Origin of the sequence: Sulfitobacter sp. 15WGC, from assembly GCF_005068605.1 — a bacterium.
Taxonomy (GTDB): Bacteria; Pseudomonadota; Alphaproteobacteria; order Rhodobacterales; family Rhodobacteraceae; genus Sulfitobacter; species Sulfitobacter faviae.
In genome coordinates this window covers 109,417-166,465 of the sequence record NZ_SZNL01000002.1, presented here as the reverse complement: position 1 = coordinate 166,465, position 57,049 = coordinate 109,417, and the positions used below count along the sequence as shown (strand labels likewise).

Genomic DNA, 57,049 nt, shown 5'->3' with positions numbered 1-57,049 from the left:
GGTCTGGGTGCGGGCGCGCGTGCCTCTGTGGGTGCTGCCGCTGCCGAAGAGAGCATCGAACAGATCGTCGACCACCTTGCCGGCGCGCATATGTGCTTCATCACCGCCGGCATGGGCGGCGGCACCGGCACCGGGGCGGCTCCGATCATCGCGCAGGCCGCGCGTGAACTGGGCGTGCTGACCGTCGGCGTCGTGACCAAGCCCTTCCAATTCGAAGGCGCCAAGCGCATGCGTCAGGCCGAAGACGGCGTCGAGACGCTGCAAAAGGTCGTCGACACGCTGATCATCATTCCGAACCAGAACCTCTTCCGTCTGGCGAACGAAAAGACCACCTTCACCGAAGCCTTCTCGCTTGCCGATGACGTGCTGTACCAAGGTGTGAAGGGCGTGACCGACCTGATGGTCCGTCCGGGTCTCATCAACCTCGACTTCGCCGATGTCCGCGCCGTGATGGACGAGATGGGCAAGGCGATGATGGGAACGGGCGAGGCCGAGGGCGAAAATCGCGCCATCCAAGCCGCCGAGAAAGCCATCGCCAACCCGCTGCTGGACGAAATCAGCCTGCGCGGTGCCAAGGGCGTGCTCATCAACATCACCGGCGGTCAGGACCTTACCCTGTTCGAACTCGACGAAGCGGCCAACCGCATTCGCGAGGAAGTGGACCCCGAAGCGAACATCATCGTCGGCTCCACGCTGGACGAAAGCCTTGGTGGCCTGATGCGCGTCAGCGTTGTCGCAACCGGCATCGACGCCACTGATGTGAACACCGAAATCCCGGTCCCGCGCCGCTCCATGAGCCAGCCTTTGCGTCAGAACGTATCGGTTGACGATGTGGCGCAGGTGTCCGCCGCACAGGCGCCGGTCGCTGCCTCCGTGGCCGCCGAAGCGCCGCAGGAAGTCGAACAGGCCGCCCTGTTCCAAGACCTCCAGCCGACACAGCGCGAGCAGGACCAGTATGAGGACGAGAACGTTGTCGAAGACGACGACGGTCTGCCCGCACCGGCGTACCAGCCTGAGGTCGCCGCATTCGAGCCGCGTCAGGAAGAGAACATCGAAGCCGAGCCCGAAGCCTTCGTCGCACCGCGTGCGCCGACCCCCGGCACACCGTCCCCCGAAGCGCTGGCCCGCCTGCGCGCCGCCGCACAGAAGGCCGCGCCCGAGCAGCACCGTCAGGCCCAGCAGCAGCAGGGTGAGCAGGGCGACAAGGGCCGTTTCGGCATCAACTCCCTGATCAATCGGATGACCGGCCACGCCGAAGGCGAAGCGCAAGCCCGCCCCGCGCGCCAGCAGCCGCCGGTGCAAACCCGCGCCTCTGCCGCCGCGCCGCAGCCGCAGGAAAACAACGATCCCGATCAAGAACGCATCGAAATCCCCGCGTTCCTGCGCCGTCAGGCCAACTGAACTGATCACGATGAATGACGAAAGGGCTGCCTTAGGGCGGCCCTTTTTTGTTTTAGAACAACGCCTTGCTCCCGGGTAAGCGTAGCCGTGCTCAAATGTTGCAGTGATGTTTCAGACCGTTGCAAAGATTGAGTTGAGCAAAACGAACCTGCCCCTTAATCCAGAGTTCAACACACAAGAAGATGTTCGAAGCTTGAGGATGACCCGGTGCAGACAACGATCAAATCAGCGGTAAGTTTTACTGGCACAGGCCTGCACTCCGGTCTGCCTGCGACGGTGACACTGCGCCCGGCGTCGGCCCATCACGGCATCTGGTTCTCGCGCAGCGATGTGGCGGTCGGTGACCGTCTGATCCCCGCCCGCTGGGACGCGGTGAACCGCTCGCCGCTCTGCACCAAGCTGGAAAACCCCACCGGCCTTTCGATCTCGACCGTCGAGCATCTGATGGCCGCCGTGGCGGGCTGTGGCATCCATAACCTTTTGATTGAGATCGACGGCCCCGAAGTGCCGATCCTTGATGGCTCCTCGCTGCCTTTCGTGCGCGGGATCATGCAGCGCGGTCTGCGCCAGCTTGCAGCCCCCGTGATGGCCTTCGAAGTGCTGAAAACCGTTACCGTGCAGGATGGCGACGCGGTTGCGACGATCTCGCCCGCGGATACGCTGCGCATCGACTTTGAGATCGACTTTGCCGATGCCGCCATCGGCCAGCAGCGCAAGTCGCTGGTGATGAACAACGGCTCCTTCGCGCGTGAACTCTGCGACAGCCGCACCTTCTGCCGTCAGGCGGATGTCGAGGCGATGCAGGCCAATGGTCTGGCGCTTGGTGGCGAAGCGGGTGAGAACGCGGTGGTTTTCGATGGCGATGCCGTCGTCAGCCCCGGCGGCCTGCGCCACGCGGATGAGCCTGTGCGCCACAAGATGCTCGATGCGCTCGGCGATCTGGCGCTGGCCGGGGCGCCGCTTTTGGGCCATTACGAAGGCAAACGCGCGGGCCATTCGCTGACCAACACGCTGCTGCGCGCGCTCTTTGCCACGCCGGATGCCGTGCGTCTGGTGGCCTGCGATGCAGCGCAAACGGCGCGGCTGCCCGGCTCCGGCCTGATCTGGAACGAAATCCCACAGGTTGCCTGATCCCGGGGTGGGGGAGCAGCACCGCAAAGCGCAGGGCGCTTAGGCGGCGAAGTGCCATTGAACGCCCTGCCAATGCCTTGTATTCACTAAGCCGAAGTGACAAGCCTGACCCAGCGATGCGCCGCCGCGCAGCCGCCTGCGGACGGGGGCGGAATGGGCGTTTTGCAACGCAGTTTATTGTGCTAGTCACATGCGCAAGAGGGTCAAAGACCATGGGTTGGACGATGCAAGGGGTGCGGGCATGACGGTAGCGGGATCGCGCAAGCGGACGATCAGTGCGGTGCTTCTGGTCGCGACATTGGCAGCCTGCGGCGGTGGTGACGGACGCTCTGATGGGAACTTCTTCAACCCGCAGGAAATCCCGCTTGAAACCTATTCGGCTGAGCAGATTTTCGAGCGCGGCGAATATGAGCTGACCAACAACAACCCCGGCGAAGCGGCATTTTATTTCGCCGAGATCGAGCGTCTCTATCCCTATTCCGAATGGGCCAAACGCGCCCTGATCATGCAGGCTTTCGCCTATCACAAGGATCAGGACTATCCCAACAGCCGCTCCGCCGCGCAGCGCTTCATTGATTTCTACCCCGCCGATGACGATGCCGCCTATGCGCAGTACCTCTTGGCGCTGAGCTATTACGACCAGATCGACGAAGTGGGCCGCGACCAAGGGCTGACCTTCCAAGCGTTGCAATCTCTGCGCGCCGTGATCGAAGGCTACCCGGACAGCGAATATGCCCGCTCCGCGATCCTGAAATTCGACCTCGCCTTCGACCATCTGGCGGGCAAGGAGATGGAGATTGGCCGCTACTACCTGCGCCGCGATCACTATACCGCCGCGATCAATCGCTTCCGCGTCGTGGTCGAGGATTTCCAGACCACCACCCACACCGCCGAAGCGCTGCACCGTCTGGTCGAAGCTTATCTGTCGCTCGGCCTGAACCATGAGGCGCAGACGGCGGGGGCCATCCTTGGCCACAACTACCGGGGCTCCGAATGGTATGAGGACAGCTACAAACTGCTGACCGGGCGCGGCCTTGAGCCTGCCTTTTACAAAGACAATTGGCTGGGTGCAGCCTATCGCCAGACCATCAAGGGCGAGTGGCTTTAAGGGGGGTGGGATCGCCCACCCGACGGTTCTAGATGCTGCGCGGACTTGATATTTCAGACATGCTGATCATCGACCGGCTGGAGCTTGGCTTCCAGCCGGGGCTGAACGTGCTGACCGGTGAGACCGGCGCGGGCAAGTCGATCCTTTTGGATTCGCTCGGCTTCGTTCTGGGCTGGCGCGGGCGTGCCGATCTGGTGCGCCAAGGGGCCGAACAGGGTGAGGTGACCGCGTGGTTCGATCTTCCGCCCGGCCACCCGGCCCATGCGGTGCTGGAAGAGGCGGGCCTGCCTGCCGGAGATGAATTGATCCTGCGCCGCATCAACACCTCCGACGGGCGCAAGACCGCTTGGGTCAATGACCGCCGCTGTTCGGGTGAGGTGCTGCGCCGCCTGTCCGAGACATTGGTGGAACTGCACGGCCAGCATGATGACCGCGGCCTGCTCAACCCGCGGGGCCATCGTGCCATTTTGGACGATTACGCCGGGAATGCCCGGGCGATTGCCAAGCTGCGCGAGGCGTGGAATGCCCTCGGCGCCGCCCGCAAAGCCGCCGCCGCTGCCGCTGCCGAACGCGAGGCCATCGCCGCCGAGGAAGAGTTCCTGCGTCACGCCGTGGCCGAGTTGGACAAGCTCGACCCCGAAGCGGGGGAGGAGGCCGCCCTCGACACCCGCCGCCGCCAGATGCAGGGGGCCGAGAAAATCCGCCGCGATGTGGTCAACGCCTATGAGTTGTTGGGCCAAGGCGGCGCAGAGACCGCCATGGGCGACGCGCTGCGCTGGCTCGACGGGGTGGCCGACAAGGCCGAAGGCGCGCTGGAGGGCCCGCTCGCCGCGCTCAACCGCGCCATGGTGGAATTGGACGAGGCGATGTCCGGTGTGGCCGATGCGATCGACGGCATGTCGTTCGACCCCTATGAGTTGGAAGCCTGCGAAGAGCGGCTTTTTGCGATCCGCGGCCTTGCGCGCAAACATGACGTGCAGCCCGATGAACTTGCCGGTTTCGCCGACACGCTGCGCGCCAAGCTCGACGCGCTCGATGCGGGCGAAGCGGCGCAGGAGGGGCTGGAGAAAGCCGTCCGCGAAGCGCAGGCGCTTTACGACGAACAGGCCACTGCGCTGACCGAGAAGCGGCGCAAGGCCGCGGCCAAGCTCGACAAATCCGTGGCGGCAGAGCTTGCCCCGCTCAAGATGGAACGCGCAGTGTTCCAGACGCAATTGACCGAGGAACCCGCAGGCCCCGAGGGGCGCGATGCGGTCTCTTTCACCGTCGCCACAAACCCGGGCGCGCCTGCCGGACCCTTGGGCAAAATCGCCTCGGGCGGGGAGTTGAGCCGGTTCCTCTTGGCGCTGAAGGTTTGCCTGACCCAGACCCAATCCGGCCTCACCCTGATCTTTGACGAGATCGACCGTGGGGTAGGGGGCGCCACCGCCGATGCCGTGGGCCGCCGCCTGAAGGCATTGGCCGCCGAGGGGCAGGTCTTGGTCGTCACCCATTCGCCGCAGGTCGCAGCCCTTGGCGCGCATCACTGGCGTGTGGCGAAATCGGTGACCAAGGGCATGACCACCTCGACCGTCACCCCCCTTGCCGCCGAAGAGCGCGTTGATGAGGTCGCCCGAATGCTCGCGGGCGATACGATCACCGATGCGGCCCGCGCGGCGGCGGAGGCATTGCTCAACGGGCAACAGGGCGCGACGACTTCTTAAATGGCGGTTTTACCCAAGGTCAGCTTGCCCTAGACAGAAAGGGTTCAACTGGTCTTAGTCCCATGCCTTCGCAAGATAACGCTTTCTTTTCCCAACAACTTCAGCAGGCGCTTGGCGGCTGCAAACAGGGCTGGACGGTGCTGCGCACCCGCGGCCCGGGGAAGGTCACATTCTGGTTTATCGCGCTGCTGGTGGGCATCGCCGCGGGCTTTGCCGCCCTGTTCTTTCGCAAGGGTATCAACTGGTTGCAGGCCACGCTTTACGGCACGGACGATGTGCAATTCCTGCACAGCTTCCTTGCCGGGCTGCCGTGGTATTGGGTGGTGCTGATCCCGACCTTGGGCGGGTTGCTTGTGGGGTTGATCCTGCACCGTTTCACCCGCGACGGGCGCGCGCGCAGCGTGGGCGATGTGATCCTCGGCGCTGCCATGCACGACGGACGGGTTGAGACGCGCGCCGGGGTGGCCTCGGCGCTGGCCTCGCTCATCACCCTGTCCACGGGCGGCTCATCGGGCCGCGAAGGGCCGGTGGTGCATCTCGCCGCCGTGATCTCAACCAAGGTCAGCCGCTTTATCAAGGCCGATGGGATCACCGGGCGGGATCTGTTGGGCTGCGCCGTGGCGGCGGCGGTCTCGGCCAGCTTCAACGCGCCCATCGCTGGCGCGCTCTTTGCCCTCGAAGTTGTGCTGCGCCATTTCGCCGTCCATGCCTTTGCCCCCATCGTCATCGCCTCCGCCGCAGGCACGGTCATCAACCGGCTGGAGTTCGGCGGGCTCACGGAATTCGTCTTGCCGGGCCTTGGCGACGTGCAATTCTACGTCGAACTGCCCGCCTTCCTGCTTTTGGGGCTGACCTGCGGTCTGGTCTCGGTCGTGCTGATGCGCGCGATCTTCTGGGCCGAAGATTTCGGCAACTACTTGCAAGCCCGCACCGGCCTTGCCCGCTGGCTGCGCCCGGCGGTGGCGGGGGCGATCCTTGGGGTCATCGCGCTCTGGTTTCCCCATATCATCGGCGTGGGCTATGAGACGACCTCGCGCGCGCTGGTCGGCGAACTGGTGCTGCATGAGGCGATCATCTTTGCCGTGCTCAAGGTCGCCGCCGTGGCGATCACGCTCGGCGGGCGCATGGGCGGTGGGGTGTTCTCGCCCTCGCTGATGCTGGGCGCTCTGACCGGGCTTGGCTTCGGGATCATCGCCACCGGTGTCTTCCCCGAAATTTCGGGCTCTTCCTCGCTCTATGCTTTGGCGGGGATGGGGGCGGTGGCCGCCGCCGTGCTGGGCGCGCCGATTTCAACCACTCTCATCGTGTTTGAGATGACGGGCGACTGGCAGACCGGTCTGGCCGTGATGGTCGCCGTCAGCATGTCGACCGCGCTGGCCTCCCGGCTGGTCGACCGGTCCTTCTTCCTCACCCAGATGGAGAGGCGCGGCATCCATCTGGCCGCAGGTCCGCAGGCCTATCTGCTCTCAATGTTCATGGTGGGCCGCATCATGCGCCGCCCCGATGACGAAGACGCGGCTTCGGAAGACGCCTGTTGGGACTTGATCGACAAGGGCACCTATATCGACGGCAGCGCCACGCTAGAGGCCGCTTTGCCGCTGTTCGACCAGACCCATTCCAACTTTATCCCGGTGGTCACCCTCAGCGCGGATGCGCCGCCCGAACTGCTGGGCGCGCTGTTCCACGTCGATGCGCTGAAAGCCTATAACCGCGCCCTCGCCGCCACGGCGGCAGAGGAGCATTCCTGAGCCGCGCTCAGATCCGTTCGATGGCGATCTCTTCCATCGGGTTGAAAGCCAAATAGCCTTTGATCGCGGCCACATCGGCTTTCGGGTCTTCGTAAGACCACACGGCGTCCTGCAAGGTGCGGCTCTTGGTCACCACCGAGAAATAGGTCGCATCGCCCTTATGCGGGCAATGGCTGGTCTTATCCGTGCCATCAAGGAAAGCCATGGCGATGTCGCCACGCGGGAAATAGATCACCGGCGGATGGTCCCCCTCGTGCAGTTCCAGCGCGCCCGTGGACTCGCCCAATACGGCCCCGCCAGCGCGAACAACCCATGTGCCCTCAGCCGGAGTAATCTTGATATGGTCGGCCATGCCGTACCCCCCTTTACTTAAATCGGACGCTCACAGGGGCGCCGTTGCCGCATCCAACCACAGTTTTGTAACAGGTGATACCCGCGGCCCGATCTTTTCCGCCACGTCGCGGTGATAGGCGTTCAACCAGTCCCGCGCCTCAGGGCTGAGCGCCGCCACATCAATCAAACGCCGATCGATCGGCACCAGCGTCAGCGTGCGCCAATCGAGCATTTCGCGATGCGCGTCGCCGCCGGGCAGGGCGGGGGCTTCTTGCACCACCAATAGGTTTTCGATCCGAATGCCAAAAGCCCCCTCGCGGTAATAACCCGGCTCATTGCTGAGGATCATACCCGGTTCCAGCGGCACATGGCTCATCTGGCTCAACCGCTGCGGCCCCTCATGGACCGACAGATAGGCGCCCACCCCATGGCCCAAACCGTGATCGAAATCCTGCCCCGCCATCCAAAGCGGCAAACGGCCCAGCATCTCGATATCCCGCCCTGCAAGTCCGCGTGGCCAGCGCAGGCGGCTCATGGCAATCATCCCCGAAAGCACCCGCGTGAAAGCCGCGCGCGCCTCCGGATCGGGGCTGCCGATGGCAATGGTGCGGGTGATATCGGTGGTGCCGTCCAGATACTGCCCCCCGCTGTCGAGCACCAAGAGATGCCCCTCCTGCAAGACGGTATCGGTCTCTTCATTCACCCGGTAATGGATGATCGCCCCATTCGCCCCGGTGCCCGAGATCGTCTCGAAACTGATGTCGCGCAGCGCGGGGTCGCGGCGGCGCAGGCCTTCCAACTGCTGCACGACCTCCGTCTCAGTGACTGTGCCGGGCGCCTGCGCATCCAGCCAAGCGAGCAGCTCGACCATCGCGGCACCATCGCGCAAATGCGCCTCAGCCGCCCCGGCAATCTCGGCGTCATTCTTGCAGGCCTTGGGCAAGGCGCAGGGGTCTTCACCAGCCTGCGCCCGATCCCCCAGCAAATCCGCGAACAACAGCGGGGCCGACTGCCGATCAAGCCGCACCGGCCCCTCAAGCGCGCGCAGGTAATCTGGCAGCCCCTCAGGATCCCGCTGCACCACCTCTGGCCCCAGATGGTCCTCCACATCCACGAGCTTCTCAGCCGCCATGAACAGATCGACCCGCGCATCGTCATGCAACACGGCAAAACCATGCGCCACCGGGTTGCGCGGAATGTCCTGCCCGCGAATGTTCAGCAACCAGTTGTGGCTGTCGGGCAGGGTGATCAATGCCGCCTTCTGCCCCGCCGCGCGCAAATCAGCGGCCAGACGCCGGCGCTTGGCCTCATGGCTTTCCCCGGCAAAACGCTCAGGATGCGCCGCCACCCTGCCCATCGGCGCATCAGGCTGGTCTTCCCAAATACGGTCGACCATATTCGAGACGCGCCGCATCTCGATGCCAGACCCCGCCAAGGCCTCAAACAAAAGATCCATCTGCGCGGGCGTATGCAGCATCGGATCGAAACCAACCACGCCGCCCTCGGGCAATTGATCCTTCAACCAATCGGCCAAAGACACCTCGGGCCAAGGCACCGGGGTAAAGACATCCGCCACCTGCGCTTTGACCTGCGTCCGATAGCGCCCGTCGATGAAAACACCCGCCACATCGCGCAGCGCCGCACAGAACCCGGCAGAGCCGGTGAACCCCGTCAACCAAGCCAGCCGATCATCCCGCGGGGCGACATACTCACCCTGATGCGCATCGGCGCGCGGCACGAGAAACCCGTCCAAGCCCGCCGCCTGCAATTCCGCACGCAGCGCCGCCAAACGCGGGGGACCCTGTTCCGGACGCGCGGTGACCTCGAAACTCTGGAACACGCGGCCCCTCCTTCATCCTTTCTCAAATACCGATCCGACGGTTCAGCCCACGCGGCGCATGCCCATGACACGCGCCCGTTTCCGCGGATCGCTGTCAAAGAGCGCTGCGAGCTGCTCGGTCATCGCCCCGGCAAGCTGATCCACATCCGTGATCGTGACGGCGCGGTCGTAATAACGCGTCACGTCATGGCCGATGCCAATGGCCAAAAGCTCGACCGCGCGGCGTTTCTCGACCATGGCGATCACGTCGCGGAGGTGTTTTTCCAGATAGTTGGCCGGGTTCACTGACAGGGTGCTGTCATCCACCGGCGCGCCGTCGGAAATCACCATGAGGATCTTGCGCGCCTCATGCCGGGCCAGCATCCGCCGGTGGGCCCATTCCAGCGCCTCACCGTCGATATTCTCTTTCAGCAGACCCTCTTTCATCATCAGACCCAAGTGGTCCCGCGTCCGGCGCCATGGGGCGTCGGCGCTTTTGTAGATGATGTGGCGCAGATCGTTCAGCCGTCCGGGCTGCGCGGGGCGGCCATCGTTGAGCCACGCCTCGCGCGCCTGTCCGCCCTTCCACGCGCGGGTGGTAAAGCCAAGGATCTCGACCTTCACGTTGCAGCGCTCCAGCGTGCGGGCCAGCACATCGGCGCAGATCGCGGCGATGGAGATCGGGCGGCCCCGCATGGAGCCGGAGTTGTCCAAGAGCAGCGTCACAACAGTGTCGCGGAACTCGGTGTCCTTTTCGATCTTGAAGCTGAGCGGCGTCGTGGGGTTGGCCACCACCCGCGCCAGACGGCCCGCGTCCAACGTGCCCTCTTCAAGGTCGAATTCCCACGAGCGGTTTTGCTGCGCCTGCAAGCGGCGCTGCAACTTATTCGCCAGACGGCCCACAGCGCCTTTCAGCGGCTCGAGCTGCTGGTCCAGATAGGCGCGCAGGCGTTCCAATTCGATTGGCTCGGCCAGTTCCTCGGCCCCGATCACCTCGTCATGCTCGCCCTGATAGACACGGTATTCCGGGTCGGCGTCCGAGACGGGCGGCGGGGGCGGCGGGTCCATCGGCGCGTCGCCCTCGGGCATCTCCGCCTCGTCGCCCAGCTCCTGATCGGCCTCGTCATCCATCGAGACCTGCGCCTGACTTTCGTCTTGCTGCTGCTCTTGGCTGTTCTCGGGGGTGCCTTCGGCCTCTTCCTCGTCCTGATCGTCTTGGCCGGTGCTGTCGGGATCCTGTTCTTCTTCGGTGCCCTCTTCGGCCTGATCCTCTTGATCCTCGTCTTGGCTGTCGGGATCGTCGCCCAACTGATCGCCATAGCCGAGGTCCGAGATCATCTTGCGGGCCAGCCGCGCGAAATCCGCCTGATCGGCAAGGCTGCCGTCGATCCCTTCGAGCGTGCCGCCCGCCTGATCTTCGATAAAGCCGCGCCAGAGTTCCATCGCGTTCTCGGCCCCTGCGGGCAGGGGGCGACCGGTGGCCAGATGGCGCACCATATAACCCGCCGCGACCGAGAGCGGCACGTCGCTGGCCTGTTTGGCCTGATCGTAGCCGCGGCGCAGGGCCTCGTGCTTGATCTTGACGTCGATGTTGCCGGCGGTGCCGGGCATGTCGCGCGCGCCCATGGCCTCACAACGCGCTGTCTCCATCGCCTCGTAAAGCTCGCGCGCCATGTCGCCTTGGGGCGCATAGCGGGCGTGGGTCGCGGCATCGTGGTAGCGGCGGTTCAGCGCCAGCGCATCGGCGGTGCCGCGCGCCAGCAGCACCTCTTCGCGGGTCATCCGGCGGCTCACCTGCGGCAGGCGCATCGCGTCGCCGGAAAGCCCCGAGGGGTCGACCGAGTAGCTGACCGTCAGTTCGGCGTCATCGGCCATGACCTTGGTCGCCTCGGCCAGCGCCTTTTTGAACGCGTCAGCGGGGTTGTCGCTTTGTTTACTCATGCCGGTCCCCTTGTCTGTCAGGCAGGCGCGCGTCTGGGAAGGGCAGGGCGCCTTTGCGTGCCGAAACGCGTCCTGCAGGGCGGCGAGCGAACCCGCCGGGGCGGCTTAGCCCAAGCTCAGGCTGGCCGCGCTTTCGGGCAGTTCCTCGTCGAACAAACGCTGGTAGAACTCGGCCACGGTCTGACGCTCAAGCTCATCGCATTTGTTGAGGAAGGACAGCCGGAAGGCATAGCCCACATTGCGGAAGATCTCGGCGTTCTGCGCCCATGCGATCACGGTGCGCGGGCTCATCACGGTCGAAAGTTCACCATTCATGAAGGCAGTGCGGGTGAGGTCGGCCACGGTGACCATCTGCTTGAGGGTTTTGCGGCCCTTCTCGGTGTTGTAATGCGGGTTTTTCGCCAGCACGATCGCGGTCTCGGCGTCGATGCTGAGGTAGTTCAGCGTGGCGACAAGGCTCCAACGGTCCATCTGCGCTTGGTTGATCTGCTGGGTGCCGTGGTAAAGCCCGGTGGTGTCGCCCAGGCCCACGGTGTTGGCCGTGGCGAAGAGGCGGAAATAGGGGTGCGGGGTGATGATCTCGTTCTGATCCATCAGCGTCAGCTTGCCGTCATGCTCCAGCACGCGCTGGATCACGAACATCACATCGGCGCGGCCTGCGTCATATTCGTCAAAGACAATCGCGGTCGGGTTGCGCAGGGCCCAAGGCAGGATGCCCTCGTGGAATTCGGTGACCTGTTTGCCGTCGCGCAGCTTGATCGCGTCTTTGCCGATGAGGTCGATCCGGCTGATGTGGCTGTCGAGGTTGACGCGCACGGTGGGCCAGTTCAGCAGAGCGGCGACCTGTTCGATATGGGTCGATTTGCCCGTGCCGTGGTAGCCTTGGATCATGACGCGGCGGTTGTGGCTAAAGCCTGCGAGGATCGCCAGCGTGGTGTCGGGGTCGAACTTATAGGTGCTGTCGATGTCCGGCACGCGGCTGGTGCGCTGCGGGAAACCCTTGACGACCATATCGGTGTCGATGCCAAAGACATCGCGCACCGAGACCTCTTCGGTGGGTTTCATGTCATGTTCCAGTGCACCGTCGGCCATCGCTCGTCATCCTTTTCCTTAGGCGCGCGGTCGGGGCCGCGCGCGTATCTGGTGCAACATATCGTGCATATCCGCAAGGGGAAGGGGGCAACTGGCATTATCCGCAACCGGCCGCTGGTCCGGTCGCGGGATCAGTCCTTGAAGTTGCGGCTGCCCTTGATCTGGTCCCATGCCCAGACGACCAGTTGCAACTGCTCTTCCTGACTGCGGTCACCGCCGTTCATATCCGGGTGCAGCACTTTGATCAGCGCTTTGTAGGCTTTGCGAACCTCGGGCTTTGTCCAAGTGTCCTTGGCCTCGAGAATCTCGATCGCGCGGCGTTCGGTGGGCGGCAGGCGGCGGCCCGCTTGCTGGCCCTTGCCGGGGTTCTGGGTCGCGTTCTTGCCCAAGACCTGATGGGGGTCTTCGATGCCAAGACGGGCCCATGCGCGCTGCTCGGGGTCGCCCAGTGGTTTGGTGCTGCGCTCCCAGACCTTGTCCTTGGACATCTGCGCGTTCATCTCGGCCTCGGTGGTGCCGTCAAAGAAGCTCCACTTCGCGTTATATTCGCGCACGTGTTTCTGGCAGAACCAGAAGTAGTCATCCAGCACATCGGGCGCTTTGGGGGCGCGGAACTTGCCCGGCTCGTCGCAGCCTTCGTGGTCGCAAATCCGGGTCGAGGTTTCCGACGCACCGGACATGCCGCGGCGGCCGCGGGGGTTTTTCTTTTTGGAGGACGACACGGACATGTCGAATCCGAAGGGATCAGGTTTTGGCATGTGGATAGACCTTTCCGACTCAGGCCGGTCACCATATACCCTGCGTCGCAGGATTGAAGGGGGCCGGGGGTAAAAACATGTCCACAACACAAGAGATTTCGGATCGGCTGGAAGCCGCTTTTGCGCCGCGTGAACTGGAAGTGGTGGATGACAGCGAAAGCCATCGCGGTCATGCTGGATTTCAGGAGGGGGGCGAAAGCCACTTTAACGTGCGCATCCGGTCAGAGCGTTTCAAGGGCCAGAACCGGCTGGCGCGGCACCGGGCGGTGCACAGCGCTTTGGGGCCGGACCTGATGGGGCGCATTCACGCGCTGGCGCTTGATCTGGACGAATAAGCGCCGCGTTTAGGGCTTTGTCTTATCGTCGTCTTCGTCGCTGCCCTGCGGCGAAGCTTCATCCGCTGAGGGGCCGGACAGAAACGCAGGCGGCGTCGCCGCTTTGGCGGGTTCCTCTTTCGCGGGCACGTCATCCTCGGGCGTGATGGAGGCGGGCGCATCGGCCTGAAGCGCGGTGTCTTCGCCTTCGATCGTGGCGGCCAAGGCAGGCGTTGCGGCAGCAGTGGCGGGCGGCAGCAGATCGCCATCCTCCTGCTGGCCTGCAGCAGTCGCCAAGCGGCGGAACACCAGCACGTTGCGCCATTCCGTGGTGGTCGAGGTCAGGCCCGAACGCTCTTGCGAAGGCAAGGTCTCGGCCCGCTGGTATTCCCAGCCCTCGGCGGCTTGTTCGTTCAGGCATTCTTCCAAGGTTTTGGCGAAACGCGCTTCGGGGGCCTTCAGACCTTTGGCTTTCTGCCCTTTGCTGGGGGCGGGAAGGATCTTGTATTCGTAGCGCATAGGGGCCTCGGCTGGGTTGGCGACATAAGCCGCGTCAGGTGAGTTTCAGGCGGATTTGCGGCGGATGCCGATGCTGCGACCGGCCTGCGCCGGTTTGGGCAGTTTGGCATGGCTGCGGCGCATCGCGTCAAGACGGGTCAGGATGTGGTCCGGCATGGGGGCCACACGCGGGCCGGACTGGTCCACATGCAGCGTCAGCCCCTCGGCGGTGGCGGCAAGCCAGCCGTCGACGTGCCACAGTTCCTGAAAGCTGTGAAACCGCTTCTCGTCATGGTCGAGCAATTGGAAGGTGGTATAGACGCGGTCACCCTCATGCAGTTCGCGCAGGTAGCAGACGTGAAATTCAGCCACATAGGTGGTGCAACCCGTGCGTTGATACTCCGGCCCCAGACCGATTTCGCCATAGGCTTGGTCAACGCCCTGATCGAACAGGACGTTGTAATAGGCCATGTTCAAATGGCCGTTGAAATCGATCCATTCGGGGAGAACTGTCATCTCGCCCGAACGGAAGGGGGCCGGGGCGTCGCTCATTGCTGGGCGAGCTTGCGCGACACGATTTCGTTGACGGCCTTGGGGTTGGCCTTGCCGCCCGTGGCCTTCATCACCTGACCGACGAACCAGCCCGCCAGCTTCGGGTTCTGCTGGGCCTTTTCGACCTGCGCGGGGTTGGCGGCGATGATCTCGTCCACTGCCGTCTCAATGGCGCCCGTGTCGGTCACCTGCTTGAGGCCCTCAGTCTCCACGACCTCTTCCGGCTCGCGCCCGGTTGTATAGGCGATTTCAAAGACTTCCTTGGCGATCTTGCCGGAAATCGCATCCGAGGCGATCAGATCGACAATGCTGCCCAATTGCGCCGGGGTGACGGGGCTTTCGGTGATGCCCTTGTCGTCTTTCTTGAGGCGACCGAAAAGCTCGTTGATGACCCAGTTCGCAGCCATCTTGCCATCGCGGCCCTGCGCCACGGCCTCAAAATAGCCCGCGCTGTCGAGATCTGCGGTCAGCACGGAGGCGTCGTAGTCCGACAGGCCGAAGTCATTGATGAAACGGGATTTCTTTTCGTCCGGCAGTTCGGGCAGATTGGCTTTGATGTCGTCCACCCATGCCTGTTCGATTTCCAGCGGCAGCAGGTCGGGGTCCGGGAAATAGCGGTAGTCATGCGCCTCTTCCTTGGAACGCATGGAGCGTGTTTCCTGCTTGTCGGGGTCGAAGAGGCGGGTTTCTTGCACAACCTCGCCACCGGCTTCGACAATCGCGATCTGGCGTTTGGCTTCGACTTCGATGGCCTGCTGGATAAAGCGCATGGAGTTCATGTTCTTGATCTCGCAGCGGGTGCCAAGATGCGAGAAGTCCTGCGTTTCCTGATACTTCTCATATTGACCCACACGGCAAACCGAGACGTTGACGTCCGCGCGCATGGCGCCCGACTGCATGTCGCCGTTGCAGGTGCCAAGGTAGCGCATGATCTGGCGCAGCTTGGCGAGATAGGCGGCGGCTTCCTCCGGCCCGCGAATGTCGGGGCGGGAGACGATCTCCATCAGGCAGACGCCGGTCCGGTTCAGGTCGACGAAGGACATGTTCGGGTCCATGTCGTGGATCGACTTGCCCGCGTCCTGCTCCATGTGGATGCGCTCGATCCGCACCAGCCGCGCGGTGCCGTCGCCCAGTTCCACCAGCACTTCGCCTTCGCCGACGATGGGCTCGTAAAGCTGGCTGATCTGGTAGCCCTGCGGCAGGTCGGGATAGAAGTAGTTCTTGCGGTCGAAAGCGGATTTGAGATTGATCTCGGCCTTGAGGCCCAGACCGGTGCGCACCGCCTGTTCGACGCAATATTCGTTGATCACCGGCAGCATGCCGGGCATCGCCGCATCGACGAAGGCCACGTTGCTGTTGGGCTCGGCGCCGAATTTGGTCGAGGCGCCCGAGAAGAGCTTGGCGTTCGACGCGACCTGCGCGTGCACCTCCATCCCGATGACCAGTTCCCAGTCATGTTTGGCACCGGCAATCACGCGCGGTTTCGGGGTGTCGTAACTCAGATCAAGCATCGCGGCCGCCTTCGGTCAATTGGAACTTGGCCGGTCATACTGGAGCGCACCACGCGCTTCAAGAGGCAGGCTTAGCCCGGCACGGCAATCTGGCGGCGGCCTTCGGTGAAAATGACCCGTTTGCCCGCTTCGATCTCACGTTGGAAGAGGCCGGTGATGATGCGCATGGCCTCGTCCCGGCCCGAGGCGGCGAAACGCCGGGCCGAGCGGACGCGCAGGTTGTTGTCAAAGCCGCGCGCAGCATGGGCCCAGAGCATCGGGTGCAGTTCCGTCATATGGTCGCGCACGATCCACCGCGCGCAGTCGGCAATCTCGGCCCGGACGGCCCCGGCGGCATCCTCTGTCTCCGCCGCCTGACCGATGGCGCTGGCGCAATAGGCGGCCAGCAGGTTGGCGGTATGCGGATCGGGGCGGCGGGCGAGGATGTCGTGCAGCCCTTCGATGAAAAACGGCACATCAAGGTTGGCACAGGCCTGCGCATCGCAGCTGATCGCGTCGAATTGCACCCAAGTATAGCCGCCCGCGCCCCATGTCTCTTGGGTCCGCGCGGCGGTGCGGCGGGCCTCGAGTTCCAACTGGTCATATGAGCCATGCCACCGCGGCAGAAGGTGGTTGCCCATGGCCCGCATGGGGCGCGGGTTTGCGGGGTTCAGGTCGATGAGCCGCGCGTAGCGGTCCGCCACGGCGCGGGCGTCACCGCCGGTTCCCCCAAGCAGGGCACAGTGCGTCGCCGCGAGCAGGGGCGAGGCGGCTGTGTCCTTGTCGAATGGCGCGAGAATTTGCTCGGCGCGTTCAAAATGCGCGGCGAAGGCCGCATGGTTGCGGGCGGGCACGTCGCTGTCCCAGCCCGTGCCGCGCCAGGCCCAGCCGATGTCCATATGCGCCTGCGCCACGATGGCGGCGATCATCGCGCTATCGGCGTGATCGGCCAGTACATGTTCCAGCGCTTCGATCCCTGCCATCAGGGGCGCGTCACTGGCCGGTTTACCGTCGTAAAGCGCGTGTTCCGCGGCGAGAATCACATCCGCCCGCGCGCCAAAGGCCATCAGCTCGGCCACCGGCATGGCGCCCGGTGTCATCTCGCGGTTCTCGTCGGCCTCCTGCAAGAGCTCTGCCATCTCCTCCCAACGTTCTTGGCGCACCAGCCATTGCGCGCGGTACTGGTGACGGTCGCGCTGCATTTCTTCGGCGGTGGGGTCGGGGCAGGAAATGCGCAGCAGCGCGTCGCGCGGCGCGCGGCGGCGCAGAAGCGGCATTTCCAGCGGCTCGAACTCGGGCGCTTGGGGCGCGGGCTTGGCAAAGAACCCTTGCAAAGCGGACGGGATCATATGCGAGAGTTTCTTCATCTGGGGCCGTCCTGCCTGCTGTTTGTCGATGATTTAGGTTTGACCGGGCAATGGGGCGGAACCGTGTCCGGCGTGCGGAGCTTTCGGGAAAATTCTGCAGCGCAGTCGGGCAGTCGGGGGCGATCCTTCGCGACAATCCGGCGGCGCGGCGCGCGCTGTTTCCCGATCAGAGGAAATCTGCCGATCCCGCGCCCCCGCCGCGCTTGCCAAGCGCGTTTCGGGGCGGTCTTATGCGCGCCATGAAACCTGCCATGATCGCCCTATTGCTCTGCGCTAGCCCCACCATGATTTGGGCCGAATTGCCCAAACAGCCCGCCCCGGTGGTAGAGGTGGATAACGTGGTGCAGACCGCCGCCACATCTTTGTCCTTCCCCGATGAGGTCGAGGCCGAGGACGAACCGCCCGCACTTGAGACCGCGCCCTTCACCACAACGCTGCGCCCGCCCGCGCGTCCGGGCAACCTGCCGCGCACGCGCTGGCAGCATATGCGGGGGCATTCGCTTTGGACCCGCGCGGCGATCTCGGCGCTGAAATCCCACGGCAAGCCCTTGGTGGATATGGTGCCCGCCGATGTGGCGGAGTGGTGCCCGGCCTATCCGACGGCATCCGACAGTCAACGCCGCGCCTTTTGGGTCGGCTTCATGTCGGCGCTGGCCAAACATGAGAGCACCTATCGGTCTTGGGCCGTGGGCGGGGGTGGCCGCTGGTACGGGTTGTTGCAAATTCTGCCGGGCACGCGCGGGGCTATAAATGCAATGTCGGCAGCGGTGACGCGCTCAAGAACGGCGCCGCGAACCTGAGTTGTGCCGTGCGGATCATGGCGACGACCGTGCCGCGCGACGGGGTGATCGCCGGAAACGGGCGGCGCGGCGTCGGGGCCGATTGGGGGCCGATGCGCAGCGCGTCCAAACGGGCGGATATGTCCCGCTGGCTGCGGCGGCAGTCCTATTGCAAACCGTTGAACGCGACCCGGCCCCGCAGCCGCCCGTAGACTACTGGATCAGCGTGAAGTGATGCCGTTCCGTCGTGATGCCGCGCGCCTGAAACGCGGCTTCCAATGCGCGGTGCGGTGGGGTGGCCTCGAAAGGCAGTTTGATCCTGCGCCCGGTGCGGAGAATGACCGTGGCGCGCACGGACATATCAAGACGCGTATCGAGCCGAACCCGGTCGACCTGCGCCAGCGCGATTTTTGCATCTCGTTTGCCGGTGAACCACGACAGGCTGTGCTGGTCGAGCGTCAGGCCGCTCGCTGGATTGCTGAAGACCTCCCATAGCGCGGGCAGGGTAAAAAGCCCCAGCAGCCCGATGATCCAGCCCGAGGCGTCGAGCCAGAGCCACGCCGCCGCGAGGGCCAGCCAGATCACGGGCAACAGCAACAGGGCCGATCGGCTGCGGGCATGGCGGCGGTAAGTATAGGCCGCCATGCCCTCTGTCTGAATAGGCGTGTCAGGCACCGCGAATGCGGCTGAGCATCTCGGAGGTGTCCCGGCTAAGATCGGGGCTGGCGAGGATGCGGTCGAGTTGGGTCTCGATCATCTTTTGTCGCGCCATGTCATAGCGCCGCCATGTCTGGAAGGCCGAGCACATCCGCGCCGTGGTCTGCGGGTTCACCGGGTCGAGCTTGATCAGCCAATCGGCCAGCAGGGCGTAGCCCTTGCCGCTCTCGTGGTGGAACCCGGCGTGATGCATGGCAAGACTGCCAAAGACCGCGCGGAAACGGTTGGGGTTCTTCCAGTTAAAATCGGCATGCTGGGTAAGCCTGCGCGCCACTTCGGCCGCCTCTTCCGGCGCGGCTTGGCTGACTTGCAGCCCGAACCATTTGTCCATCACCAGACGGTCATCCCGCCACTGCGCCTCAAAGGCGGCCAGCGCCTTGTCGCCTTGGCCCGCACGCAGCAGGGCGGCGAGGGCGCTGAGCTGTTGGGTCATATTGTCGGCATCGTCGAACTGCGCCTGCGCGCGGGCCGGTCCCTCAACGCGGGTCAGCAGGGCAAGTGCCGCATTGGTCAAGGCGCGTTTGCCCGATTGCGCTGCATTGGGCTGATAGGGGGCGTCGATCCTGTGGCGGTCATAGAGATCACCCAGCAGTGCGGCAAAACGCTCGGCCATGGCATCGCGGGTGGCCTCCACCGCCTGATGGATCGCCGCCGGATCCGGCGTTTTGCCTGCGTCATGAAGGGTGCTGGCCAGATCAGCGTGGCTGGGCAGCCCCAGCATCAACGCGCGGTAGGCAGGCTCAAGCGTCTCATCCTCTAACACCGCCCGCTGAGCTGCGAGCCATGCGTCATCCGGCGCGCTGTTTTCGGTGATCGCGGCCAGCAAGGATTGCCGCGCCAAGGTGCGCCCGGCCTCCCACCGGTTGAAGGGATCGCTGTCATGGGCGAGCAGCAGCAGGCGCTCTTCTTTCGAGAGGTCTTGATCCAGCACCACCGGGGCGGAGAAACCGCGCAGCACCGAGGCCACGGGGCGCGCATCCAACCCGTCGAAGGTAAAGCTCTGTTCGGCCTCGGTCATCTCCAACACGCGAGAGGGAGCCACTTCGGCCCCATCCGCGCCGATCAACCCCACGGTGATGGGCAGAACCTGCGGTTTCGGCTCAAGCGTGGCGGTGCTGGGCGGGGTGTGCTGGGTGAAGGTCAGCGTGAAGATGCCTTTGCCCGCATCCCAAGCCTCCACCACCGAGAGGCGCGGCGTGCCCGCCTGCGAATACCAGCGTTTGAACTGGGTCAGATCCCGGCCCGTGGTGTCTTCAAACACCTTCAGCCAATCTTCGATCGTCGCCGCATCGCCGTCGTGACGCTCAAAATAGAGGTCGAGCGCCTTGGCATAGGCGTCATCGCCCACCAAAGTCTTGAGCATGCCGATCACCTCGGCGCCCTTTTCATAGACGGTGGCGGTGTAGAAGTTGTTGATCTCTTGAAAGCTTTCGGGCCGTACCGGGTGGGCCAGCGGGCCTTGATCCTCGGCGAACTGACGTGCGCGCAGGTCGATCACGTCGCCGATGCGTTTCACCGCCGGAGAGCGCATGTCTGAGGTGAACTGCGCGTCGCGGTAGACGGTCAGCCCTTCCTTGAGACAAAGTTGGAACCAATCGCGACAGGTGATGCGGTTGCCGGTCCAATTGTGGAAATACTCATGGGCGATAATCGCTTCGATCCGCTCGAAATTATCATCCGTCGAGGTTTCGGGCGAAGCGAGAACGGCGGCGGAGTTGAAGATGTTCAGCCCCTTGTTCTCCATCGCGCCCATGTTGAAGTCATCCACCGCAACGATGTTGAAGATGTCGAGATCGTATTCACGACCGTAAACCTCTTCGTCCCACTTCATCGAGGCTTTGAGCGCCTCCATCCCAAAGGCGCATTTGCCTTCGTCGCCGGGACGCACATAGAGGTTCAGATCGACCTCGCGGCCCGACATGGTGGTGAAACGGTCGGAATGGGCGACCAGATCGCCCGCCACCAGCGCGAAAAGATAGGCAGGCTTGGGCCATGGATCATGCCATTCGGCATGGTTCTGCCCCTGCGTCACTGGATTGCCGTTGGACAGCAAAACGGGATGCGGGCCGTTGATAGTCACGGTGAAGACGCTCATCACATCGGGACGGTCGGGGTAATAGGTGATCTTGCGAAAGCCTTCGGCCTCGCATTGGGTGCAATACATGCCGCCCGACATATAAAGCCCTTCGAGGGCGGTGTTGTCCTTTGGGTCGATCTCAACCTCGGCCTCCCAGATGAAGGGGCCGTCGGGCACATCGCAGGTCAGCCCGCGTTCCGTCACCTTCGGGGTGACCGGCTTGCCGTCGATCTGCGCAGAGACAAGCTTGAGTTGTTCACCATGCAAGAAAAATTCAGCCTCCTGCGCCGCCGGGTTGGGGCGAAAGGCGATGCGGCTTTCGACCCGCGTCTTATGGGGATCGAGGTCAAAGGTCAGGGCCACCTCATCCACCAGAAAGCCGAAGGGCTGGTAGTCACTGAGATAGATCGTTTGGGGGGTGGCGTCGCGCATTGGGCCTCCAGTCGCGGGAACGTAATTGGTCTAGGAAATGTTATGTCTCCAGAAGGCGGCCTGCAAGCCGAGCTGCCCCAACTTCGAGCAATGAGGTGTATCCATGTCCGCCCCCGACACCGATACCGAAACGCAGAAGAAACGTCATCGTCCCGCTTTGATCGGTATCAAAACCGCAATCATCGCAGGGGCACTCTTGATGATTGCCGGCATCGTCTACGCGGTGTTGCAGGCCACCGACCCCTCGCCGGAAGGTGAGGCCCAGCCCGTGGATGGCCCGGCGGACGCCGAGCCTGTGATCGCCACCCCGGAGCCAGTGGCCGACTAGCGCCGCTATCGCCTGCCTGCCCGCGCTTGCGCCGCTTTGCCTTTCTGCTAGACCTTTCACAAAGGTATCCAGCGCGGGAGAGGGCGGAGAATGACGGGTAGAATTGACAAGAACGGTTTGCAGGTAGAGCCCGCACTGGTCGACTTCATCGAAGGATCGGCGCTGCCGCGCACCGGTGTAGACGCGGATGTCTTTTGGGCGGGGCTGTCGGACCTTGTGCATGACCTCGGGCCGAAGAACCGTGCGCTTCTTGAAAAACGGGCCGAAATTCAGGCCAAGATTGACGACTGGCACCGCGCGCGCGCAGGCCAGCCCCATGACGCGGAAAGCTACACCGCCTTTCTGCGCGAGATTGGCTATCTTCTGCCCGAAGGGCCGGCGTTCCAGATTGAGACGCAAAACGTAGACCCCGAAATCGCGCAGGTGCCCGGGCCGCAGCTTGTAGTCCCGATCACCAACGCACGCTTCGCGCTCAACGCCGCCAATGCGCGCTGGGGCAGCCTTTACGACGCATTCTATGGCACCGATGCGCTGGGCGATCTGCCGGTGGGCAAGGGCTATGACGCGGAGCGCGGCGCACGGGTGGTGACACGGGCAAAAGCCTTTTTGGACGAGGCCGTGCCGCTTTCGGCGGGCAGCCATGCGGATTTGGCCGGGTATCGCGTTGTGGATGGGCACCTTGAAGCTGTGATGGCGCAGGATGCCGCGCCCTGCGGCTTGGCCGATCCGGCGCAGTTCGCGGGCTACCAAGGCGCGGCGGAGGCGCCCGATGCGGTGCTTCTGCGCAACAACGGGCTGCATATCGAGATCAAGATCGACCCCGAGCATGCCATTGGCAAGGACGACCCCGCCAGCGTTGCGGATGTGATCATCGAATCCGCCCTCTCGACCATCATGGATTGCGAAGACAGCGTCGCGGCGGTGGATGCCGAAGACAAGGTGCTGGCCTATGGCAACTGGCTGGGGCTGATGAAAGGGGACCTTGCCGAGACCTTTGAAAAAGGCGGCCAGACCGTCACCCGCCGCATGGCCGAGGACCGTCGCTATACCGCGCCCGATGGGGAGGGGGAGGTCACGCTGAAGGGCCGTTCGCTGATGCTGGTGCGCAATGTTGGCCATCTGATGACCAACCCCGCCGTGCTCGACCGCGAGGGGCGCGAGATTGGCGAAGGGCTGATGGACGCCATGGTGACCACGCTGATTGCCATTCATGACCTCAAACGCGCGGGCGGCAACTCGGTCACCGGCAGCGTCTATGTGGTGAAGCCCAAGATGCACGGGCCCGAGGAAGTGGCCTTTGCCGATGAGATTTTCACCCATGTGGAAAAGACACTCGGCCTGCCACAATATACCGTGAAGCTCGGCATCATGGACGAAGAGCGCCGCACCAGCGCCAACCTCATGGAATGTATCCGCGCCGCGAAACACCGCGTGGCCTTTATCAATACCGGTTTCCTCGACCGCACGGGGGACGAAATCCATACCAGTATGGAAGCCGGTCCGATGGTGCCCAAGGGCGAGATGAAGAACAGCGCTTGGATCGCTGCCTATGAGGATCGCAACGTCGATATCGGTCTCGCCTGCGGCTTGCAGGGCCGGGCGCAGATCGGCAAGGGCATGTGGGCCATGCCCGACCGTATGGCCGAGATGCTGGAGGCCAAGATCGGCCATCCCCAATCCGGGGCCAATTGCGCCTGGGTGCCATCGCCCACCGCGGCCACCCTGCACGCCACACATTACCACAAGGTTAACGTCTTGGCGCGGCAGGAGGAGATCAAAGAGGGCGGCGCACGCGCCACGCTTGACGCGCTGCTGACCATCCCGGTGATGGAAGGCCGCAACCTCAGCAGCGAGGAAATCACCCGCGAGATCGAGAATAACGCGCAGGGCATTCTGGGCTATGTCGTCCGCTGGATCGATCAGGGCGTCGGCTGTTCCAAAGTGCCGGACATCAACGATGTGGGCCTGATGGAAGACCGCGCGACCTGCCGCATCTCGGCCCAAGCGCTGGCGAATTGGCTGCATCACGGCGTCATTAGCCGCGAGGAAGTCGAGGCCGCGCTTAAAAAGATGGCAGCCGTGGTGGACCGTCAAAACGCCGAGGATCCCAGCTATGGCCCCATGGCCCCGGGCTTTGACGGGGTGGCCTTTCAGGCGGCCTGCGATCTGGTGCTGAAGGGGCGCGAACAGCCCTCGGGCTATACCGAACCAGTGCTGCACGCGCGCCGGTTGGAGCTGAAGGCGCAGAGCTGAGGTTGAGACCGCGGCGCGAAGCGCCTATGTTCGGGCCATGGTGAATAAGAGGTAACTCATGGCCCGACCTGTCGTTGGTATCATTGGCAATTCCTACCTGCTGAACGATCAATACCCCGTCCACGCAGGCGGGCAGATGAACACCGAAGCGATTGCCGAGGTTTCGGGCTGTCTACCGCTTATCGTGCCGAGCGATCCGCGCTTTGTCTCGGTCGAGGAATTGCTGGAGGTCTGCGACGGTTTCCTGCTGACCGGCGGGCGCCCCAATGTGCATCCCGAAGAATATGGTGAGCCTGAGACGGAGGCCCATGGTGCCTTCGACCGCGCGCGCGACGCGGTGGCGCTGGCGCTTGTGCGGGCCTGTGTGGCGCGGGGCCAACCCTTCCTCGGCCTTTGCCGCGGGTTTCAGGAAGTGAACGTCGCCATGGGTGGGTCGCTCTATCCTGAGATTCGCGATCTGCCGGGGCGGATGAACCACCGCATGCCCCCCGATGGCACCATTGAAGAGAAATTCGAACTGCGCCATGACGTGAGCTTTACCGAAGGCGGCGTGTTCCACCGTGTGATGGGCGCGTCCAAAGTGCTGACCAACACGCTACACGGGCAGGGGATCAAGGAACCCGGCCCGCGCGTGGTGATCGACGGCTACGCGGATGATGGCACGCCCGAGGCGATCTATATCAAAGACGCGCCGGGCTTTACCCTCGCGGTGCAGTGGCATCCCGAGTGGAACGCAGCCAATGACCCCGTTTCGCGCCCGCTGTTCGAACATTTCGGCGCAGCCGTGCGGGCTTGGGCGGCGGATGGGTCGGCCATGCCGGTGATGACCGCCGCACAGTAGGGCGGGGCGCAGGGCGCGCGCGTTGCACTCTCTATGACCGCGCGCCGCGCTTCTCGGGGCGCGGCAGCCTGCATCGCGATGAAGTCGTTCTGTCAATCCCCCGCGACCCCGATCGCGCCGTCAACTGATGCATAGCCTCGACGCCTTTCAACTGTGCAGCCCGCTCAATGGCGTAACAGGTGAGGCCGCGTGGTTCAGCGGCGTCACATCATCATCCAAGACCGCGTCCTCCTCTAGCGGCCCCGCCTCCGCGCCCTGAAGCGCTGCCTGACCTGAGCACGCGCGGCGATAGGAACTGTAAGGCCAAGCCTCAGGACGGTCACAATAGCCTGCATGCACGGGGCTGAGGTGCACCAAGCTGCAATGCCGTTCGAAATCCGCGGGGTCGCGGATCCGATGTTCCCAAAATCGACGCTGCCAAATCCCTTTCTCGCCCCGTTTGATCTGCCGCAGACTGCGATGTGGGGCCGGAGGGAGATGGCGGGAAAACCGCCCCTTCCACATGCCGATCCGATTGCCGTAATCGGTATCGTCGGGCGGCAGGGTCCAGACCGTATGGAGCACATCCGGCAAGATGGCGATGGCATCGATCCGGAAGGGTTTGCGGGCCAAAGTCTCACGCATCGCTTGGCGCAGGGCCGTGATATGCCGCAGCAGCGCATCATCATCGCGCCGCGCAAGCCGCAGGGTAAAGAAATAGCTGTTCGGGCCATGGGATGAAGGGCTGTCTCTCATGGCCCTGAGCTTGGCGCAGCTTGGTTAAAGCAAGCTTAACGCCGCTACATTTGCCCGCCGGCGATCTCGATCGACTGGCCGTTGATGCTTTCGGAGCCTTCGCCAACCAGCCAGGCCGCCGCGGCGGCCACTTCCGAGGGCGCAATCAGGCGTTTGTGGCGGTTGGCGTTGACCATGACATCGCGGGCCTTTTCCTCGGACAGCCCGGCGCGTTTGGAGATCGCCTGCGTGTTGCGCGCGATGATCTCGGTATCGACGTAACCGGGACAGAGCGCGTTGAAGGTAAAGGGCTGGCCCATGTAATCTTCGCTGAGCGAGCGGATCAGCCCGATCATCCCGTGTTTCGAGGCCGAGTAGCAGGCCGCCCCCGGCAGGCCGCGCAGCCCGGCCATGGAGGACACGGCGATGACCCGGCCCCAATCGGTCTGGCGCATGGATTTCAGGCTCTCCCGGATGGTGAGAAAGGCTCCGTCGAGATTGGTCGCCATCATGTCGCGCCAAAAATCGAGGTCGGTTTTATGCAGTGACCGGCCTTCGGCCACGCCCGCATTGGCCACGCAGATTTGCACCGGGCCATTGGCCTCGACCGCGCGGGCGATGGTCTCGGTGACCTGCGCCTCGTCACGCACGTCCATTGCCATGCCGCTGATGCCATTGCCTGACACGGCGTCGAGCACCACCTGCCGCCGTCCGGTGATGGTGACCTTTGCGCCCTTGCCGGCCAAATCCTGCGCGATGGCCAGCCCGATGCCAGTGCCGCCGCCGGTGATGAATGCGTGTTTGTCTTTCAGTGTCATAATGCCTCCCCTTTGCGGGCAGGGTGGCGCGGCGGGGGCGGCAGTACAATAGGTAGCTTTTGATGACGGGGCGTTATTTTCGGGGTGGCTGGCGGGGCAGCGTTGCGGTGCGGCCACAGTTGGTCCAGCCCCCTGCCACCGCCCTTGTAGCCGGTCACATATTCCCTCACAGGTTGCAGCGGGCAACCTGATCACAGGGCCCTGTTTTTGCATTGGAGCAGTATCATGAATTTTCCGCAAATTTCCTCTCTGGCGCTGGCCGCCTCTTTCGCATTGGGCGCGACAACGGCGGGTGCCGTAGAAGTCACCGGCGGTTCGGTCGGGCTGTCTTATTCCGCATTCGCGGAGGATACCGATTTTAGCCATTGGGGCCTTGAAGGTGCGATGGAACTGGGGTTCAGCCGCGATTTCAGCTTGCAGATCGATGCTGCCTACCACGATTTCGACTTCACCGATATCGACAGCACGCTGTTGGGCCTGCACGGTATCTATCACCTGAACGACGCGACTTCCTTGGGGGCATTCTACACCTTTGAAGACGTTGAGGGCGCCGAAGCTGACATCTTCGGGATCGAGGTTGGCTACGAAGTTCAGGAATGGGAGTTCGAGGGTTATATCGCCAATGTCGACACCGATCTGGGCGACGGCACCCTCGGCGGGATCAAAGCCCGTTATGAGATGCAGGAGGGCTTTGGCTTGACGGGCTCTTATGATGTTGCCGACGATGACACCGGCGATCTGTCGCGTTTCGCAATTCGTCTTGATCGTGACGTATCGGTCAACACCAACCTGTTCCTCGAGGTCGGCTCGGCCAAGGCCGAGGCGGGCGGGGTCGATATTTCCGAGCCCTTCGTCGGTCTGGGCGGTGAAATCAACTTCGGCGCGGATCGGGGCACCACCTTTGACCAGCGCGGTCTGGCGCGTCTGATCCCCGGTCTTTGATCGCGACTTAACCGTCGTTTGACACTTCGGCATGGCCCTCGGGCCATGCTATTGGCGCAGGGTGGAACGGCTGTTCTATCTCTGCGCCGAAAACAGCAAACTGTTCTTCCGATGTCGCGGTGCAGCAATTTTGCACCGTTTCACCCCGCGGTTTGCTTGTACTATTGCTGCGCGCGCGCTATCGCTCTGACTAACAAAGTTGCGCCAGAGCGGCGCGACGGGCCAGCAAAGGGGGACTCTTGGTTTGAAGATCGGGACACCAAAAGAAATATTTGAGGGCGAGAACCGGGTCGCGATGACCCCGGAAAGCGCGCTGCAACTGCAAAAGCTCGGGCATAGCTGCGTCATCGAGACGGGCGCCGGGGCGGCTGCGGGCTTTGACGATGCCGCCTATGAAGCCGCGGATGTCGAGGTGGTGCAATCCGCCGCCGCGCTTTACGAGGCCGCCGATGTGGTTGCCAAGGTGCGCCCGCCCTCTGAGGATGAGGTCAAGCACCTGCGCGCAGGCCAGACGCTGATCTCCATGTTCAACCCCGCCGGCAACACCGAGCTGATGGAGGCCGCCGCCGAGAAGGGCGCGACCGTCATGGCGATGGACATGGTACCGCGCATCAGCCGTGCGCAGAAGATGGACGCGCTTTCGTCGATGGCGAACATCGCGGGCTACCGCGCGGTGATCGAGGCGGGCAATAACTTCGGACGTTTCTTCACCGGTCAGATCACCGCGGCGGGCAAGGTGCCCCCGGCCAAGGTGCTGGTCGTCGGCGCGGGCGTCGCGGGCCTTGCCGCCATCGGCACCTCGACCTCGCTCGGCGCGATCACGCTGGCCTTCGACGTGCGCCCCGAAGTGGCCGAACAGGTCGAATCGATGGGCGCGGAATTCGTCTATCTCGACTTCGAGGAAGAACAGCAGGACGGCTCCGCCTCCGGCGGCTATGCCTCTGTTTCCTCTCCCGAATTCCGCGAAGCGCAGCTTGCCAAGTTCCGCGAGCTGGCCCCCGATGTGGACATCGTCATCACCACGGCGCTGATCCCCAACCGCGAAGCGCCGGAGCTTTGGACCGAGGATATGGTGCAGGCGATGAAGCCCGGTTCCGTGATCGTGGACCTCGCCGCCGAGAAGGGCGGCAACTGCAAGCTCACCAAGATGGACGAGAAGATCGTCACCGACAACGGCGTGACCATCATCGGCTACACCGACTTCCCGAGCCGCATGGCGACGCAGGCCTCGACGCTTTACGCCACCAACATCCGTCACCTGATGGCGGACCTCACGCCCGAGAAGGACGGTGTCATCAACCACGACATGGAAGATGACGTGATCCGCGGCGCCACCATCACCCACGAGAAGGAAGTGACCTTCCCGCCGCCACCGCCCAAGGTCGCGGCCATCGCGGCGGCGCCGAAGAAGGAGAAGGTAAAGGAAAAGACGCCTGAGGAAAAACGCGCCGAGGAACTGGCGGCCTTCAAGCAGCAGACCAAGAACCAGGTCACGCTGCTGGCCGTCGGTGCGGCGCTGCTGCTGGGTGTGGGGCTTGTCGCTCCGGCCAGCTTCATGCAGCACTTCATCGTCTTCGTTCTGGCGGTCTTTGTCGGTTTCCAAGTGATCTGGGGCGTGGCGCACAGCCTGCACACGCCGCTGATGGCGGTGACCAACGCGATCTCCTCGATCATCATTCTGGGCGCGCTGATGCAGATCGGCTCGGGCTCCTGGCTGGTGATCCTTCTTGCTGCCCTGTCGGTCTTCATGTGTGGGATCAACATTTTCGGCGGCTTCCTCGTGACACGGCGCATGCTCGCCATGTTCCAGAAATCCTGAAGGAGCGAGCATCATGGAATACGGATTCACGACAGCGGCCTATGTGGTCGCAGCGGTTCTCTTCATCCTGTCGCTCGGCGGTCTGTCGGGGCAGGAAAGCGCGAAACGCGCGGTGTGGTACGGTATCGCCGGCATGGCGCTGGCGGTCATCGCCACGCTGATCGGGCCGGGGGCGGGGCTGTGGCTCCTCTCGCTGATCCTGATCGCCGCGGGCGGGGCCATCGGCTACCAGCTGGCCACCCGCGTGCAGATGACGCAGATGCCCGAACTGGTCGCGGCGATGCACAGCCTCGTGGGCCTCGCCGCCGTCTTCGTGGGCTACAACGCCCATATCGAACTGGGCCACGTGCTGGTGATGGACGATGTCGCGCGCAAGGCGACCGAGGGTTTCGCGGCGCTTCTGGCCAAGAAGGACAGCGTTGAGATCGCGATCCTGCGGGTCGAGCTCTTCCTCGGCGTCTTCATCGGTGCGGTGACCTTCACCGGTTCCGTCATCGCCTATGGCAAGCTGGCGGGGCGTGTCAGCTCTGCCGCGACGAAACTGCCGGGCGGTCACCTGCTCAATGCCGGTGCCGCGCTGATCTCGCTTCTCTGCCTGATCTGGTACTTCAACACCGGGGGCTTCCTGCCGCTGTTCATCATGACGCTGGCGGCGCTCTTTATCGGCTATCACCTGATCATGGGCATCGGCGGCGCGGACATGCCGGTGGTTGTCTCCATGCTGAACAGCTACTCCGGCTGGGCCGCGGCGGCGATCGGCTTCTCGCTCGGCAACGATCTGTTGATCGTGGTCGGCGCGCTGGTCGGCTCCTCGGGTGCGATCCTCAGCTACATCATGTGCAAGGCGATGAACCGTTCGTTCATCTCGGTCATCCTCGGCGGTTTCGGCGGCAGCTCTGGCCCCGCGATGGAAGTCGAGGGCGAGCAGGTGGCGATCGAGGCCGACGGTGTGGCGCAGGCGCTCAACGAGGCCGATAGCGTCATCATCATCCCTGGCTACGGCATGGCGGTGGCACAGGCCCAAGGTGCTGTCAGCGATCTGGTCAAGAAGCTGCGCGCCAAGGGCAAGAACGTGCGTTTCGCCATCCACCCGGTGGCGGGCCGTCTGCCCGGACACATGAACGTGCTTCTGGCCGAGGCCAAGGTGCCCTATGACATCGTGATGGAGATGGAGGAAATCAACGATGACTTCCCCGAGACCGACGTCGCCATTGTCATCGGCTCCAACGACATCGTGAACCCCGCGGCACAGGACGACCCGAACAGCCCCATCGCCGGGATGCCGGTGCTGGAATGCTGGAAGGCCAAGACCGTCATCGTCTCCAAGCGCGGGCAGGGCACGGGCTATTCCGGCATCGAGAACCCGCTGTTCTTCAAGGAGAACACGCGCATGTTCTACGGTGACGCGAAGGCCAGCCTCGACAAGTTGCTGCCGCTGATCGACTAACGTTTTCTTTCAAAGAAAACGGCGGGGAATTTTTGAAAAATTCCCCGCCCACCCCATGAGCGCCCCGCCGGAAACGGTGGGGCGTTTTCCGTTTTGGCCTGCGGTATACTTCGGTATGCATCAAGTGATTGAAATGGCTTCACTTTTCTCTGTTCATCGGCGGCAATGACGCTATTCTCGGCGGGATACACTCCCCAACAGCGGACCCCGTCATGGCCCCGATCAAAGACCACCCCCAGCGGCTTGCCCTTACCGGCGAAATGCACGCGCGCCCGTTTCCGCAGCTCGCCGCGCCCTCGCGGGTGGCCTTTCTGGCGGTGAAACTATCGGCGGATGCCACGCCACAGGCCGAGTTGAACGCGCTGTTGGCTCATTACGGCGCCCCACGCGCCGATGCGGCGGCCACGCATTATTACGGAGAGATGGGCCGCTTCACCCTGAAATGGGAGCAGCATACCGAGTTCGTCACCTATACGGTCATCGCCCCCTCAGGCCGGAGCCTACCTTTCGCCGCCACGGATTTCGACGCTTTTCCAGAGGATTGGCTGGCCGAGGTGCAGGGGGAGCGGATCACCTCGGCCCTGCTTACGGTGCTGCCGAAGCCGGAAGCCGACGATGAGATCGCGGCGCATTTGCAGGACTGGTTCGTGCCCGAAAGCCTCGCCGTTGCGGAGGTGCTGGATGGGGCGGCGGTGGTGGCCAGCGACTTTCGGATCGACCCCGCAGGCCATCTGCGCCTCGCGCTTTTCACCGATGCAACGACAGGCCAGCGGCGGATCGGGCGGATCGTGCAGCGGCTCTGCGAGATCGAGACCTATAAGGCGATGTCGATGCTGGGGTTCATGCAGGCGCGCGACATGGCCGGGGCGTTGAACGATCTGGACGGACAGCTATCGACGCTCATGGGGGCGATGCGCAGCGGGGCGGGCACGGCGGCTGAGGAAACGCTGCACGCGCTCTTGGATGTCTCGGTCGCGCTGGAGGCGCTGACGGCGGAAACCGCCTATCGTTTCGCCGCCACAGGGGCCTATGAGGCCATCGTCTATGAACGTATCTCCGCCCTGCGTGAAGCGCGTTTTCTGGGGCGGCAGGGCTTTGGCGAGTTCATGATGCGCCGCTATGCGCCCGCGATGCGCACGGTCAAATCGACCGAGACACGCCTGCAAACCCTCGCCGCGCGGGCACTGCGGGCCGCGGATCTTTTGCGAACGCGGGTGGATGTGGAACGCTCGGCCCAGAACCAAGCGATCCTTGCCAGTATGGACCGCCGCGCCGATCTGCAACTGCGGCTGCAACACACCGTAGAGGGGCTGTCTGTTGTGGCGATCAGCTATTACGCGGTGTCGCTGGCGGGCTATCTGCTCTACCCGCTTGCCGCGCCACTGGGGGTCAGCAAGGGGCTGCTGACCGCCGCTGTCACTCTGCCGGTTGTGTTTGGTGTGTGGTGGACGCTGCGCCGTCTGCGGCGGAAGATCGGTTGAGCAGCACCTGCATGGCCAAGCCGCCCAAAGCGATCATCACGATGGCCTCGATGGCTGCGACCGAAAGGGTCGGCACGCCGGAGAGCCCCGCGCCCAAGGTGCAGCCCCCGGCCAACACGCCGCCCACGCCCATCATGGCGGCCCCGGTCAGGTAGCGCCCGGTCTGGCGGGGGGCGTCAAAGCTCTGCCACTGAAACTCTCGCGCGAAAAGGCTGGCGATCAGCGCACCGACAAAGACGCCGCCCAATAGCCCGGTGCCAAAGCCTGCGGGGATCGAACTGCTGGCGATGGTCCAGAACAGCGTATCGGCGGAGGGGGAGGTGAAGCTGAGGCTCTCCATCGCGATCGGGTCGAATTCATCGAGCAGGATGAACCCGGTGCCCACCCATGCGGCGGGGACCAAGAGACCGATCAGCGCCGCCATCACCAGTTGCCCCGGACGGTTACCCGAGCGCAGCGCATAGGCCAGCGCCGCCACGGCGATCACACCAGCCCAGAGCAGCGTACCGCCGGGCAGGGCGGCAAGGCTCACGTTCTCTCCCATATTCACGGTGACAGAGCCGAGCGCCACGCGCAGCGGTGCCAAGACGCCTTTCAGCGTCGCATGGGCCACCACGGCAAAGACCAGCACCACCAGCGCCGCCCGCAGGTTGCCGCCGCCTGTCAGCACCGTGAGGCGCGAGATGCAGCCGCGTGTCAGCACCATGCCCGCGCCAAAGAGCAGCCCGCCCACAGCAATCGCCAAAAGCGGCACGTCGCTGGCCATGAAACGATGCGCGTCAAAACTGATCCATCCGGCGGCCACGGCGGCCTGCGTGCCGATCACGGCCAGCGCCAGTGCGGTCAGCCAGATTCCAAGCGCTTGGCGTCGGTCTTCGCCCACGAGGCTGCGGCGAAAGCAAAACCGCGTGCGCTGCGCCAGCACGCCGAACGCCAGCCCGATGAGGGCCGCCAGCAGAACGGACGCCTCTTTTGCTGTCGTCTCTTCAAAGCCGAAAGACTCAAACATCGCGAAAACCCTCGAAAACGGAATTATTTCCCATTTGGAGCGGGCGCGGGTCACAATCAAGTGAAAGCGCACAGGGCCGCCCCCCAGAGGGGTGAATTAAATTCCGTCTTGTTGGGAAAAGGGGCGACGCTGTTCACCCTGCGTCAAGGGGCGTGAAACAATCGGCCCCTGCCACAGGGGGCAGGGGCCGGTCGGTTCTTATTTTGCTCAGCGTCCGCGAATGCGCGGGTCGAGCGCGTCGCGCAGACCGTCGCCGAGGTAGTTCACCGCCAGCACCGTCAGCGAGATGGCGATGCCCGGCAGCATCACCCGCTCGGGGAACTCCTGCATCCGGTCCACGGCATCGGCCAGTTGCTTGCCCCATGTGGGGAAGTCAGACGGGAAGCCGACGCCAAGGAAGCTCAGCGCGCTTTCGGTGATGATCGCCGTGGCGAGGCCAAGGGTCGCCGAGACCATGATAGGCGAGATCACGTTGGGCAGCAGGTGGCGGCGGATGATCTTGCCCGGCGTGGTGCCGATGGAGCGCGCGGCGAGGATGAACTCACGCTCTTTCAGCGCGAGGATGTCGCCGCGCACAATCCGCGCGGTTTGCATCCATGAGGTCAGGCTGATGACCGAGACGATGAGGATGAACATGCCGCCCTCGGGGCCGAACTGCGCTCGCAGCGGTTGGCCAAAGAGCGTCACGGCGAGCAGGACCAGAGGCAGGATCGGCAGGCTGAGGATCAGGTCGGTGAACCGCATCAGCCAGAAGTCCATCCGTTTGAAAAAGCCCGAGAGCACGCCGACGGCGGTGCCGATGATCAGCGCCAGTGCCATTGCCATCCAGCCCACGGCCATCGACACGCGCCCGCCAAAGAGCATCTGCGCAAGGATGTCGCGGCCCAACTGGTCGGTGCCGAAGGGATGGGCCCAGCCCGCCTTGGCATCGCCATCCCACAGCAGGGTATAGATCGGCCGCCAGTTCTTGTTTCGGATGTCCAGTTTCTTGGCGTCGATGTCCCACAGATAGGGGCCAAAGATCACGGCCAGCGTGATGAAGATCAGGAAACCACCGCCGAAAAGCGCGCCCTTGTGTTTGCGGAACTGGTCCCAAACATCGCGCCATTGGCTGCGCGGCGGCTTTTGCGGGCCCTTGTCTTGCAGGGCCTTCATGAACTCGAGGTCGGCTTCGACCGGGCTTGCGGGAATGGGTTGCTCAGTCATAACGGATCCTTGGGTCAAGCAGGCCGTAGAGGATATCTGCGATCAGGTTGAACAGCACGATCAGCACCGCGAAGATGAAGGTCAGGGTCATCACCATCGGCAGGTCGTTGGCGCGCAGCGCGGTCAGCAGCAGTTGGCCGATGCCGTTCACCTTGAAGACGTTCTCGGTGATGATGGCACCACCAAAGATCGCGGGCATGCCAAGCGCGATGACGGTGACCACCGGGATCATCGAGTTGCGCAGCACATGCACCATGACCACGACGCTTTCCTTCAGACCCTTGGCGCGGGCGGTGCGCACGTAGTCTTGGTTGAGGTTGTCAAGCATGGCACCGCGCATGTAGCGGCTGATCTGCGCCGTGGTTTGCAGCGCCAGCACCATCACCGGCATGATCATCTGGAAGAACTGCACCTTGAAGCTCTCCCAATCGTTTACGACATGGGTCGTGTCATAGATCGACGGCAGCCAGCCCAGAGAGACCGAGAAGATCACGATGAGCAGCGGACCGGTGAAGAAGGGCGGGATCGAAAAGCCGATCATGGTGATGAACGTCCCGGCCTGATCGAAGACCGAATAATGCCGGTAGGCCGAGTAGATGCCGATCGGGATGGCGATGACGATGCCCACGATATAGGCCAGCCCCACGACCCAGAGGGTCTGCGGCATGCGCTGGATCACGATGTCCATCACCGGGGAGCGGGTCTGCCAGGAGATCACGCGCAGCTTGCCTTCGGAAAGCGCCGTATCGGGCAGCCAGCTGAACAGGGCGGAGTGGTTGGTCAGATAGTCGATGAAAACCTGCGGCTCGATCCAAAAGACCTGCACGAGCCATTTCCAATATTGGATATAGATCGGCTGGCCGAGGCCGAGCGCTTCGCGCATCTTTTCTTTCACCTCGGGCGGGACCGTCAGCGGCACTTGGGCCATCGGGTCGCCGGGGGCGAGTTGCAGCAGCAGGAAAATCACCAGGCTGATAAACAAAAGCGTCGGGATCGACAAAAGAAGTCGTCGGATGGTGAAGGTCAACATGGGCGTCGCCTTTGTAGGTCAGTCTGTGAGGGGGTGGGGGGTGAGACGGGGGCGCGCGGATGACGCACACCCCCGAAGGTCGTTGAAGGGAGGCGCGGGCCTGCCGCGCCTCCGTCCTAGATCACTCTTCCATGCGGTACCAATCGGCGGCATTCCACAGCTCGGAGTCCCATGTGTTCAGCACAACGCCACCAAGGGTGTTGGAGGCAGCCGAGACGCGGCCACGGTCCACCAGCGGCAGGATCGAGTAGCTGTCTTTGGTCAGCATGTCGTTCAGCTTTTTGGCCAGTTCGCCACGCTTTTCCATCTCGCCGGTGCGGCCCAGTTCGGCCACCATCGCGTCATACTCTTCGTTGCAGAAGCGGTTGATGTTTTCGCCCTGCCACTGTGTCTCGGGGCTGGGGAACTTGGCGCAGGTCCGCTGGGCAAGGTAGCTTTGCGGGTCGGTGCCGTCGAAGTTGTTGGCGTACATTTCAACGTCGGCATAGAAACGCTGGAACGTGTCGGTCGAACCGGGGTCGCCGCCGAAGAAGACCGAAGCGTCGATGTTGCGCAGCTCGGTTTCAACACCGATCTGGCTCCACCAATCTTTGATCAGCGCTTGGAAGTCCTGACGCACGGCGTTGGTCGAGGTCTGGTAGAGCAGGGACAGTTTCTCGCCGTCCTTCTCACGCACACCGTCGCCATCGCTGTCGACCCAGCCTGCTTCGTCCAACAGCGCTTTGGCGCCTTCGATGTCTTGGGTCAGACAGTCGGTGTTGTCCGAGGCGTAGAGTTCGGGCGCAGGCACCATGTTGCAGGTGGCGCGGCCCGCTTGGCCGTAGCCGACCTCGACCAGCAATTCGCGGTCGATCGCCATGGAAAGCGCGCGGCGCACTTTCTCATCGCCCAGGATCGGGTGCGGGTGTTTGGCCGTGGCGCGCTCACCCTCCGGCAGATCGGGGGAGGGGTCGGTCATGTTCAGTTCCAGACGCTCAACCAGCGTGCCGAAAGCCGACATCGGCTTGCCCTTGCCGCCTTCGGCCATCTTGGCGATGACATCGGGGGCCAGTTGCAGGTTCCAGGCGTAGTCGAACTCACCAGTTTCCATCACGGCACGGCCCGCCGCTGTCGCGTCACCGCCGCCTTTGAAGGTCAGCGTGGCGAAGGCAGGCTTGCTGGGGTCGCGGTAATTTTCGTTCGCGGCCATGGTGATCACGTCGTTCGGGCGGAACTCGGTGACGGTGAAGGGGCCGGTGCCGATGGGGTTGAAGTTGGCCTCGGTGCACTCGGGCGCTTTGGCGCCGGTGCAATCAGCGAACTGTGCCGCCTGAATGATCGGGGATTGGCCGCCCATGAAGGGGCCGTAAGGGTTCGGCATCGGCTCGGAGAAGGTAACTTTGACTGTCTGGTCATCGACCACGTCAACCGAGGAGACACCTTCGAACTTGGCCAGCTGTGCGCAGCCGCCTTCGGGGTTCATGCAGTAATCGGCGGTGAACTTGACGTCATTGGCGGTGACGGGGGTGCCGTCGGACCACATCAGCCCGTCTTTCAGCTTCCATGTGATGGTCTTGAGGTCTTCGCTCACGCCGCCGTTTTCAAGCGTCGGAATTTCGTTCGCCAGATAGGGGACCAGCGCGCCGTTCTGGTCGTAGCGGCCAAGTGGTTCGAGAACCAGCGAGGACGCTTCGACGTCCTTCGTGCCGCTCGACAAATAGGGGTTCAGGATCGAAGGCGCCTGCCAATAGATGATCTTGACTTCGCCGTCGCGGCCCCGCTCGCCCTCATGGGCTTCGGCAAAGGCCATAGGGGCAAGCGCCGTCGATGCGACAGCCCCCATCAATAGGGTCTTCAATTTCATATCTTACTCCATGTTGGACACGTGGGCGTGCCGCTTATTGTCGACGGGATGTTCCCCGCCTTGTTGTTGTCGCCCCGGAAAGAACATGAGCTTCGCCAGCTAAACATAACAAAACAAGCAATATTCAACCTGTGATCGAAGCGCTCTTTCCAAACCGCATGGGCTATATCGAAACAGGTTTGCCGGAAATTGCAAGGGCGGACGTGGCGCAATTATGACAAAGCTCGAAGTCTGCGCGTCAGGTTTGACAGTCTCGTGACATTCGCCGTAGCGTCGGGCAAAATCTGCGCCAATAAAAACAACAGGGAAACAGATGCTGGATCACACCAATGGGGCGCCAATCGCCCAAATTCAGGGCCTGCGCGTCGAATTTCAAACCAAAGATGGCCCCGTGGTCGGTGTTGAGGATGTCAGTTTCGACATCAATCCCGGTGAGACGGTTTGCGTGGTCGGAGAATCAGGATCAGGCAAATCGGTGTCCTCCCTGTCGCTGATGCGACTGGTTGAGTATGGCGGCGGTGAAATTGCAGGCGGTCGCCTGCTTTTTGAGCGCGGTGAAGAAGGCCAAGTCGATCTCGCGGCCAGCGGCGGCAATCTGATGCGCAAGATTCGCGGCAATGAGATCGGCATGATCTTCCAAGAGCCGATGACCGCGCTGAACCCCGTGTTCACCATCGGCAAGCAGATGACCGAAGGTCTGCGCCTGCATCTGAACATGACCCGCAAAGAGGCCGAGGCCCGCGCGCTGGAGCTGATGAAACAGGTCCGCATCCCTGAGCCGGAGCGGCGTCTCAAGCAGTACCCCCACGAACTTTCAGGCGGCATGCGGCAGCGCGTGGTGATCGCCATGGCGCTGGCCTGCGAGCCGCGCCTCTTGATCGCCGATGAGCCCACCACCGCGCTCGACGTGACCATCCAGGCCGAGATCCTCGCGCTGATGGACCGGCTGAAGCGCGAGACCGGCACCGCGGTGATGTTCATCACCCACGACATGGCCGTGGTGGCGCAGATGGCCGACCGCGTGGTCGTGATGTTCCGCGGCAAGAAGGTCGAGGAAGGCACCGTCGAGGAGATCTTCGAGAACCCGCAGCACCCCTATACCAAGGCGCTTCTGGCCGCCGTGCCGAAACTCGGCGAAATGACGGGCAAGCCATACCCCGAGCCGATGAAACTCTTGGGCACACCCGACAAGGAGATCGTGCCGATCAAGGGCCGCGAAGAGACGCTACTGTCGGTCAAGAACCTGACCACCCGCTTCCCGGTACAGGGCGGTTTCCTGCGCCGCACCGTGGCCAATGTGCATGCGGTCGAGGACCTGTCGTTCTCGCTCAACAAGGGCCAGACGCTCAGCCTCGTCGGCGAATCGGGCTGCGGCAAATCCACCGCCGGACGCTCGATCCTGCGGCTGGTGGAGCCGATGTCGGGGGAGGTGAAGCTCGACGGCGTCGACATCATGTCGCTGGACCAATCTGCGCTGCGCACCGCGCGGCTCGACATGCAGATGATCTTTCAGGACCCCTTTGCCTCGCTCAACCCACAGATGCAGTTGGCCGATCAGGTGGCCGAACCGATCCACAATTTCGGCACCCTCAAGGGCGGGGAGATCAACAAGCGGATCGAGATGCTGTTTGACCGCGTAGAACTGCCGCGCAGCTTCATGCGCCGCTTCCCGCATGAGCTGTCGGGCGGCCAGCGACAGCGCGTTGCCATCGCCCGCGCGCTTGCGCTGAACCCCAAACTCATCATCGCGGACGAAGCTGTCTCGGCGCTGGACGTGTCTGTGCAGGCGCAGGTGCTGAACCTGATGATGGAGCTTCAGGCCGAGATGGAACTGTCGTTCTTGTTCATCAGCCACGACATGGCCGTGGTCGAACGCGTCAGCCACTACGTCGGCGTCATGTATCTGGGCCGCATCGTCGAGATGGGTTCGCGCCAGCGGGTCTTCGAGAACCCGCAGCACCCCTATACGCAGGCGCTGATGAAGGCCGTGCCGATCGCCGATCCGCGCCGCCGCAAGTCCGAGAAGGACCTGAACTTCAAGCCGATCCCCTCGCCAATCCATCCGGTCAGTTACCGGCCCGAGCCTTCGGTCTACCGCGAGGTGGAGCCTGGGCACCATGTGCTGACCACCGACAGCGGCTATTGAAAGAAGACCCATGACCGAACGCCTGACCCCGCTCGAGTTGATGACCAAGCTCATCAGCTTTCCCACCGTGTCGCGCGACACCAATATCCCGCTGATCGACTGGGTGGCCGACTACCTCGCCTCGCACGGGATCGAGAGCCACCGCTACATCGATCCCGAGCAGCCAAAACACGCGCTTTTTGCCCATGCGGGCCCGTGGGAGGAGGGGGCCGTGGTCCTTTCCGGTCACACGGATGTGGTGCCGGTCGACGGTCAGGCTTGGGACACCGATCCATTTACCGTGACCGAGAAGGACGGCCGCTACTACGGCCGCGGCACCTGCGACATGAAGGGCTTCGACGCGTTGGCGATCTGGGCGCTGGTCGAGGCGCATTATGCAGAAGTCAATCGCCCGCTGCAGATCGCGCTCAGCTTCGACGAGGAGATCGGCTGCACCGGCGCGCCGCCGATGATCCAGGCGATGCAGGGCGTGGTGCCCAAGGGCTCGGCGGTGATCGTGGGCGAGCCCTCGACCATGCAGGCGGTGACCGGCCACAAGGGGGGTATCGGATTCAACACCCATCTGGTGGGCTTCGAGGTGCATTCCTCGCTGCTGCACACTGGGGTCAATGCGATCATGGCGGGCGCGAAGCTCATCGAATGGGCCAATGACGTGAACAGCGACAACATGGCCGCCAAGCCGACCGAGACGGCGGCGATGTTCGACCCGCCTTTCACCACCGCCCATGTCGGCGTGATCGAGGGCGGCACGGCCCACAATATCACCGCCAAGGACTGCAAGTTCGCGATGGATTTTCGCGTCGTCCCCGGCGAGGACAAGGACAAATGGGGCACCGCCTACCTCAAGAAGGTGCGCGAGGTCGAAAAGCAGATGCAGGACGTGGTGCCCGAGACCTATATCGAGACCTCGACACGCTTCGACGTGCCCGCGCTCCAGCCCGAGAAGGACGGCGAGGCCGAGCAGATCGTGCGCCAGATCACCGGCGACAACGCCAGCCACAAAGTCAGCTACGGCACCGAGGCCGGGCAGTTCCAAGAGGCGGGCTATTCCGCCGTGATCTGCGGGCCCGGCGACATCGCACAGGCGCATCAGCCCAACGAGTTCATCAAGGTCGCGCAATTCGAGGCCGGTCACGACTTCATGCGCCGTCTGCTGATCCGCTTGCAGGGCTGAGCCATCCCTGACAGACCTGTGGCTGGCCCCGCGCGGGGCCAGTCCTTTCCACGGCCGCCCGGTGCAGCCGCGCGGCGTCAGCCACCGGGGTCCGCATGTCCGCCTTTCCTATCACCCTTGCCACCCCCGCCAGCTACCCGCGCACCCCGCCGCGCGAGAGCGAGGTCGTCGTCATCGGCGGCGGGGTGATCGGCGTCTGCACCGCCTTGTTTCTGGCCCGCGCAGGCAAACAGGTGACGCTCTTGGAAAAGGGCCGCATCGCCGCGGAGCAATCCAGCCGCAACTGGGGCTGGATCCGCCAACAGGGGCGCGACCCGGACGAATTGCCGATCATGGTCGAGGCCGCGCGGCTTTGGCGTGAGCTGGCGCCTGAACTCGACCGCGACATCGGCTTGCATCAGACCGGCGGCACCTATCTGGCGGGGACCGAAGCCAAGATGCAGGGCTATGCCGACTGGCTGCCCCATGCCAAGACCCATGGCGTCGACAGCCGGTTGATGGACGCGGGCGAAGTTGCCAAGGCTTTCCCGGGGCTGGCCGGAACCTATGCCGGGGCGCTCACCACCCCCTCGGACATGCGCGCAGAGCCTTGGGTCGCTGTGCCTGCTCTGGCGGCGCTGGCGGCGCGCGAGGGTGTGAAGATCATCGAGAATTGCGCGGTGCGCCGCCTCGACCTCGCCGCCGGTCGCGTGGCGGGCGTGGTGAGCGAGGCGGGCGCGATCCGCTGTTCCTCGGTCGTGCTGGCGGGCGGGGCGTGGTCGGCGCTGTTCCTGCGCGCCCATGGCGTCAGCCTGCCGCAGCTTTCGGTGCGCGAGAGCGTGCTGGCCACCAATGTGCTGCCCGAGGTTCACGCCGGGGCCGCCGCCGAGGCGGGGCTAGCCTTCCGCCGCCGCGCCGGTGGCGGCTATACGCTCGCCCCCGGCGGGCGGCCCGATCTCTATGTCGGCCCCGATGCCTTCCGCGCCCTGCGGCACTACCTGCCGCAACTGCGCCAAAACCCCTTGGGTCAGCGTCTGCGCGCCGCAGCCCCGCGCGGCTTTCCCGATGCCTGGCGCACGCCGCGCAACTGGGCGGCTGACGCGCACAGCCCCTTTGAGGCGATGCGCATCCTCGACCCCATGCCGGACCACCGCGCCCTGCGCCGGGCGCGCAAACGTTTTGCCGCGCTTTATCCCGATCTGCCGCCCATCACCGCCCGCGCCTTATGGGCCGGGATGATCGACACCATGCCCGATATCGTGCCGGTGGTGGACACCTGCGCGCAGATCCCCGGCCTCGTCATCGGCACTGGCATGTCGGGCCACGGCTTCGGCATCGGGCCGGCCATGGGGCGGGTGCTCTCGGCTCTGGTCATGGGCGACGCGCCGGGCCATGATCTGGGCAGATTCCGCGCCGACCGGTTCAGCGATGGCAGTGCCATTCGCCTCGGCCCGACGCTCTGAGATTATTGGAAAAGGACATTCCATGCCGATCAAGAACCGCTTCGCCGAGACCCACGCCGAGATCACCGCCTGGCGACGTCATCTGCACCAGCACCCGGAGCTGATGTTCGACCTGCCCGAGACCTCGCGCTTCGTCGAGGAGAAGCTGCGCAGCTTCGGCATCACCGACATCACCACCGGTATCGCCCAGACCGGCGTGGTCGCGGTGATCGAAGGGCAGAGCAACAGCTCGGGCCGCACCATCGGCCTGCGGGCGGACATGGACGCGCTGCCGATCACCGAGGCGACGGGGCTGCCGCACGCCTCGAAACACCCCGGCAAGATGCATGCCTGCGGCCATGACGGCCATACGGCGATGCTGCTGGGGGCGGCGCAATACCTCGCCGAGACGCGCAATTTCGACGGGCGCGTGGTGCTGATCTTCCAACCCGCCGAGGAGGGCGGCGGTGGCGGCAATGTCATGGTGCAGGAGGGGCTGATGGACCGCTGGGGCATCGATGAGGTCTACGGCATGCACAACATGCCCGGCCACCCCACGGGGCAATTCGCGATCCGCGAAGGCGCGCTGCTGGCCGCGGCCGACGAGTTTGCCATCACGCTGACGGGCCAAGGCGGCCATGCCGCGGCCCCGCATGAGGCGGTGGACACGAACCTCGCCGCCGCCCATGTGATGATCGCGCTGCAATCCATCGCCAGCCGCAACACCGATCCGCTGAAACAGGTCGTCGTCTCGGTCTGCACCCTGCGCAGCGACACCGACAGCCACAACGTCCTGCCGCATCAGGTGCTTCTGCGCGGGACGGTGCGCACGCTGGATCCGGAGGTTCAGGATTTGGCCGAGCGTCGGCTGCACGACCTCACACGCCTGACGGCGGAGGCACATCAATGCCGGGCCGAGATCGACTACCAGCGCGGTTACCCGGTCACCCGCAACCATGCCGATCAAACCCGCTTTGCCGCCGAGGCCGCCGATAAGGTCACCCCCGGCACCGATCGCGACACCCCGCCGATCATGGCCGGAGAGGATTTTTCCTATATGCTCAATGCGCGACCGGGTGCCTATATTATGATCGGCAACGGGGAAGGGGCGACGGTCCATCACCCGGAATATGACTTTGACGACGCCGCGATCCCGGCGGGCTGCTCATGGTTCGCGCAGGTGGTTGAGGACCGGCTGGCAAGGGCGTAAGCATGTCGCAGATAAATGCGACTGCATGAAAATCAGCGCCCAACCCAACTCCGGAGGATACTTCCTAAATGCCCGTTAAGAACCGATTTGCCGAGCTGCATGACGACATTACCGCATGGCGCCGCGACCTGCATGAGAACCCCGAGATCCTGTTCGAGACCCATCGCACCTCGGCCACCGTGGCCGAGAAGCTCCGCAGCTTCGGCTGCGACGAGGTGGTCGAGGGCATCGGCCGCACCGGTGTCGTCGGCGTGATCAAGGGTAAGGAGACCGGCTCGGGCAAGGTCATCGGGTTGCGCGCCGACATGGACGCGCTGCCGATCCACGAACAGACCGGGCTGGACTATGCCTCCAAGACCGATGGCGCGATGCATGCCTGCGGCCATGACGGCCACACCGCCATGCTGCTCGGTGCAGCGCAATACCTCGCCGAGACCCGCAACTTCGACGGCACCGTTGTGGTGATCTTCCAGCCCGCCGAAGAGGGCGGCGGCGGCGGTCGCGAGATGTGCGAAGACGGCATGATGGAGCGTTGGGGCATCCAAGAAGTCTACGGCATGCACAACTGGCCGGGCATGCCCACGGGCTCCTTCGGCATCCGCGCAGGCTCGTTCTTCGCCGCCACCGACCAGTTCGACATCACCTTCGAAGGCCGCGGCGGCCATGCTGCCAAGCCGCATGAGACCGTCGATACCACCGTCATGTCGGCGCAGGCCGTGCTGGCGCTGCAGACCATCACCGCGCGCAACGCCGACCCGGTGGAGCAGATCGTGGTCTCCGTCACTTCTTTCGAGACCTCCTCGAAAGCCTTCAACGTGATCCCGCAGAAGGTGCAGATCAAAGGCACCGTGCGCACCATGTCCGCCGAGATGCGGGAACTGGCCGAAAAGCGCATCAACGAGATCTGCAACGGCATCGCAGGCACCTTCGGCGGCAGCGCCGATGTGACCTACCATCGCGGCTATCCGGTCATGGTGAACCACGAGGAGCAGACCGAGTTTGCTGCCGACGTGGCGCGCTCGATTTCCGGCCAATGCGAGGAAGCGCCGCTGGTGATGGGGGGCGAAGACTTTGCCTTCATGCTGGAGGAGCGCCCGGGCGCCTATATCCTCGTCGGCAACGGCGACACGGCGGCGGTGCACCACCCGGAGTATAACTTCAACGACGAAGCCATTCCGGCGGGTTGTAGCTGGTGGGCAGGCATCGTCGAACAGCGGATGCCCGCGGCCTGATCTTACCATCGGTAATGCCTAGAGCGCGCCTCCCTTGGGGGGGGGCGCGTTTTGCTTTGGGGGCTAGCCGCGCTCCCAAAGCGCGTTGTAGACGGCTTCGATCCCATCAGCCTCGGCCCGGGCGCTGAAACGCTGTTCAGCCCAGTGGCGCGCGGCCTCGGAGAGGGCGGCTTGATCCTCGCGCTCTAGCAAGGAGAGCGCGGCTTGGGCCGCAGCCTCTGCCGCACCCAATGGCACGACCTTGCCCACGCGGCCCCCGTTCGAGAAAGCGCCGTAATAGCCCGCATCGCTGCCCACGAAAGGCACGCCTGAGGCCAGCGCTTCGAGCGGGACCATGCCATAGCCCTCGTAGCGCGGCAGTTGCACCACCAGCGACAGGGCGCGCATCAGTTTCGGCAGGTCGGCAGCGGGGTATTCGCCGATGAAAAGCAGCCGGTTGGCAAGGCCCGCGGCCTCGACCTGCGCCTTGAGCTTGTTCGAAAACGCCTCATGTTTGCCGCCCGCCCGGCCAATCACCAGCGCCACCGCGCCGGGGCGTTGGGGCAGCAGGCGCAGCATGGCCTCGACGAAAAGGTCGGTGCCTTTCTCAGGCCGGATGCGCCCCACGGTGGCGATGCCATAGGTACCGCCAAAGCCCAACTGCTCCCAAGCGTTCGCCCGGTTGGTGGCGGGGGAAAAGACATCGGTGTCCACCCCATGCGGCACCACGGCGCGGACATGGGGCACAAACTCCGCCGCGCGTTCGGTCGTAGCGATTACCGCGTCCATCTGCCGGATCAACCAACGCGGATAGGCCGAATGCAGCCGCTGCGCGGCAGAGGTAAAGACGATCCGGATATTTGCGCCACGCACATCGCGCAGCCAAAGCGCGCTGCGCATTTCCGTGTTGCGGCGCACATGCCAAATGGCGAAGGGGCGGTCTTGGGGGGGATGCTTGCGGGTGATCCGCCCCGCCGCGACGCGGGTCAGCGGCACCGGACAGCCGGGCAGGGGCTGGCCCACCAGCGTCAAGTCATGCCGGTCGACCTGTTGCCGGATCACATTGGCCGCCGTGGCCGAGACCCCGGTGAAATTAAGGTTGTAGTTGGTGACGAAAAGCTCAGGCATCGCTGTCCCCTCGCAGGTGCAGGGCCGTGATCAGCCGCTCGGCAATACTGTCGAGCTTGTCGGTCTGCCCTGCGGCATAGGCCTTGGCCGCCGCCACCCCGGAGGCGCGAGCGATGTCGTTGCGCAGCAGATCCCCCACACGGTCCGCCAAGTCCTGCGTGCCGGCGACGAGCCGCGCTGCACCTGCGGCTTCCATCTCGGCATAGGTCTCGGCAAAATTGGCGACATGGGTGCCCGAGAGCACCATCGCCCCGGCCTGCGCGACCTCATAGGGATTGTGCCCCCCGATCGGGTGCAGCGACCCGCCCAGAAAGACGATGTCGGATAGCGCGTACCATGTGCCCAACTCACCCAGAGTGTCGGCCAGATAGACCTGTTCGCGCGGCATGTCGCCCCGTGTTCGACGCCCATGCGTCAGACCGTAGCTGGCGATGAGACCGGCGACCTCGTCACCGCGCTCGGGGTGGCGGGGGACAAGGATCAAGCACAGCTCGGGGATGCGCTCCAGCAGTTGGCGATGCGCCTCTAACACCGCTTTCTCCTCGCCCGGGTGGGTTGATGAGGCGATCCAGACAGGGCGGCCCTCCAAGGCCTCCCGCGCCTCGGCGATGGTCTCCTCATCCTGTGGCAGGGGGCCCGCCATGGACTTGAGGTTGATCCCCGGCGTGACCCGGTTAGCCGGGGCGTTGATCGTGGTCATGGCCCGGGCCATCGCGTCATTCTGCGTCAGGATCAGGTCGAACACGCCAAAGAGGAACCCCGCCAGCGCGGGCCGTTTCTGCCAGCTTTCGATTGAGCGTTGCGAGAGGCGGGCGTTGATCAGCGCCATCGCCGTGCCCCGCGCATGGGTCCGCCGCAGCATCTGCGGCCAAAGCTCGCTTTCCACGAAGAGCGCCGCATCGGGGCGCCAATGGTCAAGGAAACGTTTCAGCGGGCCGGGAGCGTCGAGCGGGGCGAACTGATGCCGTGTGCGCGGGGGCAGGCGGCTGCCCACCAAACGGGCCGAGGTGGCGGTGCCGGAGGTGATGAGGAAATGCGCCTGCGGCAGGGCGTGCCCCATCCGGTCGATCAGCGCCAGAACCGACAGGCTCTCCCCAACGGAGGCTGCGTGAAACCAGATCAACTGCCCCTCGGGGCGGGGATGGCTGGCATGGCCCAGCTTTTCGCGCGCGCGTTCCGGTGTGACCTCGGCGCGGCGCAGTTTGGCCATGGAGCGCCGCCCGGCCACGGGCAAGATCACACGGCTCGCCGCGACCCATGCCCGGTAGAGAAACGGCACAGCCAAAGGTTCAGCCGCCCGTGTGGCTCATGTGGCGGGGCATCTGCCCGTCGACACGCTGCCGCGAATAGTCGAAATCATGCCCCTTGGGCTTGCGGTCGATGGCCGCGCGAATGGCCTCTTGCAACGGCAGGTCCGTGTCCGGGTGGTCGCGCAGAGGCTTGCGCAGGTCGGCCACGTCTTCTTGGCCCAGACACATGAAAATCTCGCCGGTGCAGGTGACCCGCACGCGATTACAGCTTTCGCAGAAGTTATGGCTCAGCGGGGTGATGAAGCCGATCTTCTGCCCGGTCTCTTCCAGCCGCACATAGCGCGCGGGGCCCCCCGTGCGCTCGGCCAGATCGGTGACGGTGTAATGCTCGGCGTATCGCGCGCGCACGTCGCGCAGCGACCAGTATTGGCCGAAGCGATCCTCGTTGCCCAGATCGCCCATCGGCATGACCTCGATCCACGTAAGATCTATGCCCCGCGCGGCGCACCATTCGGTGATATGCAGCAATTCCGGCTCGTTGAAGCCCTTGAGCGCCACGGCGTTGATCTTGATCTTCAACCCCGCCCGCTGCGCCGCGTCGATCCCGCGCAGCACCTGCGGCAGGCGGCCCCAGCGGGTGATATCCGCAAATTTCTGCTCGTCCAGCGTATCGAGGGAGACATTCACCCGGCGCACCCCAGCGGCATAGAGATCGTCGGCGAAACGCTCCAACTGGCTGCCGTTGGTGGTCAGCGTCAGCTCCTTCAGCTTGCCGCTGTCGAGATGCCGTTTCATGCCGTCGAAGAAGGTCATGATGCCGCGCCGGACCAGCGGCTCGCCCCCGGTGATGCGCAGCTTCTCGACGCCGAGGTCGATGAAATTGCTGCACAGGCGGTCCAATTCCTCCAGCGTCAGCAATTCCTTCTTGGGCAGGAAGGTCATGTTCTCCGACATGCAGTAGACGCAGCGAAAATCGCAGCGGTCGGTGACGGAGACGCGCAGATAGGTGATCGCGCGCATGAAAGGGTCAATGAGGGGTGCTGTCATGCCTCATAGGTAATGCCCCGCCCAACCCGGGGCAAGCGCCATTTGGGCGATTGATAAGGGGGCAGGGCGCGGATAGGCTGCGCGGATGACACGTATAATCTTACCGCTTTTCATCGCCGTCGCCACCGCCGGTTGCAGCAACCTGCCGGAACGCCTCGGCATGGATGCCAGCCAGTCTGAGCCTGCACCCGCATCCGCATCGGTCGATGCCACGGCTGAGGTTGCAACTCCGAGCGCAGCGCCGCCCGCCGCCTCTCCCATCGCCACCGCAGGCAGCAGCGCCGAGGCGCTGGATACCACCACGGCGGCAGAGCGCGAAGCGGCCACCCGCGCGCCCGCCAGCGCCGGTGCCGCTTTGGGGTCGACCGTGGTCAGCTTGGGCAGCGCGACGGAGCCGGGGCTGTGGTTGAAAACACCTCTGGTCGACGCCGAACAGCCGGGGCGGGTGACCAACCCCGCGACGGGCAAATCCGCCGCGGTGACGCTGATCCCGCTGGAGGGGCCCGCAACCGCAGGCAGCCGCATGTCGCTGCCCGCCTTGCGTTTGATCGGCGCGTCGCTGACCGACCTCACAACGGTCGAGGTCTCGACCGAAGGCTAAGGATCAGCCTGCGCCCTCTGCTTTTTTCAGCAGGCGCAGGGCTTCTTTCACCGCAAAAGGTTTCATCGCCTCCCCATGGGCGGCGATGAAGGCGCGGGTGCGGCCAGCGTCGTGCTTTGACAGGTCGCGCAGCCACCAGCCGATGGATTTTTGAATGAACCAGCGGTGATCCGGCACCATCGTCGCGGCCCAGCCGAGGATACGGTCGCGGGCGGTCAGTTCCTCAGGCTTAGGATTGTTCTGTTTGGTCCATGGCAGGGTAGAGACGAGCGCCGCGCGCCGCGTCCAAAGGTGATCCGAGGCGACCCAATCTTCCACCTCGTCCAAGCGGGTGGGGTCGGCCACCAGACGTTTCTGCGCCGCCATGCTGGCATGATCGGCAATCGCCCAACTGTCGAAATCCGCGGTCCAGCTTGCGATCAACGCCCAACCGGCCTGATCATCGGGGCGCAGCCGCGCTTGGGTCAGCAATTTGGCTGCTGCCACACGCGCCTCGAAAATGTCGGACTGCCACAGCCCATCGGCGAGGGCGACACGGCCTTCGACATCCAGCGCCGCCCGCCACGTTTGCGCAAGCGCCGCGATCTGTGGGTTGGTCAGGCCGAGATAGCGCCGATCGGCCTTGTGATAGGCGCGCATCTCTTCCGCGCGGGCCGGGTTGGCCTGCGCTTCGAGCTCTTCCAATGCGGTTTCGGGGGTCATTCCACCGTCACCGATTTCGCCAAATTGCGCGGCTGGTCCACATCCGTGCCCTTCGCCACGGCGGTGTGATAGGCCAGCAATTGCGCCGGAACCGCATAGAGGATCGGCGCCAGCGCATCCGGCACCGGGGGCATCTCGATGCTGAACCAGACGCCGTCATTGGCCTCGGCTTGACCTTTGGCATCGGAGATCAAGATCACCTTGCCCTTGCGCGCCATGACCTCTTGCATGTTGCTGACGGTCTTGTCGAATAGCGCGTCGCGCGGGGCCATGACGACCACCGGCACATGCTCATCTACCAGCGCGATGGGGCCGTGTTTCAGCTCACCCGATGCATAAGCTTCGGCGTGGATGTAGCTGATTTCCTTGAGTTTCAACGCGCCTTCAAGGGCGAGGGGGTACATCTGGCCCCGGCCAAGGAACAGCACGTCGCGGGCATGGGAAAGCTTGAGCGCGGCCTCTTGCATCGCGTCGTTTTGTTCAAGCGCGGTGCTGATAGTCGCGGGCAGCCCGCGCAGGGCTGAGATGTGATCGGCGAAGGTGTCTGCGCTGATCACCTCGCGGTCCCGCGCGGCTTTGAGCACCAGCGCGAAGAGGACGACCAACTGGCAGGTGAAGGCTTTGGTCGAGGCCACGCCGACTTCGACCCCGGCGTAAATCGGCAGCGCCAGATCGCTTTCGCGGGCGATGGAGCTTTCCGGCACGTTGACGACCGAAAGGATGCGCGCGGCCTTGCCCTCGCAATAGCGCAGGGCGGCCAGCGTGTCGGCGGTCTCACCCGATTGGCTGACGAAGACCGCCAGAGTCCGGGGCGGGATCGGCGGTTCACGGTAGCGGAATTCCGAGGCGACATCGATCTCGACCGGCAGGCGGGCGATCTGCTCAAACCAGTATTTCGCGGTGAAACAGGCGTAGGAGGCCGTGCCGCAGGCGACCATGAGGATCCGGTCAAACTGCGTGAAATCAATGTCCTGCGCGCTGATGTTGATCTCACCCTCGGGGGTGAGGTAGTGGCCGATGGCCGCGCCGATCACGCCGGGTTGCTCGGCGATTTCCTTGGCCATGAAGTGTTTGTGCCCCGCCTTGTCGATTCGGGTATTGTCGATTTGCACGGATTTGATCGCGCGGTTGGCAAGCGCCCCGTTGCGGTCGGTGATCTCCACCGAGGTCCGGGTGATGACGGCGCAATCCCCTTCTTCGAGGTAGGCAATCTGGTGGGTCAGCGGGGCAAGCGCGATGGCGTCGCTGCCCACATACATCTCACCCTCGCCATAGCCGATGGCCAAGGGCGAGCCTTTGCGCGCCGCGATCATCAGGTCGTCGTGCCCGTCAAAGAGAAAAGCCAGCGCAAAAGCGCCTTCGAGGCGGGCAAGCGTCTGTTTGGCGGCCTCTACCGGGCCTGCGCCCTGCGCCATGTGATGCTGGGTCAGGAGGGCGACGGTCTCGGTATCGGTCTCGGACACGAATTGCGCGCCATGTTCGGCCAGTTCGGCCCGCAACTCGCGGAAGTTTTCGATGATCCCGTTATGCACCACGGCCACTGGTCCCGCCTGATGCGGGTGGGCATTGGTGACGCTCGGCGCGCCATGGGTGGCCCAGCGGGTGTGGCCGATGCCTGACTTCCCCGCCAGCGGCTCATGCACCAGCGCGTCCGAGAGATTTACCAGCTTGCCCAAGGCGCGACGCCGCTCAAGCTTGCCTTCGTTCAGGGTCGCGATTCCCGCGCTGTCATAGCCGCGATATTCCAGCCGTTTCAGCGCTTCGACCAAGATCGGCGCGACTTCATGGGTGCCGAGCACCCCGACAATTCCACACATAATTAGCTGCCTCTCTGCAATTTTGCCTTCTTGGCCTTTAAAATTTCGAACATTTTTCGCGCCATCCCGGGTTTCTCAACTTGCGGGGCGCGCGAGAGGGCCAGCGCCTCGGGTTCTACGTCCGAGGTGATGACCGAGCCCGAGCCGGTCATCGCACCCTCGCCAATGGTCACCGGGGCCACGAGCATGGTGTTCGACCCGATGAAGGCGCCCGCGCCGATGGTGGTGTGATGTTTCATCACCCCGTCATAATTGCAGGTGATCGTGCCCGCGCCGATGTTGCTGCGCGCGCCGACGGTGGCGTCGCCGATGTAGCTCAGGTGGTTGACCTTGGCCCCTTCGGCGATCTGCGCATTCTTCACCTCGACGAAATTGCCGATGCGCACGTCTTCGGCCAGTTCCGCGCCGGGGCGCAGCCGGGCGTAGGGGCCAACCACCCCGCCGCGTGAGACATGGCACCCTTCGAGATGCGAGAAGGCGCGGATGGTGCTGCCGGATTCCACGGTGACATTCGGGCCGAAGACGACATTCGGCTCCACCACCGTATCGCGCCCGATGAAAGTGTCGCGCGACAGGAAGACGGTTTCGGGGGCGACCAAGGTCACGCCGTCTTCCATCAACAGATCGCGGGCGCGGGATTGGAACGCGGCCTCGGCCCTCGCCAGATCGGCGCGGGAGTTGACGCCCATGGTCTCGGCCTCGTCGCAGGTAACGACCGTGGCGCTGCGGCCCTCGGCGCGGGCGATGCCGATGATATCGGTGAGGTAGTATTCTTCCGAGGCGTTGTCGTTGCCGACCTTGTCGATCAGATCGAAGAGCAGTTTGGATTTGCAGGCCACCACGCCGGAGTTGCACAGAGTAATAGCGCGTTCTTCGGGGGTTGCGTCTTTGAATTCGACGATCCGCTCCAAGGCGTCGCCCTGCATCACCAAACGGCCATAGCGGGCGGGATCGGCGGCCTCGAACCCCAGAACCACCACATCATGTGTCGCCAGCGCTTCCTGCATCTTCTCAAGCGTCTCGGGCTGGACGAAGGGCGTGTCACCGTAAAGCACCAGCGCCATGCCCTCGAACCCATCCAATGCCGGGCGGGCCTGTGCCACAGCATGGGCCGTGCCCAATTGCTCGGTCTGTTCGACGACCTGCGCGTCTTCGTCAAAAAGCGTGGCGGCGGCGCGGACTTGATCAGCGCCGTGCCCGGCCACCACGACCGTATGGCGCGGGCCGAGCATGGCGCCCGCGGCCATGGCGTGTTCCAGCATCGGGGCGGAGGCCACGCGGTGCAGCACCTTTGGCAGGTCCGAGTTCATCCGTGTCCCCTTGCCCGCGGCGAGGATGATCAATGCAGTTTCCATGTAAATCTCTTTGTCCTTCAGCTTGCATTCTCTTTACGCGCTTCGCACAAAGGCGCAAGGTTGCGGCCCATCAAACTAGGTTGCGGACTGCAACACGATGCCATTTTGCAAGGCGGGGTTCCGCCCAAGGAGTATCCAGTGAAGACAGTGGTTTTCGATCTCGACGGCACCTTGGCCGATACCTCGGGCGATTTGATCGCCGCTGCCAATGCCTGTTTCCGTGACATGGGCGAGGGCGATGTGCTGGTCCATGCCGAGGATGCGGGCACCGCGCTGCGCGGCGGGCGGGCGATGCTGACCTTGGGGATGCAAAAGCTGGGCCGTGCCGATGATGCGGCGATGATCGACCACTATTACCCGATGCTGCTCGAAGCCTATGGGCGGGACATCGATACCCATACCATCATGTACCCCGGCGCGATGGAGGCTGTGGCCGCGCTCAAAGCCGCGGGCTACCGCGTGGCGATCTGCACCAACAAACCCGAGGCTTTGGCGGAGTTGCTGCTGACCCGTCTTGGCGTGCGGGACGCATTCGGTGCGATGCTGGGGGCCGATACGCTGGCCGTGCGCAAACCTGACCCCGAACACCTGTTCGAAACCGCCCGCCGTGCCGGGGGCGATCCGGCGCAATGCGTGTTGATTGGCGACAGCGACACCGACCGCAAAACCGCCAAAGCCGCAGGGGTTCCTTGCGTGCTGGTGACCTTCGGCCCCTCGGGCGAAGACATGGCCGCGCTGGAGCCCGAAGCGCTGTTGGACGATTTCGCCGACCTGCCGGAGGTCATCGAACGTTTAATCGGCAAAGCCGCCTGATGGCCGAGCGGTTTACCGGTAGTTTCACGCAGCAAGAGCCGATCCCCGAAGATGCGATCGAGGCGGCGGTGGCGGTGATGCGCCACGGCCGGTTGCACCGCTATAACACAGCCCCGGGGGAGGTGGCCGAGGTTGCCCTGCTGGAGCAGGAATTCGCCGCGATGACGGGGGCGAAATACTGCCTCGCCGTGGCCTCGGGCGGCTATGCCATGGCCACGGCCCTGCGCGCAGTGGGGGTGAAACCGGGCGACCGGGTGCTGACCAATGCCTTCACACTCGCCCCGGTGCCGGGGGCGATTGCCTCGCTCGGCGCGGTTCCGGTTTTTGTCGACGTGACTGAACGCTTGGTGATCGACCTCGACGATCTCGCCGCCAAGGCGGATCAGGCCGATGTGCTGCTGCTCAGCCATATGCGCGGCCATCTGGTGGACATGGACGCTCTGATGGCGCTTTGCGATGCGCGCGGCATCACGGTGATCGAAGATTGCGCCCATACGATGGGGGCGGCGTGGAACGGCAAGCCCTCGGGCACGCAGGGGAAACTGGGGTGTTATTCCTGCCAGACCTATAAACATGTGAACGCGGGCGAGGGCGGGTTGCTGATAACCGATGATGCCGAGGTTGCGGCGCGGGCGATCATGCTGTCAGGGTCTTACATGCTCTATGACCGCCACACCGCCGCGCCGGGGCCGGAGGCTTTTGAGACGATCCGCTATGAAACGCCTAATATTTCGGGCCGGATGGACAACCTGCGCGCTGCGGTCCTGCGCCCGCAGTTGCGGCGGCTGCCGGAACAGGTGGTCCGCTGGAATGAGCGTTATCGGGTGATTGAGGCGGGGTTGCGCGACACGCCGGGGCTCACGGTCATCGACCGGCTCGAGGCGGAGGGCATCGTCGGGTCGTCAATCCAATTCCTGTTGAAAGGTTGGTCGGCAGAGGATGTCGAGGCGGTGCTGGCGCGCTGCGCTGCGCGCGGGGTGGAGTTGAAATGGTTCGGCAGGGCCGAGCCTATGGGTTTCACCAGCCGTTACGACACATGGCGCTATGCGCGGGCTGAAAAAATGCCCGCCAGCGATGCGGTGCTGGCGGGGTTGATCGACATGCGCGTGCCGCTGACCTTTTCGCTGGAGGATTGCGCCTTGATCGCGCGGATCATCCGGGCCGAGGTCAGCGCCGTTTTTCAGGGGGGCTAGGCTTAGAAACGGATGGTGCCGTGTTTGCCCATGTCGGGATTTTGGCCGGTCATCTGCGCCTTGCCGATCTCATAGAGGAACTTGAACCCACCATCGGTCGCCCAAACCTCGGCTTCGGTGAGGTCAAAGCGGATCAGCTGCACATCCGGGTCTTGCTTGCCGTCCTCGAACCATGCGCCCGCGATGGCGTTCCAAATCTTGTCCAACTCAGTCGGGTTGGTCACGGCGGAAACATGGCCGTCGATCCGCGCCCAGAGGGATTCGTCCTTGCTGGCGATCAGGTATTCAGCGGCGGCGCGTCCTTCGGCGGATTGCGCCAGATCGGTGCCTTTGGCGGTGATGAACCACAGCACGGCGGCGCGGTCGTCTTCGTCGATGTAATGGGTCATCGGGATCGCGCGGGCGGTCTTGGTCATCAGCATCCCGGCGCGGGTGTCGTCCAGACGGTCCCAGAACTCTTTCTTCAGATCATCGCTCATTTGCATCTCGCTTTGTTGTAGTGTTCGCTTGGTCGCAGGGCCAACCCGCCGCGGCGCGGGGCGGTTCCACATCGCGCCGCTTGACGCAAAGCGGGCGGGGCGGTAGGTAATGAACAAGCGTTCAATAAATCGGGGGGAGAAGCCGTGTTCAACGCAAGTATGCAGTTTGATCTGGGAGAAGACGTCGCGGCCATGCGGGAGATGGTGCACCGCTGGGCGCAGGAGCGCATCAAGCCGATGGCCGCCGAGATCGACAGCAAGAACGAATTCCCCGCCGAGCTTTGGCAGGAAATGGGCGAGTTGGGCCTGCTGGGCATGACCGTCGAGGAAGAGTTCGGCGGCTCGGGGCTGGGCTATGTCGCCCATACCGTCGCGGTGGAAGAGATTGCCCGGGCCTCGGCTTCGGTCTCGCTCTCCTACGGGGCGCATTCCAACCTCTGCGTGAACCAGATCAAGTTGAACGGCACCCCGGAGCAAAAGGCGCAGTTCCTGCCCAAGCTCTGCTCGGGCGAGCATGTCGGTGCGTTGGCCATGTCCGAAGTGGGCGCGGGCAGTGACGTGGTCAGCATGAAGCTGCATGCCGAGAAGCGGAACGACCACTTCCGTCTGAACGGCAACAAGTATTGGATCACCAACGGCCCCGACGCCGAGACGCTGGTGGTCTATGCCAAGACCGACCCCGAGGCCGGCTCCAAAGGCATCACCGCCTTCCTGATCGAGAAGTCGATGAAGGGGTTCTCGACCTCCAAGCATTTCGACAAGCTCGGCATGCGCGGCTCCAACACCGCCGAGTTGATCTTCGAGGACTGCGAAGTGCCCTTCGAGAACATCCTCGGCGAAGAGGGCAAGGGCGTGCGCGTGCTGATGTCGGGCCTCGATTACGAGCGCGTCGTGCTGGCGGGCATCGGCCTCGGCATCATGGCCGCCTGTCTGGACGAGATCATGCCCTACATGGCCGAGCGCAAGCAGTTCGGCCAGCGCATCGGGGATTTCCAACTGATGCAGGGCAAGATGGCGGATATGTACACCGCGATGAACTCGGCGCGGGCCTATGTCTACAGCGTGGCGCAGGCCTGTGACCGCGGCGACGTGACCCGTCAGGACGCGGCGGCCTGCTGCCTCTATGCCTCTGAGCAAGCCATGGTGCAGGCGCATCAGGCGGTGCAGGCGATGGGCGGCGCGGGCTACCTTTCCGATAACCCGGTGGGCCGCATCTTCCGCGATGCCAAGCTGATGGAGATCGGTGCGGGCACCTCCGAGATCCGCCGTATGTTGGTGGGCCGTGAGATGATGGGGGCGATGTGATGCGCGCCCTCCTGCTGGGCTGCGCGTTTTTGGCGGGGCCGGTATCCGCGCAGGACATCACCTATTCCGATGCCGCCACGGCGGACTGTCTGGCCGGGGCCGAGGAGTTCACCGACCAGCGCGCCTGCATTGGCCTGTCGGCCAACCTCTGCATGGAGGGGCCGGGCGGCTATTCGACCGTCGGCATGGGCGGGTGTCGCGATGCTGAGTTGACCTTTTGGGATGGCCTGCTGAACGAGAATTACCGCGCCCGCATGGTGCAGGCGAAATCCGCCGATGAGGAGAATGCCCTCTACCAACCGCAACTGCCTTCGCAGGCCGAGGCGCTGCGTGACATGCAGCGCGCGTGGATTACCTTCCGCGATGCCGCCTGCGATTATGAACGCAGCCAATGGGGCGGTGGCACAGGCGGCGGACCTGCAACCTTGGCCTGCCTGATGCAGATGACGGGGGAACAGGCGCTGCGTTTGGGGGCGGCCTATTAACCGCGTCTCGCTGTGTCGGCCAAACAGGACGGAGGGATCAGGATGGAAAACCTGATAGAACTGGAGACAGAAGGCGGTGTGATGCACCATTTTCTGCCTTGGCTGATCGAGGGTTTCGAGATCCTCGCCGCGGTCATCGACATTGCCGCCATCATTCTGCTGCTGATCGGGGCGGCACGTTTCCTGACCGGGGTGACGATCGCCGAGATCGCCCAGAAGGGGCCAGAGCGCGTCCGCCGCACCAACCGCGAGCGGATCGAACTGGGGCGCTACATCCTTGCCGGGCTGGAGCTTTTCATCGTCTCGGACGTGATCCACACCGCCATCAGCCTGCGGTTTGCGGACCTGCTCTTCCTTCTGATGCTGGTCATCATCCGCTCCATCACCTCCTACTTCCTTGACCGGGAACTGGAGCAACTGAAGAAGGAACTTGGCCGTGACTGATTATTCCGATCTCAATGCGCTCTACGTCAACTGCTCGCTCAAGAAGACCCCGGGCGACAGCCACACCCAGCTCTTGATGAACGCCAGCGCGGGCATCATGGAGGCGCAGGGCGTGGGTGTCGAACATCTCTACTTGCTGGATTACCAAGTGCCACCCGGCGTCTATCCTGACATGACCGAACACGGCTGGGACCGCGACGACTGGCCCGCGATCTGGCAAAAGGTGCTGGCCGCCGACATTCTGATCATCGGTACGCCTTTGTGGCTGGGCGAGGAA

At 64.0% G+C, this 57,049-nt stretch carries 51 protein-coding genes (1 of these 51 cut by a window edge); 27 read left to right on the top strand and 24 right to left on the bottom strand.

All coding sequences use genetic code 11. The features are described 5' to 3' along the window. The 5 genes from ftsZ to FCK22_RS02320 form a co-directional block, all read left to right on the top strand. Nucleotides 1-1,401, top strand: the 3' portion of a protein-coding gene (gene ftsZ, locus FCK22_RS02340) for a cell division protein FtsZ (RefSeq protein ID WP_136720175.1). 210 nt of this gene lie to the left of the window's left edge; 1,401 of the gene's 1,611 nt are visible here — the last part of the coding sequence; the start codon falls outside the window, past its left edge; its stop codon occupies nt 1,399-1,401. A gap of 207 nt (nt 1,402-1,608) precedes the next feature. Beyond that, a complete protein-coding gene (lpxC, locus tag FCK22_RS02335) occupies nt 1,609-2,532 on the top strand; it encodes a UDP-3-O-acyl-N-acetylglucosamine deacetylase (protein ID WP_067263262.1) in 924 nt (307 codons plus the stop codon). Nucleotides 2,533-2,773: 241 nt separating this feature from the next. Then, nucleotides 2,774-3,640, top strand: coding sequence for an outer membrane protein assembly factor BamD (locus FCK22_RS02330; RefSeq protein ID WP_067263264.1), 867 nt, complete (start codon nt 2,774-2,776; stop codon nt 3,638-3,640). 32 nt (nt 3,641-3,672) lie between these two features. Further along, nucleotides 3,673-5,343, top strand: coding sequence for a DNA repair protein RecN (gene recN, locus FCK22_RS02325; protein ID WP_067263267.1), 1,671 nt, complete (start codon nt 3,673-3,675; stop codon nt 5,341-5,343). A 62-nt stretch (nt 5,344-5,405) separates the two neighbouring features. Beyond that, complete coding sequence (locus tag FCK22_RS02320) at nt 5,406-7,091, top strand: chloride channel protein (protein ID WP_067263270.1); 1,686 nt, start codon at nt 5,406-5,408, stop codon at nt 7,089-7,091. A 7-nt stretch (nt 7,092-7,098) separates the two neighbouring features. On the opposite strand, the gene FCK22_RS02315 is transcribed toward FCK22_RS02320, so the two are convergent. The 5 genes from FCK22_RS02315 to FCK22_RS02295 all read right to left on the bottom strand — a co-directional run bounded on the left by FCK22_RS02315 (nt 7,099) and on the right by FCK22_RS02295 (nt 13,034). Next, complete coding sequence (locus FCK22_RS02315; RefSeq protein ID WP_067263273.1) at nt 7,099-7,443, bottom strand: DUF427 domain-containing protein; 345 nt, start codon at nt 7,441-7,443, stop codon at nt 7,099-7,101. A 30-nt stretch (nt 7,444-7,473) separates the two neighbouring features. Beyond that, a complete protein-coding gene (locus FCK22_RS02310; RefSeq protein ID WP_067263275.1) occupies nt 7,474-9,264 on the bottom strand; it encodes an aminopeptidase P family protein in 1,791 nt (596 codons plus the stop codon). A gap of 42 nt (nt 9,265-9,306) precedes the next feature. Continuing rightward, on the bottom strand, nt 9,307-11,184 hold the full coding sequence (gene cobT / locus FCK22_RS02305; protein WP_067263278.1) for a cobaltochelatase subunit CobT: 1,878 nt from the start codon (nt 11,182-11,184) through the stop codon (nt 9,307-9,309). A gap of 105 nt (nt 11,185-11,289) precedes the next feature. After that, nucleotides 11,290-12,276: a cobaltochelatase subunit CobS gene (gene cobS / locus FCK22_RS02300; RefSeq protein WP_067263280.1), complete on the bottom strand. Its 987-nt coding sequence runs from the start codon at nt 12,274-12,276 to the stop codon at nt 11,290-11,292. Nucleotides 12,277-12,407: 131 nt separating this feature from the next. Beyond that, complete coding sequence (locus tag FCK22_RS02295) at nt 12,408-13,034, bottom strand: J domain-containing protein (protein WP_067263283.1); 627 nt, start codon at nt 13,032-13,034, stop codon at nt 12,408-12,410. 77 nt (nt 13,035-13,111) lie between these two features. Between FCK22_RS02295 and FCK22_RS02290 the strand changes: the two genes are divergently transcribed. Continuing rightward, on the top strand, nt 13,112-13,369 hold the full coding sequence (locus FCK22_RS02290; protein WP_067263286.1) for a BolA family protein: 258 nt from the start codon (nt 13,112-13,114) through the stop codon (nt 13,367-13,369). A 9-nt stretch (nt 13,370-13,378) separates the two neighbouring features. Here FCK22_RS02290 and FCK22_RS02285 read toward each other — a convergent pair whose 3' ends face one another. From FCK22_RS02285 to FCK22_RS02270, 4 genes are all read right to left on the bottom strand, one after another. After that, on the bottom strand, nt 13,379-13,867 hold the full coding sequence (locus tag FCK22_RS02285; protein WP_067263288.1) for a DUF4177 domain-containing protein: 489 nt from the start codon (nt 13,865-13,867) through the stop codon (nt 13,379-13,381). A 45-nt stretch (nt 13,868-13,912) separates the two neighbouring features. Beyond that, a complete protein-coding gene (locus FCK22_RS02280) occupies nt 13,913-14,398 on the bottom strand; it encodes a thioesterase family protein (protein WP_067263290.1) in 486 nt (161 codons plus the stop codon). Beyond that, nucleotides 14,395-15,909, bottom strand: a complete 1,515-nt coding sequence (gene gatB / locus FCK22_RS02275; RefSeq protein ID WP_067263293.1) for an Asp-tRNA(Asn)/Glu-tRNA(Gln) amidotransferase subunit GatB — start codon at nt 15,907-15,909, stop codon at nt 14,395-14,397. Before gatB ends, FCK22_RS02280 begins: the two co-directional genes overlap by 4 nt. Before the next feature lie 71 nt (nt 15,910-15,980). Beyond that, nucleotides 15,981-17,255 carry a hypothetical protein gene (locus FCK22_RS02270; RefSeq protein WP_231886320.1) on the bottom strand — a complete coding sequence of 425 codons (1,275 nt, stop codon included), beginning with the start codon at nt 17,253-17,255 and terminating at the stop codon, nt 15,981-15,983. Nucleotides 17,256-17,506: 251 nt separating this feature from the next. Here FCK22_RS02270 and FCK22_RS02265 point away from each other — a divergent pair, with 251 nt between their 5' ends. Together FCK22_RS02265 and FCK22_RS19575 are read left to right on the top strand one after the other, a co-directional pair. Further along, on the top strand, nt 17,507-18,055 hold the full coding sequence (locus FCK22_RS02265; RefSeq protein WP_349237599.1) for a hypothetical protein: 549 nt from the start codon (nt 17,507-17,509) through the stop codon (nt 18,053-18,055). Nucleotides 18,056-18,063: 8 nt separating this feature from the next. After that, the gene (locus tag FCK22_RS19575) at nt 18,064-18,246 is read left to right on the top strand and encodes a hypothetical protein (protein ID WP_349237598.1); all 183 of its coding nucleotides are present in this window, start codon (nt 18,064-18,066) and stop codon (nt 18,244-18,246) included. Between the two features lies 1 nt (nt 18,247). On the opposite strand, the gene FCK22_RS02260 is transcribed toward FCK22_RS19575, so the two are convergent. Continuing rightward, nucleotides 18,248-18,709 (bottom strand): hypothetical protein, encoded by a 462-nt coding sequence (locus tag FCK22_RS02260; RefSeq protein WP_082852016.1) that lies wholly within the window; start codon nt 18,707-18,709, stop codon nt 18,248-18,250. Next, nucleotides 18,702-21,260 carry an aminopeptidase N gene (gene pepN, locus FCK22_RS02255; RefSeq protein WP_067263298.1) on the bottom strand — a complete coding sequence of 853 codons (2,559 nt, stop codon included), beginning with the start codon at nt 21,258-21,260 and terminating at the stop codon, nt 18,702-18,704. Before pepN ends, FCK22_RS02260 begins: the two co-directional genes overlap by 8 nt. A 103-nt stretch (nt 21,261-21,363) precedes the next feature. Between pepN and FCK22_RS02250 the strand changes: the two genes are divergently transcribed. The 3 genes from FCK22_RS02250 to FCK22_RS02240 all read left to right on the top strand — a co-directional run bounded on the left by FCK22_RS02250 (nt 21,364) and on the right by FCK22_RS02240 (nt 24,682). Continuing rightward, nucleotides 21,364-21,588 (top strand): hypothetical protein, encoded by a 225-nt coding sequence (locus FCK22_RS02250; protein WP_067263300.1) that lies wholly within the window; start codon nt 21,364-21,366, stop codon nt 21,586-21,588. A gap of 90 nt (nt 21,589-21,678) precedes the next feature. Next, nucleotides 21,679-23,841 (top strand): malate synthase G, encoded by a 2,163-nt coding sequence (locus FCK22_RS02245; RefSeq protein ID WP_067263303.1) that lies wholly within the window; start codon nt 21,679-21,681, stop codon nt 23,839-23,841. Nucleotides 23,842-23,899: 58 nt separating this feature from the next. After that, nucleotides 23,900-24,682 carry a gamma-glutamyl-gamma-aminobutyrate hydrolase family protein gene (locus FCK22_RS02240; protein WP_067263306.1) on the top strand — a complete coding sequence of 261 codons (783 nt, stop codon included), beginning with the start codon at nt 23,900-23,902 and terminating at the stop codon, nt 24,680-24,682. 147 nt (nt 24,683-24,829) lie between these two features. Here the strand turns inward: FCK22_RS02240 and FCK22_RS02235 are convergent, their stop codons facing one another. Both FCK22_RS02235 and FCK22_RS02230 read right to left on the bottom strand, forming a co-directional pair. Next, nucleotides 24,830-25,417, bottom strand: a complete 588-nt coding sequence (locus FCK22_RS02235; protein ID WP_067263309.1) for a transposase — start codon at nt 25,415-25,417, stop codon at nt 24,830-24,832. 44 nt (nt 25,418-25,461) lie between these two features. After that, nucleotides 25,462-26,214: an SDR family oxidoreductase gene (locus tag FCK22_RS02230; RefSeq protein ID WP_067263311.1), complete on the bottom strand. Its 753-nt coding sequence runs from the start codon at nt 26,212-26,214 to the stop codon at nt 25,462-25,464. Between the two features lie 225 nt (nt 26,215-26,439). Here FCK22_RS02230 and FCK22_RS02225 point away from each other — a divergent pair, with 225 nt between their 5' ends. The 4 genes from FCK22_RS02225 (at nt 26,440) to FCK22_RS02210 (ending at nt 31,903) form a co-directional block, all read left to right on the top strand. Beyond that, complete coding sequence (locus FCK22_RS02225) at nt 26,440-27,156, top strand: hypothetical protein (protein ID WP_067263313.1); 717 nt, start codon at nt 26,440-26,442, stop codon at nt 27,154-27,156. Nucleotides 27,157-27,400: 244 nt separating this feature from the next. Then, the gene (locus FCK22_RS02220; RefSeq protein ID WP_067263316.1) at nt 27,401-28,975 is read left to right on the top strand and encodes a Re/Si-specific NAD(P)(+) transhydrogenase subunit alpha; all 1,575 of its coding nucleotides are present in this window, start codon (nt 27,401-27,403) and stop codon (nt 28,973-28,975) included. A 13-nt stretch (nt 28,976-28,988) separates the two neighbouring features. Then, nucleotides 28,989-30,422, top strand: coding sequence for an NAD(P)(+) transhydrogenase (Re/Si-specific) subunit beta (locus FCK22_RS02215; RefSeq protein ID WP_067263318.1), 1,434 nt, complete (start codon nt 28,989-28,991; stop codon nt 30,420-30,422). A 212-nt stretch (nt 30,423-30,634) separates the two neighbouring features. Further along, nucleotides 30,635-31,903: a DUF3422 domain-containing protein gene (locus tag FCK22_RS02210; protein ID WP_067263320.1), complete on the top strand. Its 1,269-nt coding sequence runs from the start codon at nt 30,635-30,637 to the stop codon at nt 31,901-31,903. On the opposite strand, the gene FCK22_RS02205 is transcribed toward FCK22_RS02210, so the two are convergent. From FCK22_RS02205 to FCK22_RS02190, 4 genes are all read right to left on the bottom strand, one after another. Then, entirely contained in the window at nt 31,839-32,912 is a 1,074-nt protein-coding gene (locus tag FCK22_RS02205) for a YeeE/YedE family protein (protein ID WP_067263323.1), read from the bottom strand. The two genes, FCK22_RS02210 and FCK22_RS02205, sit on opposite strands and share 65 nt — an antisense overlap. Nucleotides 32,913-33,119: 207 nt before the next feature. Continuing rightward, nucleotides 33,120-34,118 (bottom strand): ABC transporter permease, encoded by a 999-nt coding sequence (locus FCK22_RS02200; protein ID WP_067263326.1) that lies wholly within the window; start codon nt 34,116-34,118, stop codon nt 33,120-33,122. Next, nucleotides 34,111-35,148, bottom strand: coding sequence for an ABC transporter permease (locus tag FCK22_RS02195; protein ID WP_067263329.1), 1,038 nt, complete (start codon nt 35,146-35,148; stop codon nt 34,111-34,113). Before FCK22_RS02195 ends, FCK22_RS02200 begins: the two co-directional genes overlap by 8 nt. 121 nt (nt 35,149-35,269) lie before the next feature. Beyond that, entirely contained in the window at nt 35,270-36,991 is a 1,722-nt protein-coding gene (locus FCK22_RS02190; RefSeq protein ID WP_067263331.1) for a peptide ABC transporter substrate-binding protein, read from the bottom strand. Nucleotides 36,992-37,304: 313 nt separating this feature from the next. On the opposite strand from FCK22_RS02190, the gene FCK22_RS02185 reads away from it, so the two are divergent. From FCK22_RS02185 to FCK22_RS02165, 5 genes are all read left to right on the top strand, one after another. Then, a complete protein-coding gene (locus FCK22_RS02185; RefSeq protein ID WP_067263334.1) occupies nt 37,305-39,137 on the top strand; it encodes an ABC transporter ATP-binding protein in 1,833 nt (610 codons plus the stop codon). A gap of 10 nt (nt 39,138-39,147) precedes the next feature. Next, the gene (gene argE, locus FCK22_RS02180) at nt 39,148-40,311 is read left to right on the top strand and encodes an acetylornithine deacetylase (protein ID WP_067263336.1); all 1,164 of its coding nucleotides are present in this window, start codon (nt 39,148-39,150) and stop codon (nt 40,309-40,311) included. Nucleotides 40,312-40,406: 95 nt separating this feature from the next. Next, complete coding sequence (locus tag FCK22_RS02175; RefSeq protein WP_067263338.1) at nt 40,407-41,753, top strand: FAD-binding oxidoreductase; 1,347 nt, start codon at nt 40,407-40,409, stop codon at nt 41,751-41,753. 22 nt (nt 41,754-41,775) lie between these two features. Further along, nucleotides 41,776-42,942 (top strand): M20 aminoacylase family protein, encoded by a 1,167-nt coding sequence (locus tag FCK22_RS02170; protein ID WP_067263341.1) that lies wholly within the window; start codon nt 41,776-41,778, stop codon nt 42,940-42,942. Between the two features lie 68 nt (nt 42,943-43,010). Continuing rightward, a complete protein-coding gene (locus FCK22_RS02165; protein ID WP_067263343.1) occupies nt 43,011-44,174 on the top strand; it encodes a M20 aminoacylase family protein in 1,164 nt (387 codons plus the stop codon). A 63-nt stretch (nt 44,175-44,237) separates the two neighbouring features. Here the strand turns inward: FCK22_RS02165 and FCK22_RS02160 are convergent, their stop codons facing one another. Genes FCK22_RS02160 through moaA form a run of 3 tightly spaced genes read right to left on the bottom strand, consistent with a single transcriptional unit; the run spans nt 44,238 to nt 47,578 of the window. Beyond that, nucleotides 44,238-45,281, bottom strand: a complete 1,044-nt coding sequence (locus FCK22_RS02160) for a glycosyltransferase family 4 protein (protein WP_136720173.1) — start codon at nt 45,279-45,281, stop codon at nt 44,238-44,240. Further along, on the bottom strand, nt 45,274-46,566 hold the full coding sequence (locus FCK22_RS02155; protein WP_067263348.1) for a 3-deoxy-D-manno-octulosonic acid transferase: 1,293 nt from the start codon (nt 46,564-46,566) through the stop codon (nt 45,274-45,276). Before FCK22_RS02155 ends, FCK22_RS02160 begins: the two co-directional genes overlap by 8 nt. Nucleotides 46,567-46,570: 4 nt before the next feature. Next, nucleotides 46,571-47,578: a GTP 3',8-cyclase MoaA gene (gene moaA / locus FCK22_RS02150; protein WP_067263351.1), complete on the bottom strand. Its 1,008-nt coding sequence runs from the start codon at nt 47,576-47,578 to the stop codon at nt 46,571-46,573. 85 nt (nt 47,579-47,663) lie between these two features. Between moaA and FCK22_RS02145 the strand changes: the two genes are divergently transcribed. Then, a complete protein-coding gene (locus tag FCK22_RS02145) occupies nt 47,664-48,179 on the top strand; it encodes a hypothetical protein (RefSeq protein WP_067263354.1) in 516 nt (171 codons plus the stop codon). Between the two features lie 3 nt (nt 48,180-48,182). Here FCK22_RS02145 and FCK22_RS02140 read toward each other — a convergent pair whose 3' ends face one another. From FCK22_RS02140 to glmU, 3 genes are read right to left on the bottom strand one after another with little or no spacing between them, the layout of a single operon-like run. Beyond that, nucleotides 48,183-48,881, bottom strand: a complete 699-nt coding sequence (locus tag FCK22_RS02140; RefSeq protein WP_067263356.1) for a DNA alkylation repair protein — start codon at nt 48,879-48,881, stop codon at nt 48,183-48,185. After that, nucleotides 48,878-50,698 (bottom strand): glutamine--fructose-6-phosphate transaminase (isomerizing), encoded by a 1,821-nt coding sequence (glmS, locus tag FCK22_RS02135; protein ID WP_067263358.1) that lies wholly within the window; start codon nt 50,696-50,698, stop codon nt 48,878-48,880. The genes FCK22_RS02140 and glmS overlap by 4 nt, the downstream gene beginning before the upstream one ends. A 2-nt stretch (nt 50,699-50,700) precedes the next feature. Further along, nucleotides 50,701-52,053, bottom strand: a complete 1,353-nt coding sequence (gene glmU / locus FCK22_RS02130; protein ID WP_067263360.1) for a bifunctional UDP-N-acetylglucosamine diphosphorylase/glucosamine-1-phosphate N-acetyltransferase GlmU — start codon at nt 52,051-52,053, stop codon at nt 50,701-50,703. Between the two features lie 138 nt (nt 52,054-52,191). Here glmU and FCK22_RS02125 point away from each other — a divergent pair, with 138 nt between their 5' ends. Continuing rightward, on the top strand, nt 52,192-52,866 hold the full coding sequence (locus tag FCK22_RS02125; protein ID WP_067263363.1) for an HAD-IIIA family hydrolase: 675 nt from the start codon (nt 52,192-52,194) through the stop codon (nt 52,864-52,866). Next, the gene (locus FCK22_RS02120) at nt 52,866-54,059 is read left to right on the top strand and encodes a DegT/DnrJ/EryC1/StrS family aminotransferase (protein WP_067263366.1); all 1,194 of its coding nucleotides are present in this window, start codon (nt 52,866-52,868) and stop codon (nt 54,057-54,059) included. Before FCK22_RS02125 ends, FCK22_RS02120 begins: the two co-directional genes overlap by 1 nt. A gap of 2 nt (nt 54,060-54,061) precedes the next feature. Here the strand turns inward: FCK22_RS02120 and FCK22_RS02115 are convergent, their stop codons facing one another. Continuing rightward, nucleotides 54,062-54,538, bottom strand: a complete 477-nt coding sequence (locus FCK22_RS02115) for a pyridoxamine 5'-phosphate oxidase family protein (RefSeq protein WP_067263367.1) — start codon at nt 54,536-54,538, stop codon at nt 54,062-54,064. Between the two features lie 144 nt (nt 54,539-54,682). Between FCK22_RS02115 and FCK22_RS02110 the strand changes: the two genes are divergently transcribed. The 4 genes from FCK22_RS02110 to FCK22_RS02095 all read left to right on the top strand — a co-directional run. Next, on the top strand, nt 54,683-55,843 hold the full coding sequence (locus FCK22_RS02110) for an isovaleryl-CoA dehydrogenase (RefSeq protein ID WP_067263370.1): 1,161 nt from the start codon (nt 54,683-54,685) through the stop codon (nt 55,841-55,843). Next, nucleotides 55,843-56,328 (top strand): lysozyme inhibitor LprI family protein, encoded by a 486-nt coding sequence (locus FCK22_RS02105; RefSeq protein ID WP_067263387.1) that lies wholly within the window; start codon nt 55,843-55,845, stop codon nt 56,326-56,328. Before FCK22_RS02110 ends, FCK22_RS02105 begins: the two co-directional genes overlap by 1 nt. 42 nt (nt 56,329-56,370) lie before the next feature. Continuing rightward, entirely contained in the window at nt 56,371-56,772 is a 402-nt protein-coding gene (locus FCK22_RS02100; protein WP_067263390.1) for a DUF1622 domain-containing protein, read from the top strand. Next, on the top strand, nt 56,765-57,049 hold a 285-nt coding region (locus FCK22_RS02095; RefSeq protein WP_136720199.1), incomplete at its 3' end, for an NAD(P)H-dependent oxidoreductase. The genes FCK22_RS02100 and FCK22_RS02095, both read left to right, overlap by 8 nt.

Bases quoted from the DNA above. Each gene is read 5' to 3' on its own strand.
- FCK22_RS02330 (WP_067263264.1), top strand. From the start codon at position 2,774: ATGACGGTAGCGGGATCGCGCAAGCGGACGATCAGTGCGGTGCTTCTG.
- recN (WP_067263267.1), top strand. From the start codon at position 3,673: ATGCTGCGCGGACTTGATATTTCAGACATGCTGATCATCGACCGGCTG.
- FCK22_RS02320 (WP_067263270.1), top strand. From the start codon at position 5,406: ATGCCTTCGCAAGATAACGCTTTCTTTTCCCAACAACTTCAGCAGGCG.
- FCK22_RS02315 (WP_067263273.1), bottom strand. From the start codon at position 7,443: ATGGCCGACCATATCAAGATTACTCCGGCTGAGGGCACATGGGTTGTT.
- cobT (WP_067263278.1), bottom strand. From the start codon at position 11,184: ATGAGTAAACAAAGCGACAACCCCGCTGACGCGTTCAAAAAGGCGCTG.
- cobS (WP_067263280.1), bottom strand. From the start codon at position 12,276: ATGGCCGACGGTGCACTGGAACATGACATGAAACCCACCGAAGAGGTC.
- FCK22_RS02295 (WP_067263283.1), bottom strand. From the start codon at position 13,034: ATGCCAAAACCTGATCCCTTCGGATTCGACATGTCCGTGTCGTCCTCC.
- FCK22_RS02290 (WP_067263286.1), top strand. From the start codon at position 13,112: ATGTCCACAACACAAGAGATTTCGGATCGGCTGGAAGCCGCTTTTGCG.
- FCK22_RS02285 (WP_067263288.1), bottom strand. From the start codon at position 13,867: ATGCGCTACGAATACAAGATCCTTCCCGCCCCCAGCAAAGGGCAGAAA.
- FCK22_RS02280 (WP_067263290.1), bottom strand. From the start codon at position 14,398: ATGAGCGACGCCCCGGCCCCCTTCCGTTCGGGCGAGATGACAGTTCTC.
- gatB (WP_067263293.1), bottom strand. From the start codon at position 15,909: ATGCTTGATCTGAGTTACGACACCCCGAAACCGCGCGTGATTGCCGGT.
- FCK22_RS02270 (WP_231886320.1), bottom strand. From the start codon at position 17,255: ATGAAGAAACTCTCGCATATGATCCCGTCCGCTTTGCAAGGGTTCTTT.
- FCK22_RS02265 (WP_349237599.1), top strand. From the start codon at position 17,507: ATGATCGCCCTATTGCTCTGCGCTAGCCCCACCATGATTTGGGCCGAA.
- pepN (WP_067263298.1), bottom strand. From the start codon at position 21,260: ATGCGCGACGCCACCCCCCAAACGATCTATCTCAGTGACTACCAGCCC.
- FCK22_RS02250 (WP_067263300.1), top strand. From the start codon at position 21,364: ATGTCCGCCCCCGACACCGATACCGAAACGCAGAAGAAACGTCATCGT.
- FCK22_RS02245 (WP_067263303.1), top strand. From the start codon at position 21,679: ATGACGGGTAGAATTGACAAGAACGGTTTGCAGGTAGAGCCCGCACTG.
- FCK22_RS02240 (WP_067263306.1), top strand. From the start codon at position 23,900: ATGGCCCGACCTGTCGTTGGTATCATTGGCAATTCCTACCTGCTGAAC.
- FCK22_RS02235 (WP_067263309.1), bottom strand. From the start codon at position 25,417: ATGAGAGACAGCCCTTCATCCCATGGCCCGAACAGCTATTTCTTTACC.
- FCK22_RS02230 (WP_067263311.1), bottom strand. From the start codon at position 26,214: ATGACACTGAAAGACAAACACGCATTCATCACCGGCGGCGGCACTGGC.
- FCK22_RS02225 (WP_067263313.1), top strand. From the start codon at position 26,440: ATGAATTTTCCGCAAATTTCCTCTCTGGCGCTGGCCGCCTCTTTCGCA.
- FCK22_RS02215 (WP_067263318.1), top strand. From the start codon at position 28,989: ATGGAATACGGATTCACGACAGCGGCCTATGTGGTCGCAGCGGTTCTC.
- FCK22_RS02210 (WP_067263320.1), top strand. From the start codon at position 30,635: ATGGCCCCGATCAAAGACCACCCCCAGCGGCTTGCCCTTACCGGCGAA.
- FCK22_RS02205 (WP_067263323.1), bottom strand. From the start codon at position 32,912: ATGTTTGAGTCTTTCGGCTTTGAAGAGACGACAGCAAAAGAGGCGTCC.
- FCK22_RS02200 (WP_067263326.1), bottom strand. From the start codon at position 34,118: ATGACTGAGCAACCCATTCCCGCAAGCCCGGTCGAAGCCGACCTCGAG.
- FCK22_RS02195 (WP_067263329.1), bottom strand. From the start codon at position 35,148: ATGTTGACCTTCACCATCCGACGACTTCTTTTGTCGATCCCGACGCTT.
- FCK22_RS02190 (WP_067263331.1), bottom strand. From the start codon at position 36,991: ATGAAATTGAAGACCCTATTGATGGGGGCTGTCGCATCGACGGCGCTT.
- FCK22_RS02185 (WP_067263334.1), top strand. From the start codon at position 37,305: ATGCTGGATCACACCAATGGGGCGCCAATCGCCCAAATTCAGGGCCTG.
- argE (WP_067263336.1), top strand. From the start codon at position 39,148: ATGACCGAACGCCTGACCCCGCTCGAGTTGATGACCAAGCTCATCAGC.
- FCK22_RS02175 (WP_067263338.1), top strand. From the start codon at position 40,407: ATGTCCGCCTTTCCTATCACCCTTGCCACCCCCGCCAGCTACCCGCGC.
- FCK22_RS02170 (WP_067263341.1), top strand. From the start codon at position 41,776: ATGCCGATCAAGAACCGCTTCGCCGAGACCCACGCCGAGATCACCGCC.
- FCK22_RS02165 (WP_067263343.1), top strand. From the start codon at position 43,011: ATGCCCGTTAAGAACCGATTTGCCGAGCTGCATGACGACATTACCGCA.
- FCK22_RS02160 (WP_136720173.1), bottom strand. From the start codon at position 45,281: ATGCCTGAGCTTTTCGTCACCAACTACAACCTTAATTTCACCGGGGTC.
- moaA (WP_067263351.1), bottom strand. From the start codon at position 47,578: ATGACAGCACCCCTCATTGACCCTTTCATGCGCGCGATCACCTATCTG.
- FCK22_RS02145 (WP_067263354.1), top strand. From the start codon at position 47,664: ATGACACGTATAATCTTACCGCTTTTCATCGCCGTCGCCACCGCCGGT.
- FCK22_RS02140 (WP_067263356.1), bottom strand. From the start codon at position 48,881: ATGACCCCCGAAACCGCATTGGAAGAGCTCGAAGCGCAGGCCAACCCG.
- glmS (WP_067263358.1), bottom strand. From the start codon at position 50,698: ATGTGTGGAATTGTCGGGGTGCTCGGCACCCATGAAGTCGCGCCGATC.
- glmU (WP_067263360.1), bottom strand. From the start codon at position 52,053: ATGGAAACTGCATTGATCATCCTCGCCGCGGGCAAGGGGACACGGATG.
- FCK22_RS02120 (WP_067263366.1), top strand. From the start codon at position 52,866: ATGGCCGAGCGGTTTACCGGTAGTTTCACGCAGCAAGAGCCGATCCCC.
- FCK22_RS02115 (WP_067263367.1), bottom strand. From the start codon at position 54,538: ATGAGCGATGATCTGAAGAAAGAGTTCTGGGACCGTCTGGACGACACC.
- FCK22_RS02105 (WP_067263387.1), top strand. From the start codon at position 55,843: ATGCGCGCCCTCCTGCTGGGCTGCGCGTTTTTGGCGGGGCCGGTATCC.
- FCK22_RS02100 (WP_067263390.1), top strand. From the start codon at position 56,371: ATGGAAAACCTGATAGAACTGGAGACAGAAGGCGGTGTGATGCACCAT.